The sequence below is a fragment of the Streptomyces triticisoli genome (assembly GCF_003270085.1).
GTDB lineage: Bacteria > Actinomycetota > Actinomycetes > Streptomycetales > Streptomycetaceae > Streptomyces > Streptomyces triticisoli.
Genome location: NZ_QFDQ01000216.1, coordinates 1 through 49,532 on the forward strand (window position 1 = coordinate 1; position 49,532 = coordinate 49,532).

General features: G+C 70.7%; 47 protein-coding genes, 4 pseudogenes and 1 riboswitch. Of the genes and pseudogenes, 25 read left to right on the forward strand and 26 right to left on the reverse strand.

The features are described 5' to 3' along the window. A partial coding sequence (locus DEP02_RS35015) for a hypothetical protein (RefSeq protein WP_232839285.1) occupies positions 1 to 268 on the reverse strand: 268 nt, incomplete at its 3' end. Between the two features lie 378 nt (positions 269 to 646). Here DEP02_RS35015 and DEP02_RS33685 point away from each other — a divergent pair. Next, a complete protein-coding gene (locus DEP02_RS33685) occupies positions 647 to 937 on the forward strand; it encodes a hypothetical protein (protein ID WP_157977546.1) in 291 nt (96 codons plus the stop codon). 36 nt (positions 938 to 973) lie between these two features. Here the strand turns inward: DEP02_RS33685 and DEP02_RS26360 are convergent, their stop codons facing one another. Further along, a complete protein-coding gene (locus DEP02_RS26360; protein WP_112470183.1) occupies positions 974 to 1,339 on the reverse strand; it encodes a DnaJ family domain-containing protein in 366 nt (121 codons plus the stop codon). Between the two features lie 81 nt (positions 1,340 to 1,420). Here DEP02_RS26360 and DEP02_RS26365 point away from each other — a divergent pair, with 81 nt between their 5' ends. Next, positions 1,421 to 2,980, forward strand: coding sequence for a recombinase family protein (locus DEP02_RS26365; RefSeq protein WP_112470184.1), 1,560 nt, complete (start codon positions 1,421 to 1,423; stop codon positions 2,978 to 2,980). Positions 2,981 to 3,238: 258 nt separating this feature from the next. Here DEP02_RS26365 and DEP02_RS26370 read toward each other — a convergent pair whose 3' ends face one another. Further along, positions 3,239 to 4,033: a hypothetical protein gene (locus DEP02_RS26370; protein ID WP_157977547.1), complete on the reverse strand. Its 795-nt coding sequence runs from the start codon at positions 4,031 to 4,033 to the stop codon at positions 3,239 to 3,241. 746 nt (positions 4,034 to 4,779) lie between these two features. Further along, the gene (locus DEP02_RS26375; protein ID WP_332872001.1) at positions 4,780 to 5,037 is read right to left on the reverse strand and encodes a GntR family transcriptional regulator; all 258 of its coding nucleotides are present in this window, start codon (positions 5,035 to 5,037) and stop codon (positions 4,780 to 4,782) included. 118 nt (positions 5,038 to 5,155) lie between these two features. Between DEP02_RS26375 and DEP02_RS26380 the strand changes: the two genes are divergently transcribed. Together DEP02_RS26380 and DEP02_RS26385 are read left to right on the forward strand one after the other, a co-directional pair. Beyond that, a complete protein-coding gene (locus DEP02_RS26380; RefSeq protein WP_112470187.1) occupies positions 5,156 to 5,359 on the forward strand; it encodes a hypothetical protein in 204 nt (67 codons plus the stop codon). Between the two features lie 315 nt (positions 5,360 to 5,674). Next, the gene (locus DEP02_RS26385; protein WP_112470188.1) at positions 5,675 to 6,067 is read left to right on the forward strand and encodes a hypothetical protein; all 393 of its coding nucleotides are present in this window, start codon (positions 5,675 to 5,677) and stop codon (positions 6,065 to 6,067) included. Between the two features lie 15 nt (positions 6,068 to 6,082). On the opposite strand, the gene DEP02_RS26390 is transcribed toward DEP02_RS26385, so the two are convergent. Continuing rightward, a complete protein-coding gene (locus DEP02_RS26390) occupies positions 6,083 to 6,754 on the reverse strand; it encodes an O-methyltransferase (protein ID WP_112470189.1) in 672 nt (223 codons plus the stop codon). Positions 6,755 to 6,995: 241 nt separating this feature from the next. Continuing rightward, positions 6,996 to 8,360: a glycine betaine/L-proline transporter ProP gene (gene proP / locus DEP02_RS26395; protein WP_112470190.1), complete on the reverse strand. Its 1,365-nt coding sequence runs from the start codon at positions 8,358 to 8,360 to the stop codon at positions 6,996 to 6,998. A 422-nt stretch (positions 8,361 to 8,782) separates the two neighbouring features. On the opposite strand from proP, the pseudogene DEP02_RS26400 reads away from it, so the two are divergent. From DEP02_RS26400 to DEP02_RS26420, 5 genes and pseudogenes are all read left to right on the forward strand, one after another. Continuing rightward, a pseudogene (locus DEP02_RS26400) lies at positions 8,783 to 9,639 on the forward strand (glycosyltransferase family 87 protein); the annotation flags it as partial. Between the two features lie 248 nt (positions 9,640 to 9,887). Beyond that, complete coding sequence (locus tag DEP02_RS26405; protein ID WP_112470191.1) at positions 9,888 to 11,810, forward strand: glycoside hydrolase family 5 protein; 1,923 nt, start codon at positions 9,888 to 9,890, stop codon at positions 11,808 to 11,810. 200 nt (positions 11,811 to 12,010) lie between these two features. Next, complete coding sequence (locus DEP02_RS26410) at positions 12,011 to 13,066, forward strand: iron ABC transporter substrate-binding protein (protein ID WP_112470192.1); 1,056 nt, start codon at positions 12,011 to 12,013, stop codon at positions 13,064 to 13,066. Between the two features lie 192 nt (positions 13,067 to 13,258). Beyond that, positions 13,259 to 14,755: an ABC transporter permease gene (locus DEP02_RS26415; protein WP_232839286.1), complete on the forward strand. Its 1,497-nt coding sequence runs from the start codon at positions 13,259 to 13,261 to the stop codon at positions 14,753 to 14,755. Positions 14,756 to 14,775: 20 nt separating this feature from the next. Next, positions 14,776 to 15,819, forward strand: a complete 1,044-nt coding sequence (locus tag DEP02_RS26420; RefSeq protein ID WP_112470220.1) for an ABC transporter ATP-binding protein — start codon at positions 14,776 to 14,778, stop codon at positions 15,817 to 15,819. A gap of 21 nt (positions 15,820 to 15,840) precedes the next feature. Here the strand turns inward: DEP02_RS26420 and DEP02_RS26425 are convergent, their stop codons facing one another. The 8 genes from DEP02_RS26425 to DEP02_RS26460 form a co-directional block, all read right to left on the reverse strand. Next, positions 15,841 to 16,377, reverse strand: a complete 537-nt coding sequence (locus tag DEP02_RS26425) for a PH domain-containing protein (RefSeq protein WP_112470221.1) — start codon at positions 16,375 to 16,377, stop codon at positions 15,841 to 15,843. 169 nt (positions 16,378 to 16,546) lie between these two features. Then, a complete protein-coding gene (locus tag DEP02_RS26430) occupies positions 16,547 to 16,963 on the reverse strand; it encodes an aggregation-promoting factor C-terminal-like domain-containing protein (RefSeq protein ID WP_112470193.1) in 417 nt (138 codons plus the stop codon). Between the two features lie 310 nt (positions 16,964 to 17,273). Continuing rightward, positions 17,274 to 18,107, reverse strand: coding sequence for an ECF transporter S component (locus tag DEP02_RS26435; protein WP_112470194.1), 834 nt, complete (start codon positions 18,105 to 18,107; stop codon positions 17,274 to 17,276). Beyond that, complete coding sequence (locus tag DEP02_RS26440) at positions 18,104 to 19,789, reverse strand: ABC transporter ATP-binding protein (protein WP_112470195.1); 1,686 nt, start codon at positions 19,787 to 19,789, stop codon at positions 18,104 to 18,106. Before DEP02_RS26440 ends, DEP02_RS26435 begins: the two co-directional genes overlap by 4 nt. Beyond that, positions 19,786 to 20,865, reverse strand: coding sequence for a CbiQ family ECF transporter T component (locus DEP02_RS26445; RefSeq protein WP_112470196.1), 1,080 nt, complete (start codon positions 20,863 to 20,865; stop codon positions 19,786 to 19,788). The genes DEP02_RS26440 and DEP02_RS26445 overlap by 4 nt, the downstream gene beginning before the upstream one ends. Then, positions 20,858 to 21,526 (reverse strand): SCO2322 family protein, encoded by a 669-nt coding sequence (locus DEP02_RS26450; protein WP_112470197.1) that lies wholly within the window; start codon positions 21,524 to 21,526, stop codon positions 20,858 to 20,860. Before DEP02_RS26450 ends, DEP02_RS26445 begins: the two co-directional genes overlap by 8 nt. Further along, on the reverse strand, positions 21,523 to 22,779 hold the full coding sequence (locus DEP02_RS26455; protein WP_112470198.1) for an SCO2321 family membrane protein: 1,257 nt from the start codon (positions 22,777 to 22,779) through the stop codon (positions 21,523 to 21,525). Before DEP02_RS26455 ends, DEP02_RS26450 begins: the two co-directional genes overlap by 4 nt. 142 nt (positions 22,780 to 22,921) lie before the next feature. After that, positions 22,922 to 22,980: riboswitch (cobalamin riboswitch) on the reverse strand. Between the two features lie 510 nt (positions 22,981 to 23,490). After that, entirely contained in the window at positions 23,491 to 24,114 is a 624-nt protein-coding gene (locus DEP02_RS26460; RefSeq protein WP_198668602.1) for a TetR family transcriptional regulator, read from the reverse strand. Positions 24,115 to 24,323: 209 nt separating this feature from the next. Between DEP02_RS26460 and DEP02_RS26465 the strand changes: the two genes are divergently transcribed. From DEP02_RS26465 to DEP02_RS26500, 7 genes are all read left to right on the forward strand, one after another. Beyond that, a complete protein-coding gene (locus DEP02_RS26465; RefSeq protein WP_112470200.1) occupies positions 24,324 to 25,733 on the forward strand; it encodes a glycosyltransferase family 4 protein in 1,410 nt (469 codons plus the stop codon). Beyond that, entirely contained in the window at positions 25,727 to 26,461 is a 735-nt protein-coding gene (locus DEP02_RS26470; RefSeq protein WP_112470201.1) for a class I SAM-dependent methyltransferase, read from the forward strand. Before DEP02_RS26465 ends, DEP02_RS26470 begins: the two co-directional genes overlap by 7 nt. Beyond that, positions 26,458 to 27,537 carry a prenyltransferase/squalene oxidase repeat-containing protein gene (locus tag DEP02_RS26475; protein WP_112470202.1) on the forward strand — a complete coding sequence of 360 codons (1,080 nt, stop codon included), beginning with the start codon at positions 26,458 to 26,460 and terminating at the stop codon, positions 27,535 to 27,537. The genes DEP02_RS26470 and DEP02_RS26475 overlap by 4 nt, the downstream gene beginning before the upstream one ends. Positions 27,538 to 27,942: 405 nt before the next feature. Then, positions 27,943 to 28,428: a cation:proton antiporter regulatory subunit gene (locus DEP02_RS26480; protein ID WP_112470222.1), complete on the forward strand. Its 486-nt coding sequence runs from the start codon at positions 27,943 to 27,945 to the stop codon at positions 28,426 to 28,428. Then, positions 28,425 to 29,621, forward strand: coding sequence for a cation:proton antiporter (locus DEP02_RS26485; protein ID WP_112470203.1), 1,197 nt, complete (start codon positions 28,425 to 28,427; stop codon positions 29,619 to 29,621). Before DEP02_RS26480 ends, DEP02_RS26485 begins: the two co-directional genes overlap by 4 nt. Positions 29,622 to 30,179: 558 nt before the next feature. Next, entirely contained in the window at positions 30,180 to 30,956 is a 777-nt protein-coding gene (locus DEP02_RS26495; protein ID WP_232839287.1) for a helix-turn-helix domain-containing protein, read from the forward strand. A 20-nt stretch (positions 30,957 to 30,976) separates the two neighbouring features. Continuing rightward, positions 30,977 to 31,516 carry a GNAT family N-acetyltransferase gene (locus DEP02_RS26500; RefSeq protein WP_112470204.1) on the forward strand — a complete coding sequence of 180 codons (540 nt, stop codon included), beginning with the start codon at positions 30,977 to 30,979 and terminating at the stop codon, positions 31,514 to 31,516. A gap of 20 nt (positions 31,517 to 31,536) precedes the next feature. Here DEP02_RS26500 and DEP02_RS26505 read toward each other — a convergent pair whose 3' ends face one another. The 6 genes and pseudogenes from DEP02_RS26505 to DEP02_RS35025 all read right to left on the reverse strand — a co-directional run. Next, on the reverse strand, positions 31,537 to 31,983 hold the full coding sequence (locus tag DEP02_RS26505) for a cation:proton antiporter domain-containing protein (protein ID WP_332872002.1): 447 nt from the start codon (positions 31,981 to 31,983) through the stop codon (positions 31,537 to 31,539). A gap of 206 nt (positions 31,984 to 32,189) precedes the next feature. Beyond that, on the reverse strand, positions 32,190 to 32,777 hold the full coding sequence (locus DEP02_RS26510) for an Rv1733c family protein (RefSeq protein ID WP_112470205.1): 588 nt from the start codon (positions 32,775 to 32,777) through the stop codon (positions 32,190 to 32,192). A 28-nt stretch (positions 32,778 to 32,805) separates the two neighbouring features. Next, positions 32,806 to 33,540 (reverse strand): site-2 protease family protein, encoded by a 735-nt coding sequence (locus DEP02_RS26515; protein WP_332872003.1) that lies wholly within the window; start codon positions 33,538 to 33,540, stop codon positions 32,806 to 32,808. Positions 33,541 to 33,628: 88 nt separating this feature from the next. Beyond that, positions 33,629 to 33,928: pseudogene (locus DEP02_RS35595) on the reverse strand (zinc metalloprotease); the annotation flags it as partial. 152 nt (positions 33,929 to 34,080) lie between these two features. Continuing rightward, entirely contained in the window at positions 34,081 to 34,599 is a 519-nt protein-coding gene (locus DEP02_RS34155; protein WP_112470223.1) for a DUF3040 domain-containing protein, read from the reverse strand. Positions 34,600 to 34,926: 327 nt separating this feature from the next. Beyond that, positions 34,927 to 35,148 (reverse strand): annotated as a pseudogene (locus tag DEP02_RS35025) (SPFH domain-containing protein); the annotation flags it as partial. On the opposite strand from DEP02_RS35025, the pseudogene DEP02_RS26530 reads away from it, so the two are divergent. From DEP02_RS26530 to nhaA, 5 genes and pseudogenes are all read left to right on the forward strand, one after another. After that, positions 35,089 to 35,460: pseudogene (locus DEP02_RS26530) on the forward strand (PucR family transcriptional regulator); the annotation flags it as partial. The pseudogenes DEP02_RS35025 and DEP02_RS26530 sit on opposite strands and share 60 nt — an antisense overlap. Positions 35,461 to 35,493: 33 nt before the next feature. Then, positions 35,494 to 37,326: a glycoside hydrolase family 15 protein gene (locus DEP02_RS26535; protein WP_112470206.1), complete on the forward strand. Its 1,833-nt coding sequence runs from the start codon at positions 35,494 to 35,496 to the stop codon at positions 37,324 to 37,326. 169 nt (positions 37,327 to 37,495) lie between these two features. Beyond that, the gene (locus tag DEP02_RS26540) at positions 37,496 to 38,566 is read left to right on the forward strand and encodes a TerC family protein (protein ID WP_112470207.1); all 1,071 of its coding nucleotides are present in this window, start codon (positions 37,496 to 37,498) and stop codon (positions 38,564 to 38,566) included. A gap of 343 nt (positions 38,567 to 38,909) precedes the next feature. Continuing rightward, a complete protein-coding gene (locus DEP02_RS26550; RefSeq protein ID WP_112470209.1) occupies positions 38,910 to 39,782 on the forward strand; it encodes a universal stress protein in 873 nt (290 codons plus the stop codon). A 254-nt stretch (positions 39,783 to 40,036) separates the two neighbouring features. After that, positions 40,037 to 41,365 (forward strand): Na+/H+ antiporter NhaA, encoded by a 1,329-nt coding sequence (gene nhaA / locus DEP02_RS26555; RefSeq protein ID WP_112470210.1) that lies wholly within the window; start codon positions 40,037 to 40,039, stop codon positions 41,363 to 41,365. A 46-nt stretch (positions 41,366 to 41,411) separates the two neighbouring features. On the opposite strand, the gene DEP02_RS26560 is transcribed toward nhaA, so the two are convergent. After that, a complete protein-coding gene (locus DEP02_RS26560) occupies positions 41,412 to 41,672 on the reverse strand; it encodes a hypothetical protein (protein WP_112470211.1) in 261 nt (86 codons plus the stop codon). A gap of 26 nt (positions 41,673 to 41,698) precedes the next feature. Between DEP02_RS26560 and DEP02_RS33690 the strand changes: the two genes are divergently transcribed. After that, a complete protein-coding gene (locus DEP02_RS33690; protein WP_157977548.1) occupies positions 41,699 to 41,953 on the forward strand; it encodes a hypothetical protein in 255 nt (84 codons plus the stop codon). On the opposite strand, the gene DEP02_RS26565 is transcribed toward DEP02_RS33690, so the two are convergent. Continuing rightward, positions 41,950 to 42,537, reverse strand: a complete 588-nt coding sequence (locus DEP02_RS26565) for a hypothetical protein (protein WP_112470212.1) — start codon at positions 42,535 to 42,537, stop codon at positions 41,950 to 41,952. The two genes, DEP02_RS33690 and DEP02_RS26565, sit on opposite strands and share 4 nt — an antisense overlap. Positions 42,538 to 42,977: 440 nt before the next feature. On the opposite strand from DEP02_RS26565, the gene DEP02_RS26580 reads away from it, so the two are divergent. Next, positions 42,978 to 43,550: a hypothetical protein gene (locus tag DEP02_RS26580; protein WP_112470213.1), complete on the forward strand. Its 573-nt coding sequence runs from the start codon at positions 42,978 to 42,980 to the stop codon at positions 43,548 to 43,550. Between the two features lie 83 nt (positions 43,551 to 43,633). On the opposite strand, the gene DEP02_RS26585 is transcribed toward DEP02_RS26580, so the two are convergent. From DEP02_RS26585 to DEP02_RS26595, 3 genes are all read right to left on the reverse strand, one after another. Then, on the reverse strand, positions 43,634 to 44,404 hold the full coding sequence (locus DEP02_RS26585; RefSeq protein WP_198668603.1) for a hypothetical protein: 771 nt from the start codon (positions 44,402 to 44,404) through the stop codon (positions 43,634 to 43,636). A gap of 154 nt (positions 44,405 to 44,558) precedes the next feature. Beyond that, positions 44,559 to 45,551, reverse strand: coding sequence for an N-acetylmuramoyl-L-alanine amidase (locus DEP02_RS26590; RefSeq protein WP_112470215.1), 993 nt, complete (start codon positions 45,549 to 45,551; stop codon positions 44,559 to 44,561). A 10-nt stretch (positions 45,552 to 45,561) separates the two neighbouring features. After that, positions 45,562 to 46,263: a class I SAM-dependent methyltransferase gene (locus DEP02_RS26595; RefSeq protein WP_438947801.1), complete on the reverse strand. Its 702-nt coding sequence runs from the start codon at positions 46,261 to 46,263 to the stop codon at positions 45,562 to 45,564. Positions 46,264 to 46,503: 240 nt separating this feature from the next. On the opposite strand from DEP02_RS26595, the gene DEP02_RS26600 reads away from it, so the two are divergent. Further along, positions 46,504 to 47,940, forward strand: a complete 1,437-nt coding sequence (locus DEP02_RS26600; protein ID WP_112470216.1) for an MFS transporter — start codon at positions 46,504 to 46,506, stop codon at positions 47,938 to 47,940. 218 nt (positions 47,941 to 48,158) lie between these two features. Next, positions 48,159 to 48,926 carry a class I SAM-dependent methyltransferase gene (locus DEP02_RS26605; RefSeq protein ID WP_112470217.1) on the forward strand — a complete coding sequence of 256 codons (768 nt, stop codon included), beginning with the start codon at positions 48,159 to 48,161 and terminating at the stop codon, positions 48,924 to 48,926. A gap of 98 nt (positions 48,927 to 49,024) precedes the next feature. On the opposite strand, the gene DEP02_RS34160 is transcribed toward DEP02_RS26605, so the two are convergent. Beyond that, positions 49,025 to 49,189 carry a hypothetical protein gene (locus DEP02_RS34160; RefSeq protein ID WP_198668605.1) on the reverse strand — a complete coding sequence of 55 codons (165 nt, stop codon included), beginning with the start codon at positions 49,187 to 49,189 and terminating at the stop codon, positions 49,025 to 49,027. Positions 49,190 to 49,532 lie beyond the last annotated feature (343 nt).

Consider the following 49,532-nt stretch of genomic DNA (forward strand, 5'->3'; position numbering starts at 1 on the left):
GGCCGCGGCGGACCGTGGGGCCGCCGCGGGCCGCGAGCCGGTGGCGGGCCCCGGGACGGCTCCGGACCGGGACACGGCTGCCGCTCGCGAGGCGGCGCCGGGCGGTGGTGCGGTCACGGGTCGCGAGGCGATGCGGGGCGGCGGGGCGGTCCGGGACCGCGAGGCGGGACAGGCCGGCGACGCTGCGACAAGCCGCGGGGCGGTGCCCGGCGGTACCTCCGCGACCGGCCGGGAGGCCGTGGCCGGCGATGACGCGGTGATCGACCATGAGGCGCGTGCGGGCTCGGATGCCGCCACCGGCACCGCTTCCGTCACGGGTGGTGAGGCGGTGGCGGACCGCGACGCCCTGAGTGGCCGTACGGCGCAGGGCGGCGTTCCCGGGCCCGGGGCCGGCGGTGCTTACGGCGGGGGTGCCGGGGCATCGGGGCGGGACGGCGTCCCGGGGCCTGAGGGCACGGATGGCCGTGGGACGGTGGCCGGTGCGCGCGAGGCTCACGGCGGGGTCACCCGGTCCGTGGGACGGGACGGCGTCCCCGTGTCCGGCGGCGAGGACGGTCGTGAGGCGGTACCCGGGGCCGCCGGGGCATCGGGGTGGGACGGAGACCCCGCGGCTCACGGTGCGCACGTCGGCTCAAGCGGACGCGCTGTGCCCGCCCCGTTGCTCCCTCCCGAGGAGTGCGACGAGTTCGGGGCCCGGTTGCGGGACGCTGTCACCGGGTTCGTCGACGGGCCGCGGGACGCCGTGGAGGAGGCGGACCGGGCGGTGGAGGAGCTTGCCGGGCGGTTCACCGAGGCGCTGACCCGGCGGCGCCGTACGCTGCGGTCGGCCTGGCAGGACGGTGAGGCGGGGAAGGCCGCGGCGGTCGCCGACACCGAGCGGCTGCGGCTGGCCTTGCGGGACTACCGCGAGCTGGCCGACCGGCTGATCCGCCTCTGACCCGTCTCCGGCCTGTCTCCGACCCGTCCCCGGACCCTACTCGGCCGCCGCCCGCCGCCGCTCGCGCCACTCGTGGACGACCTCCTCGGCGTCGTACCGCTTCAGACCCAGCGGAGGGCCGGGCGGTGGCATGAGCATCATGTCGAGGATCTTGCTGTTGATGTCCGTGACGATCTTGCGGACGATCCGCTCCGAGGGGGCCGCGAGGGCCGCCGCGAGCGCGTCCTCGGCCTCCTTGCGCAGCGCGAGCGTCGGGGGCAGGGCGGTCAGGCCCTCACGGGCCATCTTCCGTTTCACCCACCACAGCTCCTCGTACGACATGTCGTCCGGCAGCGGCTTGCCCGCCCCCGGCAACCGGTCGAACTCGCCGCGCCTCTGCGCGTCACGGATCTGCTTATGGATCCAGACTGATTAGCAAAAATCCTGTACCCTGGTGACTAGGGAGGCAGGGGGCCTACCCGGTACAGGAGAGGGGGCTGTCCAGTGCGACGGGTCCTGTTCGCAGAGCGCATCTCTGACGACAAGAACGAACGCTCAGACTCCATCGAGAGTCAGCACGACAAGCTGAGCCGGCGTGCCGAGACAGAAGGTGTCACTGTCGTTGGCACTGCCGTAGACCTGTCAGTGTCGGGTGACGTTGACCCGTTCCAGCGCAAGGAACTCGGCCCTTGGCTGTCAGAGGAGAACCTGTCCAAGTGGGATGAGCTGTGGGTCAGTACACAGGACAGGTTGTCCCGTGATGACATCCACTTCCTCAGGTTCGTGTTCTGGGCCATCGAACACAACAAGACTGTCATGGTCTTGGATGACCCCGGCTTCAACGAACAGATGCACTCCCGGACAGGCCGGCTCTTGCTCCATGCCAAGGGCCTTGGTCCTGCCATGGAGTTGGATAGGATTAAGTCGCGCACCAAGGACAGCCACGAACGGCGACGGTTCACCACTCGTTGGACAGGGGGCATTCCCCCGTTCGGATACCGTCCGGTAAAGAGGTACGTGGAAGGCAAGACAGCCACGTACTTGGAGCAAGACCCGGACATGGTCAAGGTCTTGCATGAGATGCGTCGTCAGATCCTTGACGGGCAGTCCTTCTTCGCTGTGGCCAAGTACCTTAACGAGAAGGGGGAGTACACAGCACGGGACAGGGCCAGGCTACGCCGCGGTAAGCCTGTCCACCGGAGGGGCGCAGCAGAGGGCGTACCCGAGCGTTGGGGAGAGACAACCGTTAAGGCACTGCTCACGGACCCTGCCCTACTCGGCTACAAGAAACATCAGGGCAAGGTTCTGTACGACAGTCAGGAACAGCCCATCAGGCTTGCAGACCCCATCTTCACTGATGGGGAGTGGAGCACTCTCCAGGCAGCCGTGGAAGCACGGACCAAGACAAAGGTCCGGCGAGTCAACCGCACGGCACCTCTGTACGGGGTTGTCTTCTGTGGGACCTGTGGCAGCAAAGCCACTCAGAGCGCCAGGAAGTACAAAGACACGGAGTACCGGTATTACGTCTGTGCGGCATGGCCTAAAGAAGACAGGTGCCGTGGTGTCAGGGTCCGTGCCGAGGAAGTAGAAGAGTGGCTGGAGCTTGAGTTCCTACAGAGGTACGCACACGAGAAGGTGACCGAGAAGGTATGGGTCCCTGGCACGGACAACACCAAGGAACTTGAGGTAGTCCGGAAGCGCATCTCTCGTCTGCGGAACCTGTACGTAGATGGGGAGTTTGACGACAACCCCAAGGAATACAAGGACCGGATGCATGCTCTCCGGACGCGTGAAGCGGAGTTGGCAGCAGAGCCGGTAGTAGAAGGTCACTGGGCCGAGAAGGACACCGGACAGACGTTCCTAGAGCTGTGGGGGACTCTGGACCTTGAAGGCCAGAGGAAGCAACTCATCAAGTCTGGTTACCGCGTAGAGATTGGTCGGAAGACCTTCAACATCTCTCCGGAGCCTTTGACTTGGCCCGAGAGGAAGGCTCAGTTCGAACGACTTGGTCTCGTCCCGACAAAGAACGGCCGTTGGGTACGCCCGGAAGAGATCAAGGAATAACCAGCACCACACCCGTTGTTGAACAGGTAGAGGGCGTGCCTCAGTCGCCAAACATCGACACGCCCTCTGTCTCCTGTGAAGGAGACGACAGTCTATGTCAGAGAACGTCTGTGACGCACGTCAGCCTGGTTGGGAGGCAGGGCCGGCCATCGGGAGACACCGGATCCCTTCGAAGGGTTCAGGCCTTACCAAGAACCCTGAGAGGGAGCACAAACAAAGAATGCCCCCCGGCTCAATACCGGGGGCTTTCTCATTGGCTCAGTAGACCTCTCCAACGTAACTCGCATACTCGTGTCCCACTGGCTTGCTGTAGTGCTGCTGCGGAGTGTGCTTCACCGTCCATGGCTCAACCGGGGCAGGAGGATTCGGGTCGGGCTCAATGAGCCCATCAACCTTCACCATGTAATCGCGGTAATCAAGTGCCTTGGCTGCTTCAAACGTAAGCCTGCCATCCTCGGTAAGCTCCCAGACTTCAAGATTCTCGCCCTGGCTATGACCCTGTGTCGGGTAGAAGTCCATACCGCCGGCAGAAAGGCACCAACTAAAGAGACTGGCGTGAAGGTCCAAAGTGGCCTTGGCAGCAACCATAGCCCGATAAGCCTGCTCCCACTCTTCACGAGCCTTGGCAGTCTTCTGAGCCTCCTTGAGACCCATATCCTTTAGCTCACTGAACACAGCATCGGAATACGCCTGCTTAGCCCTCTGAGCAACAGTCTTCAGAGCCGATACCGTCCGGGTGTACTCATCCATCTTGGCCTTGACCGGGGCAAGGAACTCATCCTTATCAGGCAGCGGCTTACCAGCCTCTACAGCGGCAATCTCGGCATCCTTAAGCCCCCTCTTGGCCTCTTCCAAGGCCACAGAGCTATACCGGGGCTTGGATTCCCATATCTCTGAAACATCCCTCATGCGATATCGAGCATTCTCCTGGGCGTAAGAGTCAATAGCCTTCTTAGCATCCTGATACGTCTTCCTGAGACTCTTCACCTTGGGTGAGAGGGGGAGATCCTTCGGAGGTTCCATAGCAAAATTAGAGTCATACGGCTTAGGCATGATGGTTACTCCTTGATAGGTGACAGTGGAGATGAGAAAAGGGCCCGGTCGTGAAACCGGGCCCTATCTCTTCTCTCATGGGAGGTCTAGACCCACCTACACACTAGAGAGAACTAAAAGGCATCCCTCTTGGGGGGATGCCTGTAGAGAGATTCTTCTCTAAGAGACAGTCTTAAGTAACTCACAAGAGGACAACGGCTAGAGAAGACACTGCCCCCCTTACCCCCCACTGTGAAGCTAGTTGAGCAAGGGGCAAGGAAGGAGTGTTTCTCTACGCTGTCCATCTCACAGGGAGGTATCCGTGTAGAGCCTCATAACGACTTAGGAACTGCCTGGCCTACTGGCCACACCAGAGGCACACCGCCGAGTGTGCATGGTCCCCGAGATTTAATCTCACCCTGTATGTAGGTGTCCCCAGAGTCGCAACCGGACACCAACCATGGAAAGTGTGGCGGAGACCACATGCAGAGATACTGCTAAGGCGAAGATTCACCAGCCAAGGCGAATCCTGCGGGGAGCCAGCACCCCCAGATGCCTCTAGAAAGCTCTGTACGCCGTTCTGAGGGCTTAACACCCCACCCCAGGCTCAAAGTCCATCTAGACCCCCAGAGGCTGCCTGAGGGCCGTACAGAGCCTTTAAACCCGTACACGGTCGAAGGACAGGGCCCCTGCGGTCCCAGGGAAGGTCTTTTACATGCATTACCCCAGGGGTGTTTCTGCCGGCAGATATCCCTACAGAGAAAGATTCACAGGACAAACGTCCCTATGCCTTTCTCGGAACGGGTAAGACCTTGGGCCTTGACAGCATCCATAGCCCTCTGGGCTGTTGAGTTGGCGACACCAAACTCTGTAGCGACCTGGATCACAGAGGGCACCTTGGAGCCAGGGGGATAGGTCCCGTCCTTGATCCGTTGCAAGATCACATCCCGGATCTGCGGCCATGCCGCCCGTGTCCTGTCAAGGTCCATGATCAGAGCATCGGTGCACTGACGTATACCTCGCATCCGGAGTACCCTTCGGTGTACCGAGGGATACCGAGGCAGTAGAGGTGAGACTGTGCAGCTACAGCGGATGCCGGCAGACGAGACAGGGCGTACCGCCTACTACCAACCAGGTGGCCTCATGGCTGTCATCGCTGAGGACGCAGAGGAGGCAGTCCTGCGGACCGCAGCCAGGGACGTTGGGCGCGTAGAGAAGCTGCTGAAGAGGCACACAGAGGTGACCAGGGCAGAGTTGACACATGCTCTGTGCTTCCTTGTCCAGTCAGCCAAGGCAGCCGTGGAAGTGGCCGAGTGTCGCGGGGAGCGTCTGGAGAGCACCGACTGACAGCCGGCTCCCACTGGAGGCAGGGCCCCTTGGTGCCGCAGACCAGGGGGCCTTCCTCATGCCTAGATGCACAGACAGTCATCCATGCTGGTCAGAGACGTTCTTTGTGCAATCCTCTGGATCTGCTTGTCGACCCAGGACCCGAACGGAACGCCGGGTGGCTTTCGCTCGGTCATGGGTTCATTGTGGCGGACATGCCCCCGCCGGGCGATTTATCATGCCGCCGCGGTGCACCGACCCGGAGCTCCGCGCACGGCATGGGCGTACCCGAGCGCAAGGCAGCGGCTCGCGCGCCCCGAACCACGAGGAGCGCACGTGCTCGAACTCACCATGGCCACCGTCTCCGGGACGGACGAGGGCGCCACGGCCGGGATGCTCATGGCCGACGCCCCCAGCGCCCCGGGCGCCGTGCTGCGGGTGGGCCGGGACCGGGCCGTGTGCCGCCTGGCGACGCCCGACGACTGGCTGTTCGTCTCCCGGGTCCACCTGGAGTTCGCGTGCGGACCCGACGGCACCTGGCAGGTCACCTGGCTGCGCGGCTCCCAGCCGGACCCGTCCTCCGAGGTCCGCCTCACGGTCGGCGAGTACACCCAGCCCCTCGCCTACGGCGGGACCGTCCCGCTGCCCCGGGGCGGCTCGGGCGAGGTCGTCGTCCAGGACCGTACGAGCCCGCGCAGCATCAACGTGGGCTTCTACCACGAGGTGTGACGGACACCCGTGGTCCTACGCCACCACCCGCACCAGCGCGAAGCCGTCGTGGCCCTTGCTGCCCACCGTCTGGATCGCCGTGCCCTCCAGCCTCGGGTGCTCGGCGACGAGTTCGAGCGCGGCCCGGGTGCCGCGCACGCTCGGGTCGGCGTCGGAGGTGTCGGTGACGCGGCCGCCGCGTACGACGTTGTCCAGGACGATCAGGCTGCCGGTGCGGGTCAGGCGCAGGGCCCACTCCACGTAGTGCGGGTTGTTGACCTTGTCGGCGTCGATGAAGACCAGGTCGAAGGGGGGCGGGTTCTCGTCGGCGAGCTTGGGCAGCGACTCCAGCGCCGGGCCCACCCGCACCTCGGCGACCCGGTCGAGCCCGGCCCGCGCGATGTTGCGGCGGGCCACGTCGGCGTGGTGGGCGTCGTACTCCAGCGAGATCAGCCTGCCGTCGGAGGGCAGCGCGCGGGCCAGCCAGATGGTGCTGTAGCCGCCGAGCGTGCCGATCTCCAGGATGGCGCGGGCGCCCTGGAGCTGGGCGAGCAGCTGCAGCAGCTTGCCCTGGTTCGGCGCGACGTTGATGTGTGGCAGGCCCTCCGCCGCGCTGTCGCGCAGCGCCGCCTGCAGGGGTTCGTCCTCCGGGGAGAGCAGTGCGGTGAAGTAGGCGTCGACGTCGTCCCAGAGCTGCGAGTCGCTCATGCACCAAGCCTTTCGTATTGCCGGTTAGGCCTGCTAATTAGCCGTACTAATGAATGTAGCCGGGCGCAAGGGTGCTGTCAGGGTATTTCAGTCGCATGCGGGTGGCCATCCGCCGCCATGCCGACGCCCCCGTCCCCTGTCGCCGGTGCCGTATCGGCGGTGACGACAGGGGACGGGGGCAGGGGACGGGGGCGTGACTCCCGAGACGAGGCGGGGCGGGGCAGGCCGGCCCCGGCCGGGCCTACGCCTCCAGCGACGGCGCCGACCCCGGCAGCGGCCGTCCCGCGGACTCCGCCATGTACCAGACCGCCACGCCGCCGATCAGCGCCGCCGCCATCATGTAGTACGCGGGCATCATCAGGTTGCCGGTCGCGCCGATCAGGGCCGTGACCACCAGCGGGGTCGTACCGCCGAACAGCGACACGGAGACGTTGAAGCCGATCGACAGCGAGCCGTAGCGGACCCGGGTCGGGAACAGCGCCGGGAGCGCGGAGGGCATCGAGGCGGTGAAGCAGACCAGCAGCAGACCCAGCGCGCCCATGCCCATGCCCACCGCGGCCAGGCTGCCCTGGCGGATCAGCAGCAGGGCCGGGACCGACAGGAGCAGGAAGCCCGCGCAGCCGGCCGCGATCACCGGACGGCGCCCGACACGGTCGGTCAGCGCGCCGGCGAACGGCTGGACGATCATCATCAGCGCCATCACGCAGACCACCACGAGCAGGCCGTGCGTCGCGTCGTACTTGAGCACACTGGTCAGATAGCTCGGCATGTACGACAGCAGCATGTAGTCGGTGACGTTGAAGACCAGCACCAGGCCCACGCACAGCAGCAGCGCCTTCCACTGGCCCGCGACCATCTCGCGCAGCGGCACCTTGGGGCGGTTCGACTCGGCCTTCTCCACCTCCGCCGCGAACGCCGGGGTCTCCTCCAGTCGCATCCGCAGGTAGAGGCCGATGAGACCCATCGGGCCCGCGATCAGGAACGGGATCCGCCAGCCCCAGGAGGTCAGCTGGTCGGAGGAGAGCAGGGCCGTCATCAGGGTGACCAGGCCCGCGCCGCCGACGTAGCCGGCCAGCGTGCCGAACTCCAGCCAGCTGCCGAGGAAGCCGCGCCGCCGGTCCGGGGCGTACTCGGCGATGAAGGTGGACGCGCCCGCGTACTCGCCGCCGGTGGAGAAGCCCTGCACCAGCCGGGCCACCAGCAGCAGCAGCGGCGCGCCGACGCCGATCGTGGCGTACGACGGGATCAGACCGATCGCGAAGGTGCCCACGGCCATCATGATCATGGTGAAGGCCAGTACCTTCTGGCGGCCGACGCGGTCGCCGAGCGGGCCGAAGACCATGCCGCCGAGCGGGCGGACCAGGAAGGCCGCGGCGAAGGCGCCGAACGTGGAGAGCAGCTGCGCCGTCGGGTTGCCGGAGGGGAAGAAGACCTTGCCGAGGGTCACCGCGATGTAGCTGTAGACACCGAAGTCGAACCACTCCATCGCGTTGCCCAGCGCGGCCGCCTTCACGGCGCGCCTGACGAGCGCAGGGTCGGTGACGGTGGCGTCGGGGGTCTTGGTGAGGGATACGTACCGGGGAGCGGTGACTGTGGGGGCCGACAAGGGTTCGCTCGCCTACCTTTCGACGGGGACAGGGGTGTGACCCACGCGTCGGCGCTGGCGAGCGGGCCGGGAACGGCCCACGCACGGCAGGCCGAAAATCGACGATAAGACCGCTTGGTCCCTTCACGTGCCGTACGCAACTCGATGCATACGGCATCTGAATGCCCGCTGTACAGGCACGCAGCCCCTCCGCCGACCGCGTTCCGCGGCCCCGCGCTGTGACTCTTCTCGCGCCCGCGGGCGCGACCGGACCGCCCGCGCACTGTCGTCAACCGGACAGAAGGCGAGCGGACGGCAGGTGGAGCGCGGGGGTTGCCCGCGTCCCCTCCCGGGGGCGGGAGCCTCGTAGGGTTCGCGGAGGGACACCCGCGCACGGCGCGCGCGGGGCGCAGCGGGGCACAGGGGCGGGAGACCGACGAGGCGTGGGGAACGCGGAGCGCAGCGGGGGACCGGTCGCGGGGCCGGCGGGGGCATTCGGGGCGTCGGCGGCCACGGACACGGCCACGGCGCGTCCGAACGCGACCCGTCTCGGCCTGTGGCTGATGGCCGGGGTCCTCGCGATACGCCAGGTGGCCGTCGTCCTCGGCGCCCCGCGCGGCAGCCGGCTCACCGACCTGGAGACCTGGGACGGCCCGGACGGCGTCCTGCACGTCAACGGATCGCTGTACGACTCGACGCGGTTCACGCGGGTCACGCGGTTCACCGGCACCCCTTCGGCGGCCTCGTCCTCAAACCGCTGACCAGAGCCGCCGAACAGGCCCTCGGCTGGGGGTGGACCTTCGGCACGCTGCTGCTGGTGGTCGCCCTCGGCCTGATCGCCGCCCGCGCCCTGCCCCAGCCGGCCGGCCGCCGCACCTCCCTGCCGACCGCCCCGGTCGCGATCAGCCTGCTCATGCTGTCGCTGCCGGTGCGCAACGCGCTCTGGCTCGGCCAGACCGGCATCATCCCGGTCCTGCTCGTCCTGCTCGGCTGCTTCGTGGTGCGCGGGCAGCGGGCCGGCGGCGCGCTGATCGGCCTCGCGGCAGCCCTGCAGCCCCCGGTGCTCCTCTTCGCGGCCCTGCTGTGGTTCACCGAGCGCCGCAGGGCCGCCGTCTCCACCGGCGTCACGTTCGCCGCGTGCACCGTGCTCGCCCGGGCCGCGATGCCGCACGACTCCTGCACCTACTGGGTCCACCACATGGCGGGCGTCGGCCTCGGCGGCCGGGCCGACGCCCTCGCCAACCAGTCCCCGCACGGCGCCCTGCTGCGGCTCGGCCTGACCGGCCCGCTGGTGGTGGGAGCGGGCTTCGCGCCGACGTACGCGCTGTCGGGGCCACGGGCCCCGGCACAGACCGAGAAGGCGGTCGCGGGCACGCCCCGCGGGGCGCCGGTGAAGGCCGCGCGCGGGTGAGCGCTTCGGCTCGGACGCCGGTGCGGGTGTCCTTACCGGTCAAAGGAACGCAAATCGCCTTGTTCGCCCGTCCGCGGCGCTGTGGCGCGTAGTCTTGATGACGAAGCCATGACAATCACGCTCCCGGGACGGTCACCGTGCGCGGATCCTTCGTCAGGGCCACCCTGGCCGCCGTATTCCTGCTGGCACCCCTGACGCCCGTACCCGCGGCCGCCGCGGCGCGGGAGCCCGGTGCCGAGGCCGCCGCGCCGTCCGGAGCCGCCGCGGACTGGACGCCGCCGCTCAGCACACGGGGCCGCTGGATCGTCGACGCGAACGGGAACCGCTTCAAGCTGCGCTCGGGCAACTGGCACGGAGCCAGCGGCACATGGAACGGGACGGGCAGTGCCGAGGAGGACGCCAATCACCACGCGGGGGAGAACTCCGGACGCGTCCCGCTGGGCCTGGACCGGGCGCCCATGGCCGAGATCATCGCCGGGTTCGAGGAGATCGGGATCAACAGCGTCCGGCTGCCCTTCTCCAACGAGATGATCCACGACAGCCGCCCCGTCACCGACCGCGCCGTCGCCGCCAACCCCTCCCTGCGCGGAAGGACACCGCTGCAGGTGTACGACGCGGTGGTAAGCGAGCTCACCGCCGCCGGCCTCGCGGTGATCCTCAACAACCACACCAACACCACCCGCTGGTGCTGCGGGGTCGACGGCAACGAACGCTGGAACGCGAGCCGGTCCACCGAGGCCTGGGAGAACGACTGGCTCTTCATGGCCCGCCGCTACCGGGACAACCCGCGTGTCGTCGGCGCCGACCTCTACAACGAGGTGCGCCGCAGCGTCTGGGACGACCCCAACTGGGGCCTGGGCGACCGGCACGACTGGTTCGCCGCCTCGCAGCACCTCGGCGACCGCATCCTGACGGAGGCCGACCCCGACCTCCTGATCATCGTCGAGGGCATCAACTGGACGGGCATCCCGGTCGACGGCTTCGCGCACGGGCGCCCCACCCTGGAACCCGTACGCCACCTCTCGCACACGCTCGTCGACTCCGGCAAGCTCGTGTACTCGGCCCACTTCTACGACTACACCGGCCCGAACCACAGCGGCGCCACCGGACTGGGCGAGACCAGCGACCCGCGCTACCGCGACCTGACCCCCACCGAACTGGTCGACGTCCTGAACCGCCAGGCGTTCTTCGTGACCGCCGAGCAGGACCGGCACTTCACCGCCCCCGTCTGGATCAGCGAGTTCGGCGTCGGGGGCCGTGAGGAGACCGGTGCCGCACCGCGCGCCTGGTTCGAGAACTTCGTCGACCACCTGATCCGCACCGACGCCGACTTCGCGTACTGGCCGCTCGTCGGGTGGCACGAGGACCACAAGGGCAACGGCTGGGCCCTGCTGCACTGGGACGCGGGCGGCCACCGCATGGGCCTCCACGACGGGGACGACTGGCGGGCCGCCGCCTGGACCCGGCTGGTCCGGGCAACGGGCCGCACCGGCCACGTCGACCCCGTGGCGCACTGGTCGATGCTCGGCCCCGACCACGGCGACTTCGTCGCCTCCCGGCGGATGCGGGCCCTGCCCGACTGGAACCCAGGTGCCCGCAAGGCCGTCTGCCCCGACGGACAGCGTCTCCTCGGCCTCGCCCACACCGGCAACCGCGGCCTGTGCACGGACGTGTCCACCGGCCCCCTGGCGGACCCGGCCGGCACCCACGAGGTGGTCGTCGACGAGCGCCATGTCGCACCGGGCCGGGACTGGGCCCACGGATACACCAAACTCCAGTGCGCCGACGGCCAGTTCCTCACCGGCTACAGCGTCCGCGGCTCCGCCGTCTCCGCCGCCCTGTGCACCGCCGCCCCGGCCGGGGCGCTCGGCGCGAGCGGCCGGACCGTCTGGTTCGACCGGGGCGACAACAGGGGCCCGGACCCCCAGGGCGGCGACTTCGCCCACGGCCACTACAAGGGCCAGTGCGCGAACGACGAGTACGCCGCCGGAATCGCCTGGACCGGCCGGCTGGGCTCCGCACGGACCCCGGACGCCCTGTACTGCCGGAAACTGGGCTGAGCCTCCGGGCCGTCCTGTCCCGTACCTCCGGGCCGTCCCGTCCCGTACCTTCGGTGCCACCCCGAGTCGGCTTGACGATTAGGTAAGGTTTACCTTATTCATAACAAGGTCAGAGACAAGCCACAGCATTGCTTCGCCGCCCGCTTTCCGTCGACGTGACCAGCGGCACCCGAGCAAGCCACGCAGGAAGGCACCACACGATGCGACGCACCTCGGCGCGCCGGCTCACCGCGCTGGCCGCGGCCGGTCTGCTGCTCCCCACCCTCGCCGCCTGCGGCTCCGACGACAGCGGCGCCGGAGCCAAGAACGCCGGCAACGGGGACTCCACCCTCGTCATCTACTCCGGCCGCAACGAGAAGCTGGTCCAGCCGCTCCTGGACGAGCTGGAGAAGGCGGTCGGCAGCAAGGTCGAGGTCAGATACGGCGACAGCGCGGAACTCGCCGCCCAGATCCTGGAGGAGGGCGGCCGCACCAAGGCGGGGCTGTTCTTCTCCCAGGACGCCGGTGCGCTCGGCGCCCTGTCCAAGGAGGGCATGCTGCAGAAGCTGCCGGCGGCCACCCTCGACAAGGTCGACAAGGCGTACCGCGGCTCCGACGGCGACTGGGTCGGCCTCTCCGGACGCGTCCGCGTCCTCGCGTACAACCCGGACAAGGTCCGCGAGGGCGAGCTCCCCGACAGCGTCCTCGACGTCGTGAAGCCGGAGTGGAAGGACAAGGTCGGGTACGCGCCCACCAACGCCTCCTTCCAGGCCTTCGTCACCGGGATGCGGGTCCTGGAGGGCGACGACACCACCCGCACCTGGCTCAAGGGCCTGAAGACGAACGGCGCCAAGGCCTACGCCAACAACCTCGCCACCCTGGACGCCGTCGAGTCCGGCGAGGTCTCCCTCGGTCTGATCAACCACTACTACTGGTACGAGCGGGTCGCCGAGAAGGGCCAGGACAAGGTCGCCGCCAAGCTGCACTTCCTGCCCGGCAAGGACCCCGGCGCGCTGATCAACGTCGCGGGCGCGGGCGTCCTCAAGGACACCGGGCAGAGCGAGGCCGCCCAGAAGGCCCTGGACTTCCTGCTGTCGAAGAGGGCGCAGACCTACTTCGCGGACGAGACGAAGGAGTACCCGCTGGCCGCGGGCGTCACCAGCTCGGTGAAGGACCTGCCGCCGTTCGAGTCGCTCGAGTCCCCCGACATCGACCTCGGCAAGCTGGAGTCCCTGCAGCAGACGCTGACCATGCTCCAGGAACAAGGTCTGGTCTGACCCGCTGTGCACACCTCGCCGTCCGCCACCGAACGCCCGGCCGGAGCTCCCGCCCCGGCCGGGCGTGAGCGCGCAGACGGGCCGGACCAGGGCAGTCCGGCCCGTTCCGCCCGCTCCTTCCGCCTGCCCCTGCTCTCCGGAAGGGCGCGTACGCCGGGAAGCGGGGACACGGCCGGCCGGAGGCCGTCCCTGGTGCTGCTCGTACCCGCCTGCGTCGCCGCCCTCTTCGCCCTGCTGCCCCTCGGCTACCTCGCCGTCCGCGCCCTGGAACGGGGCCCCGCCTACGCCTGGGACATCGTCTCCGACGAACGCACCCGGGACCTCCTCGCCCGCAGCCTCGGCCTGACCGCCGTGGTCGTCACGGCCTCTCTGCTGCTGGGGGTCTCCCTGGCCTGGCTGACCGTACGCACCGCACTGCCCGGAGCCCGCGCCTGGGCGATCCTGGCCACCCTGCCGCTCGCCGTGCCCAGCTATGTCACGGCGTTCGCCTGGCTGTCGGCCGCGCCGGGACTCGCCGGATTCGGCGGAGCCGCGCTCGCGATGACACTGGTCAGCTTCCCGTACGTCCTGCTGCCGGTCACCGCCGCGCTGCGGGGCCTCGACCCGGCGCAGGAGGAGGCCGCGCGCTCCCTGGGACACGGCTCGCTGCGGACCTTCGTCCGCGTCACCCTGCCCCAGCTGCGGCCGGCGGCCGGCGGCGGCGCCCTGCTCGTCGCGCTGTACACGCTCTCCGACTTCGGCGCGGTCTCGCTCATGCGGTACGACACGTTCACCCGGGCCATCCACACCTCGTACCGCGCCTCCTTCGACCGCACCCCGGCGGCCGCGCTCAGCGTGGTGCTGGTGGTGATGACGATCGCGCTGGTCGCCGCCGAGGCCCGGACGCGCGGCCGGGCCGGACACGCCAGGACCGGAAAGGGCACCGCCCGCCCGGCGGTCCCGGTCGCCCTCGGCCGGTGGCGGACGCCCGCCCTGCTGTGGTGCGCGGCGGTGGCGGCCGTCGCCGTGGTCTTCCCCCTGGCCGTCCTCGGGTACTGGCTGGCCGTCGGCAACTCGGCCACCTGGGACCTGGGCGGGCTCGCCCGGACGGCCTGGGCCACCCTCGGCGTCGCCGCCGCGGGCGCGGGCCTCACCACGCTCCTCGCCCTGCCGGTCGGAGTGATCGCCGCCCGCCACCGGGGCCGCGGCGCCCGCCTGCTGGAGCAGGCCGCGTACGCGGGGCACGCGCTGCCCGGCATCACGGTCGCCCTCGCGCTGGTCTTCTTCGCGGTCCGCTACGCCTACCCCCTCTACCAGCAGATCCCGCTGCTCATCTGCGCGTACGCCGTGCTGTTCCTGCCCGTCGCGGTGGCCGCCACCCGCGCCGCCGTCCTGCAGGCGCCGCCCGTCCTGGACGACGTGGCCCGCTCCCTCGGGCGGCGGCCCTGGCAGGTGCTGCGCGAGATCACCGTGCCACTCGCCGCGCCCGGAGTGGCCGCCGGGGCCGCGCTCACCTTCGTGGTCTGCATGAAGGAGCTCCCCGCGACGCTCCTGCTGCGCCCCACCGGCATGGACACCCTGGCCACCCGGCTGTGGACCGAGACCGGCGCGGGCTCCTTCGCGGCCGCCGCCCCCTACGCCGCCGCGCTGATCCTGCTGGCCGCCGTACCCTCCTACCTCCTGGGCAAGCACCGGAGTCGAACGACATGAGCGACGACATGAGCGACGACATGAACGAACTGCACGTCGAAGGGCTCACCAAGTCCTACGGGGCCGGGGAACCGGTCCTGCGCGGCCTCGGACTCACCGTCCCGGCCGGGGCGCTGGCCGCCGTCCTGGGCCCCTCCGGCTGCGGCAAGACGACCATGCTGCGGATCGTCGCCGGCTTCCTGCGCGCCGACACCGGCACCGTCCGGCTCGGCGGCCGGCTCGTCAGCGGACCCGGCGTCCACCTCCCGCCGGAGCGGCGCCGGATCGGCATCGTGCCGCAGGAGGGCGCCCTCTTCCCCCACCTGAGCGTGGCCCGCAACGTCGCCTTCGGACTGACCGGCGTCGACCGCGGCGAACGGCGACGCCGCACCGGGGAACTGCTGGAACTGGTCGGCCTCGCCGGGTACGGCGACCGCATGCCGCACGAGCTGTCCGGCGGGCAGCAACAGCGCGTCGCGCTGGCCCGCGCGCTCGCCCCCAGACCCCAACTCGTGCTGCTGGACGAGCCGTTCAACGCCCTGGACAGCGCGCTGCGAGCGGGCGTGCGGTCGGACGTGCGGGCAGCGCTGCGGGCCACGGGCGCGACGGCGCTGCTCGTCACCCACGACCAGCAGGAGGCACTGTCCACCGCCGACCTCGTCGCCGTGGTGCGCGACGGCGAGGTCGCCCAGTGCGACACCCCGCAGAACCTCTACCGGCGCCCCGCCGACCCCTGGGTCGCCGGCTTCGTCGGCGAGGCCGTACTGCTCCCCGGCACCGTCGACGGCAACGGCACGGCCCTGACCGCGCTGGGCCCGGTCTCCCTCACCGCCCCCTCGAACGGGCTCCGGACCGGCACGATCCTGCTCCGCCCCGAACAACTCCGGCTGACCGCCACGGACACCGACGGCGCGGTCCGGGGCACCGTCACCGACGTCCGCTACTACGGCCACGACGCCATGGTCACCGTGACCGTCGAGGGCCACGACACCCCGGTCGACATCCGCATCGCGGGCCCCGTACCGGTAGGCCCGGGGGAGAGGACGGGCGTTCGCGTCATGGGCGAGGCGGCCCTCCACCCCTGACAGAGAGGGGTTCGGGACAAGTCACCCAGCACCTGGCTGCAGCGCGCCGTCGCTCCGTTGATGGCTGCGCTGCTCGTCCTCCACCGCCGCGTAGATCAGGCTCTGCAGACCCTCCGGGGCCGGCACGTGCTTCAGTTCGAGCGTGCCCTGTTCCGACCCCGACTGGATGGTCAGGGTCCCCTCGCGCAGGATGCGCTCCCACAAAGTGGCGCGGAACTCCACGTCGTTGACGCGGGCCAGCGGGATGCTGTGCCCCGTCTTCGTCAGGAAGCCCTTGCGCACGGAGACCCGCTTCGTCGTGACGATGTACACGGTGCTGCGCCATATCAGCAGCGGCAGCAGCCAGAACCACACGGAGATGATCACCGCCAGGCCCAGTACCACGTATCGGGCCACGGTGCCCCAGTCCTGGTCGGACGGAATCACCCACAACAGCGCACCCGCCACGGCCCAGACGAGCAGCAGGACGACGAACTCGCCCACCATCTGGGTCCAGTGCTGGCGGGTCGCGTGCACCAGCTCCTCGTCATCGGCCAGATGACGGTCCACGTTCACCATGGGCGGCATCCTGGCACATCGACTCCCGCACGGGTACGGTTCCTCCCCGCGCATCGATCATGGAGGCCGCACGGCACGGCGAAGGCGGCGGCCCGGGGGATCGGGGGCCGCCGCCTTCACGGGCGCCGTGGAGTGGCTCGCGCCGGGGTCACCGGCGAGTCGGGTCGGCTCAGTACCAGCCGTTGGCCTGCCAGAACTTCCAGGCGCCGACGGGGCTGCCGTAGCGGGACTCCATGTAGTCCAGGCCCCACTTGATCTGGGTCTTGGGGTTGTTCTTCCAGTCGGCGCCGGCCGAGGCCATCTTGGATGCGGGCAGCGCCTGGACCAGGCCGTAGGCGCCGGAGGAGGCGTTGGTGGCCGAGACGTTCCAGTTGCTCTCACGCTGGATGATGTTGCTGAACGCGTTGAACTGGGCGTCGTCCTGGATCATCTGGCGCGCGATCGCCTTCGCGCCGGCGGCCGAGGTACCGGTGGCCGCGTGGGCGGGGGCCGAGCCGAGGGCCACGCCGGCGGTGGCGGCGACCAGGGCGGCGGTGGTGAGGGCCTTCTTCGGGGCGGCGATGCGGCGGATGAAGGAGACGGTCACGGAGATCCTCTTGCGTCGGGGGCGGTGAGTCGCGAGCAGTCCGGGACTCCCGTGGGGCCCGTCGGCGCCTGGCGACGTCGTCCAGAGAAGCAGGCGGAAAAACCTCCCGCAAACACCCCTTTTACTAGTTGTCGTCGCATTCGTGATGAGAGCCGTTCGTGTGAGCCGGGTCTCAATGCCCAGGTCGGCGCGGGTAAAGGCGTGCGCATGCCAGGCGGTTGTGGCTACGACCCGGCTTCGTAGGTGATCCAGGTCATGTGGGCTCCTTCACCGGGGCTGTCACGCTCGGTGCGGGCCGGGACGCCGACCGTCACCGCGCCGACGCGTCGAAAGTGACCGGCGTCTCGAAGGCGGCCCGGCGGGTGGCGCGGCGCAGTGCCCTGAGGACGGCGGGGCCGAGGACCAGGGTCAGTACGAGGGTGACGGCGGCCCGGCCCAGGTCCCAGCCCAGCGAGGTGGCCAGGCAGTACGCCACGAAGCGGGCCAGGTTGGCGGGAACGCCCGCGTGCGGGTCGAAGGCGATGGAGGAGGCGAGGGTGCCCATGAAGGGCCAGCCCGCGAGGTTCATGACGGTGCCGTAGGCGAAGGCGGCCAGGAAGCCGTAGAGCGCCAGGAGCAGGAGTTCCATGCGGCCGCGCAGGCGGTCCGGGCCCGGCAGCAGGCCCGCGCCCATGGTGAACCAGCCCATGGCCAGCATCTGGAACGGCATCCACGGCCCCACCCCGCCCGTGAGCAGCGCGGAGGCGAACATCGTCACCGAGCCCAGCACGAACCCGAAGCCCGGCCCGAGCACCCGGCCGCTCAGCACCATCAGGAAGAACATGGGCTCGATCCCGGCCGTCCCCGCCCCGATCGGGCGCAGCGCGGCCCCCGTCGCGGCCAGCACCCCCAGCATGGCGACGGCCTTCGGGCCGAGCCCGGACTCGGAGATCGTCGCGGCGACCACGGCGACGAGGAGGACGAGCAGCCCCGCGAAGAGCCAGGGCGCGTCCTGCGCGTGCGCGCTGAGCTGCGAGGTGGGCGGCGTGAGGAACGGCCAGGTGAAGGCGGCCACCCCGACGGCGCTGACCAGGGCGAGCGCGGCGAGGGAGCGGGGGCCCAGGCGGACGGGCCGGGCCTGGGGGGTGAGTTGCACGGGTTTCATGCCAGCGCCTCGCGGACCTGGGTTGCCGTCAGCCACCGTTGCGGGGCCAGGATCTTGGTGACCTGCGGCGCGAAGGACGGGGAGGACACCACGACCTCGGCCGTCGGGCCGTCGGCGATCACCTCGCCCTCGGCGAGCAGGACCACCCGGTGGGCCAGCTCGGCGGCCAGCTCCACGTCGTGCGTGGCGAGCACGATGGCGTGCCCCTCGGCGGCGAGTTCGCGCAGCAGGGCGACCAGGCGGGCCTTCGCGCCGTAGTCCAGTCCGCGCGTCGGCTCGTCGAGCAGCAGCAGGGGCGGGCGCGCGGCGAGCACGACGGCGAGCGCGAGCGCCAGCCGCTGGCCCTCGGACAGGTCACGGGGGTGGGTGTCGTCGGTGACGCCGGGCAGCAGCTCGGAGACCAGCGCCCGGCAGGTTCCGGGCGCGGCCTGCGCGTCCTGGTCGGCCGCCGCGCACTCGGCGGCGACCGTGTCGGCGTACAGCAGGTCGCGCGGCTCCTGCGGGACGAGGCCGACCCGCCGTACGAGTTCGCGCGGCGGGGTTCGGTGCGGGACCGCGCCGCTCACCCGCACCGACCCGCCGGACGGTTCGACCAGTCCGACGAGCGAGCCGAGCAGCGTGGACTTCCCGGCGCCGTTGCGGCCCATGAGCGCGATGGTCTCGCCGGGGGCGAGAGACAGGTCGACGTGGAGCAGCGCCTGGATGCCGTCGCGGCGCACGGAGAGGGAGCGGACCTCGGCCACGGGCGCGGGCTCCGCCCCGGGCTCGGGAACGGCCTGCCGCCGCAGCCGCCACCGCGACGCCTGCCGGGGTACGGGAAGCGGGGGCGGAGTGGCCGGCACCGCCTCGGTGGGCACGGGCTCCCGCCCGTCCAGCCGTTCCCGCAGGTCCGCGGCGCGGCGGCGGGCGTCCCGCACGGTCAGGGGCAGCGGGGACCAGCCCGCCAGCCGGCCCAGGTCCACCACCGGCGGACACACGGGGGAGACGGCCATGACGTCGGCCGGGGTGCCCAGCAGCGGGGCGGCGCCCGGAGCGGGCAGGAGGACGACCCGGTCGGCGTACTGGACGACACGTTCCAGGCGGTGTTCGGCCATCAGGACGGTCGTGCCGAGGTCGTGCACCAGCCGCTGCAGGACGGCGAGGACCTCCTCGGCGGCGGCCGGGTCGAGCGCCGAGGTCGGCTCGTCCAGGACCAGGACCTTCGGGTGCGGGGTGAGGACCGAGCCGATCGCGACCCGCTGCTGCTGGCCGCCGGAGAGCGTGGCGATGGAACGGCCGCGCAGGCCGGCCAGGCCCAGCAGGTCCAGCGTCTCCTCCACGCGCCGCCGCATGACGTCCGGGGCGAGCCCCAACGACTCCATGCCATAGGCGAGTTCGTCCTCCACGGTGTCGGTGACGAAGTGCGACAGCGGGTCCTGGCCGACGGTGCCGACCACGTCGGCGAGCTCGCGCGGCTTGTGGGTGCGGGTGTCGCGGCCGGCCACGGTGACCCGCCCGCGCAGGGTGCCGCCGGTGAAGTGCGGCACGAGCCCGCCGACCGCGCCGAGCACGGTGGACTTGCCGACGCCGGACTCCCCGACGAGCAGCACGAGTTCACCCTCGGGGACCTCGAAGTCGACGCCCCGGACGGTGGGCCGGTCCGCCCCGTCGTAGGTCACGGAGACATCCTCGAAGCGGATCACGAAGGCTCCTTGCGGGCGGGACGTGTGGGTGCGGTGAGGGCGGGGAGCAGGCCGAGGAGTACGGCGGCGGCGGGCCACAACGGAAGGGCGGGCGCGACGAGCGGCACCACCCCCGGGTGCAGGGCCTCGGGATCCCGGGCGGCGGCGAGCACCAGCAGCGCCGCGACCACCGCGCCCGACCCCGCCACGGCACAGGACCGCGGGTTCCAGGCGTCGGGACGGTAGCGGGTACGAGGGGAGCGGCGCCCACCCAGCCACAGGCCGGCCAGGGCGGCGGCGAGCCCGGCGAGCAGCACCGGAAGGCCGTAGGTGCCGCCCTCGGCGGTGAGCAGTCCGTACGTCCCCGCGCAGACGCCCAGCAGACCCCCGAGGGTGAGCGCGGCGGTCGTACGGCGCACGGCGGGTGCGACCTCGGCGGTACGGCCGTAGCCGCGGGCGTCCATCGCGGCGGCGAGGGCCACCGAGCGTTCCAACGCGCCCTCCAGGACCGGCAGTCCGACCTGCAGCAGCCCGCGCACCCCCCGGTCGGGCCGGCCCCGCAGCCGGCGGGCGGCCCGCAGGCGCCGGGCGTCGGCGATCAGGTGCGGGGCGAAGGTGAGCGCGACGACGACGGCGACGCCGGTCTCGTACAGGGCGCCGGGGAGGGACTTGAGCAGCCGGGTGGGCGCGGCGAGGGCGTTCGCGGCGCCCACGCAGATCAGCAGGGTGGCCAGCTTCAGCCCGTCGTACAGCGCGAAGACGACCGCCTCGGCCGTCACCCTGCCGCCGAGCCGGATGCCCTGCGCCCAGTCGGGCAGGGGGACTTCGGGAAGGGAGACGAGCACGTGCGTGCCGGGGATGGGCGAGCCGAGCACGACGGCGAAGACGAGACGGATGACGAGAACGGCGAGGGCGAGCTTGAGGAAGGCGGTGTAGGAGCGGGCGGTGGGCGTGGCGGAACGGCAGGTCACCACGACATAGCCGGAGACCGCCAGGAGCAGGCCGAGCAGCAGCGGGTTGGTGGTGCGGGTGGCCGCGGTCCCCAGAGCCAGGGCCCACAGCCACCACGCACCCGCGTGCACGGTGGTCTCACGCATCCCTGCGCCGCCGCGCCTGCCACACCGCCGCCGCGCCCAGCACGAGCACCGCGGCACCACCGGCGAGGAGACCCACCGACGGGCCCGCCCCGGGCTCGCTCTTCTCCTCGGCGGGGCTCTTCCCCTTCTCGTCCTCCTCCGCGGGGCTCTTCCCCGAGGCCACCTGCTCGCCGCACCCCTTCTGGGGATACCCGGAGATGGCGCACAGCAGGGCGTTGGTGTTGTACCGCAGCGGCTTGGCGACGGACGCCAGGGCCTCCGCGGTGGTCGCGTCGGAGGGCACCCGGGCACAGGCGGTCCGCGGCGCCGGCGGGGTCTCCCCGGCCGGGGCGTCCGCGCGCGTACCGAAGTCGAGGACGAGCGCGACCCGCTTGCCGCCCTCCCGGGCCGGTGTCTCGCCGCAGACGGCCTCGAAGTCGGCCGTCCCGCGCGGCTTGCTGGCGTCCTGGGAGTCCTCGCTCACCGAGAACCGGAACCCCTGCACGTCACCGTCGGAGGGGCGCGCCGTGGACGGCCCCTCGGTGGCGTACGTCCAGTTCGCGCCGTCGCGGTCCCAGAAGGACCAGTACCGGTACCCCACGGCCTGCGCCTGCCCGACCCCGGCCGCCAGCAGGAAGGCGGCCAGGGCGAGGGCGGACAGCACCCGGATCCGGCGTATCACGGCTGCTGCCCCGGCTGCTTGTTCCTGCGGCTGATCAGCAGGAAGCCGATGCCGATGCCGGCGACGAGGAAGACCCCGACGGCCCACCAGATGCCGGAGGAGGAGTCGTTCTTCGTGGACTCCTTGGTGTCCTTGGCATCCTCGGCGGCCTTGCCCACGGGGGTGGCCTGGGGAGCCGGCCCGGTCGCGTTGAGCCGGTCGACCAGGTCGATGCCGCCGAAGTCACGCGGGTCGGCCCCGGCCGCGTGGGCGGCGAAGACGAGCTGGGCGTAGGCGGCGGGCCCGCCCTGGTCGGCCCACGCCTCGGCGTGCTGCTCCAGCCACTTCAGCGGCTTCTGCGCCTGTGCGGCCCCGCCCTGCGCGGCGAGGGCGACGACGGTGTCGGCGGTGTTGCCGTAGTCGGGCTGGTCGGTGGCGCCGGGGAGCACGGAGGTGAGGTGACCGTCCTTGGCGACGGCCTGCGCCAGGTACGCCGCGCCGTTGGCCGCCGCCTGAGCCGGATCGGGCTTGCCGGCGTCGGCGCAACCACCGCCGCCGGAGCCCTTGCCGCTCCTGCCCTCGGCGGCCAGGCCCTGCCCGAGCGCGGCGACGACGGCCGCGGCCGTGGCGTCCGGGTTGGCCTCGAGCCCGCCCTTCTTGTCCGGCTGGTAGGCGAAGGCACCGCCCCCGTCGGCGGAGCACGGCAGGGCGAACCCCACCAGGGCGTCGTAGGGCGACTTGCCGCCCTTCACCACGCTCTCGGGCTTCTCGCCCACGGCGGCGAGCGCGCCGATGACGACCGAGGTGGAGTTGGCGTCGCTGGGCCCGCCCGGCGTGTACGGCCACCCGCCGTCCTTGTTCTGCACGGACTTCAGCCAGGACACCGCCTTGCCGGTCACGGCGTCGTGCCCGCCGAGCGCGGCGAGGGCCTGTACGGCGGCGGCGGTGCCGTTGGTGTCCACCATCGCCTTGGCGTCGCAGGCCTTGACCGGCTCGGCACGGAAGGGGGCGAACGAACCGTCCGCGCACTGCTGCCCGGCCAGCCAGTCCACGGCCTTCGCGGCGGGCCGCACACCCACGGTGTGCTGGGCGAGCAGGGCGAGGGACTGGCGCCAGACGCCGTCGTACTGGGGGTCGCCGGTGCCGTAGAGCCCGGCGGGCAGCGACGGCGACGCGGACGGGGCGGGGGACGGATCTGCGACGGCTGCGGGAGCCGCGAAGCCGATCACGGTGACGGCGGCGGCTATGGCCGCGGCACTGCGGCGGACGTTCATGATCGGAGGGTGCCTCTCCCTGCGGGGAGCCGTGCAGCACGGGACACCCCGGCGGCTCGGCTCCGTATACCTCGACGGCGCCGTGCGCCGGCGGATCCGCCGACGCACATGAACCGGTCACGTCCGTCCGGGGCAGTCCGGCTCGCCGCCCTCGCGGGACGGCTCACGGTTGCGGGTCAGCGCCGGATTCGCACCGGCTTCCCCCCGTACGGGTGTGATGACGACCCCGTCACTGTACCGGTCCGCCGGAAGGGCCCCGAGCCGGTGTTCCCGCTGGTGCGTCGAGAGAAAAAAAATCCTGGTTCGGGGGGTTCCCATCCGGCCGTGCGGGATTATCCTGAAAGTGGCCTACGAGGCGAGTGAGGGAGTTCGACCGGAGTAGCCGACTTGGGCGAGACGCCGAGAGGCATCCGCCGAGGCCGACGTCGACGGTCGGGCTGAGAGGCTGAAAGGTCTTCGGACCGGACGGCGACCCCCATTACCTGATCCGGGCAATACCGGCGAAGGGAACCCGTCTCGTAGGTCCTTCTCATGTTCTTGCCGGTGCTCTCGCAGGGTTTGGAGCCCCGAACGAAACGGGTGCCCGGCTCGCGGCGCTCCCCCGGCCCGGCGGCTGGGAGGTGCCCCCGGGCACGCTCCCCCAAGCTCTTCGAGCAGGGGGCGCCCCCATGGCGCCGCGAGCTGATCGGACTCCCGTTTCGTTCGGGGCTCCTACTGCCGCCCTTCCGGGGGTGACGGCAGGTCGATCAGGCGGCACGCCGTCTCGATGTCTGTCCTCACCTGGGCGATCGACGCGCGGCCCGAGAGCCAGGTGATCAGGGCCGAGAGCCAGGTGTGCTCGATCACGCGGACCGCGGACAGCTGCTCGGGGGTGGGGCTCTCCTGGCCCATCGCGTCCAGGATGATCGCGGTGGTCTGCCGGGACACCTGGTCGACCTCGGGGCTCGCGCTGCGGTCCGCGAAGGTCAGGGCGCGGACCATCGCGTCGGCGAGCTGCGGCTCGCGCTGCAGGGCGCGGAAGGCGCGCATCAGCGTCTCGGCCACCCGCTCGGCCGCGCTCCCGCCGGCCGGCGGCTTCTTGTGCAGCGCGCCGTGCAACTGCTCCAGCTGGTCCTGCATCGTCGCGACCAGCAGGTGCACCTTGGACGGGAAGTACCGGTACAGCGTGCCGAGCGCCACCTGCGAGACCTCCGCGACCTCCCGCATCTGCACGGCGTCGAAGCCGCCCCGGCAGGCCAGTTGCGCGCTCGCGCGCAGGATGCGGCGGCGACGGGCCTCCTGCCGCTCGGTGAGGGGCGGTGCGGCGATCCGGGAGACACTGGCTGGCGCAGGCATGGGTCCCGTTCCGTGACAGTCGGTGAGGCCCGGTGATCGGACCGCAGGCAGTGGCGTCCGGCCGTGGCGCGAATCACCCGATCCACTGCTCACAGCGCGGCTACCTGCCGGTAGATTCGGAGCCTCCTGAACGATCAAGTCTGAAACTTGTTCTAGATTAGCGTCCCGGCGTAACCTCGCGGGACAGTGCAGTCAGAAGGGGGCCCAGAGTGACCGCTGAGGCCAGTCGGGCGGGGTCCCCGACGGACCTCGCCGCAGACGGCGAGCGACCGCTCAGGATCGCACTCCTCACCTACAAGGGAAACCCGTTCTGCGGCGGTCAGGGCGTCTACGTACGCCACCTCTCGCGCGAACTGGCCCGCCTCGGCCACCGGGTCGAGGTGATCGGCGCACAGCCGTACCCGGTCCTCGACACCCTGGACGGAAATGAGGGCCACGACGGCCGGCTGGGCCTCACCGAGCTGCCCAGCCTCGACCTCTACCGCCAGCCCGACCCCTTCCGCACCCCCGGGCGCGACGAGTACCGCGACTGGACCGACGTGCTGGAGGTCGCCACCATGTGGACCGGCGGCTTCCCCGAGCCGCTGACGTTCAGCCTGCGCGCCCGCCGCCATCTGCGCGCCCGCCGCGGCGAGTTCGACGTCGTCCACGACAACCAGACGCTCGGATACGGGCTGTTGGGGGACCTCGGCGCCCCTCTGGTCACCACCGTCCACCACCCCATCACCGTGGACCGGCAGTTGGAGCTGGACGCCGCCGAGGGATGGCAGCGACGGATGTCCGTACGGCGCTGGTACGCCTTCACCCGCATGCAGAAGCGGGTCGCGCGCCGGCTGCCGTCCGTGCTCACCGTCTCCGGCACCTCGCGCCAGGAGATCGTCGACCACCTGGGCGTGCGCGAGGACCGCGTCCACGTGGTCCACATCGGCGCCGACACCGACCTGTTCTCGCCCGACCCGGCCGTGCAGCGGGTCCCCGGGCGGATCGTGACCACCTCCAGCGCGGACGTGCCGCTCAAGGGCCTGGTCTTCCTCGTCGAGGCACTGGCGAAGGTGCGGACGGAACACCCCTCGGCGCACCTCGTCGTCGTCGGCAGGCGGGCCGAGGACGGGCCGGTCGCGCAGGCGATCGAGCGGTACGGCCTGGAGGGCGCCGTCGAGTTCGTCAAGGGCATCCCGGACGCCGAACTGGTCGACCTGGTCCGCTCGGCCGAGGCCGCGTGCGTGCCGTCGCTGTACGAGGGCTTCTCGCTGCCGGCGGCCGAGGCGATGGCCACCGGTACGCCGCTGGTCGCCACGACCGGGGGTGCGATCCCGGAGGTCGCCGGCCGCGACGGCGAGACGTGCCTCGCGGTGCCGCCCGGTGACGCGGGGGCGTTGGCCGCCGGGCTGAACCGGCTGCTGGGCGACCCGGAGTTGCGGGCGCGGCTGGGCGCGGCCGGGCGCGAGCGGGTGCTGCGGCACTTCACGTGGGCCCGTGCGGCGGAGGGGACGGTACTGCACTACCGCGCGGCTCTCGCCGGCTCCGCCGGCCCGGACCCGCGCCGCCCCGCGCCCCGGAATCCCGGCCGCTCCGCGGCCTCAGAGGCTGTCTATCCCGAAAGCAGGGCCACGTGCTGACCGTCGACTTCTCCCGGTTCCCGCTCGCCCCGGGCGACCGCGTCCTGGACCTCGGCTGCGGTGCCGGCCGGCACGCGTTCGAGTGCTACCGGCGCGGCGCGCGGGTCGTGGCGCTGGACCGCAACGGCGAGGAGATCCGCGAGGTCGCCAGGTGGTTCGCGGCGATGGATGAGGCGGGGGAGGCGCCCGCCGGGGCCACCGCCACCGCCATGGAGGGCGACGCCCTCGCCCTGCCCTTCCCCGACGCGTCCTTCGACGTCGTCATCATCTCCGAGGTGATGGAGCACATCCCGGACGACAAGGGTGTACTCGCCGAAATGGTACGGGTGTTGAGACCGGGCGGCCGGATCGCGGTCACCGTGCCGCGCTACGGACCCGAGAAGGTCTGCTGGGCCCTGTCCGACGCCTACCACGAGGTCGAGGGCGGCCACATCCGCATCTACAAGGCCGACGAACTGCTGCGGAAGATGCGCGAGGCGGGCCTGCGCCCGTACGGAACCCACCACGCCCACGCGCTGCACTCGCCGTACTGGTGGCTGAAGTGCGCCTTCGGCGTCGACAACGACAAGGCGCTGCCGGTGCGCGCGTACCACAAGCTGCTGGTCTGGGACATCATGAAGAAGCCGCTGGCCACGCGGGTGGCCGAGCAGGCGCTGAACCCGCTGATCGGCAAGAGCTTCGTGGCGTACGCGACCAAGCCGCACCTGCCCCGGGCGGACGCCAAGTGACCACTCCCCGGACGGAACACCTGGTCCTGCCCGGGGTCCTCACCGCCGGGCAGGCCGCCGCGACCGTGCGCGGCATCCTCGCCGTGCAGCGGGAGGACGGGGCGATCCCGTGGTTCCGCGGCCATCACCTCGACCCGTGGGACCACGTCGAGGCCGCGATGGCGCTGGACGCGGCCGGCGAGCGCGAGGCGGCCGAGCGGGCGTACTTCTGGCTGGCCCGGCACCAGTTGAGCGACGGCTCCTGGTACGCGGCCTACGCCGACGGGGCGTACGACGACGTCACCGACCACAAGCGGGAGACGAACTTCGTCGCCTACATCGCCGTGGGGGTGTGGCACCACTACCTGTCCACGGGCGACGACACGTTCCTGGACCGCATGTGGCCGGTCGTTTACGCGGCCGTCGAGTTCGTGCTGCGACTGCAGCAGCCGGGCGGGCAGATCGGCTGGAAGCGCGAGGACGACGGCACGGACACGGCGGACGCGCTGCTGACCGGGTGCTCGTCGATCCACCACGCGCTGTGCTGCGCGCTGGCGATCGCGGAGGAGCGTGGAGAGCCGCAGCCGGACTGGGAGTTGGCGGTCGGCGCGCTCCGGCACGCGATCCGCGACCACCCGGAGCGGTTCCTGGACAAGGACCGCTACTCGATGGACTGGTACTACCCGGTGCTGGGCGGCGCGCTGACCGGAGCGGAGGCGAAGGCGCGGATCGAGGCGGACTGGGACCGCTTCGTGGTGCCCGGCCTCGGCGTGCGCTGCGTCGTCCCCAACCCGTGGGTGACGGGCGGCGAGTCGGCCGAACTCGCCCTGGCCCTGTGGGCCGTGGGCGAGTCCGACCACGCGCTGGAGATCCTGCAGTCCATCCAGCACCTGCGCGACGCGGAGACCGGCCTGTACTGGACGGGCTACGTCTTCGAGGACGAGGCCATATGGCCGCGGGAACTGACCACCTGGACCGCCGGAGCGCTCCTGCTCGCCGTCGCCGCGCTCGGCGGCCACGAGGCCACCTGCACGGTCTTCGCGGGCGACCGCCTGCCCAGGGGCCTGGACCCGGACTGCTCCACCTGCCCCGCCTGACGGCGGCGGGCCGCCACCGTCACCGGCTCCGGAACCCTGACCGAAACCTGCCATGCGTGCGGAGAGTGACGGGGGATCGCCGAGGTAAGCCCAAAAGGGGCCACGGGATGATCTTGAAGCCCTGAGCGCCTGCCCGTCACCCGTTCGGCTCAAGGTCGTCGGTGGTGATGTTGGGCTGTCGTCTGGGGCCGGGGCGGGATTGTGACCTCGATCGAGCGGACCGCGTATCCGCGGTTCAAGCGGCTGATCACCGCGCATGAGCTGCGTGCACGTGCGGGGGTCCTGACCAGCGATGTGCGCCGCACACCCATGCGAGTTCGGACAGTCCGTCGCTGGCGATGAAACCCCCATATGTCCTCTTCATGTAGAGGCGTGAGGTTTGCGTGCGGCGTGATGATTGGCGGCATGGACGTCAACGAAGTACTGCTGCCTGGGGTGGGGATGCGCTATGAGTTCGCCACCCGCGAGGGGGACCGGATGAGTGTCGTCGCCCTCCGGTCGGGCGATTTCGAGCTGATGACCTATGAGGGCGTGGATCCGGACGAGGCGCGGGTCGTGTTCCGGCTGACCCGTGAGGAGGCCGACACTCTCGCCGGGATTCTGGGGGCCCCGCGTATCGCCGAGCGGTTCGCGGATCTGACCAAGGAGGTGCCGGGGCTGAGTGCCGGGCAGGTCGAGGTACGTGCGGGCGGGCCCTTTGTGGACCGTCTGCTGGGGGAGACCAGGGCCCGGACGCGTACCGGCGCGTCGATCGTGGCGATCGTGCGCGGCGAGGAGGTGATCCCCTCCCCGGGGCCGGAGCAGGTGCTGCACGCGGGGGATGTGATGGTGGTGATCGGAACCCATGACGGGATTGCCCAGGTGGAACAGATCATCCAGGCTGACCAGTGAAGGTCTCGGTCGCCCTGCTGCTGGAGCTGGGGATCATCCTGGCAGCGCTGAGTCTGCTCGGGACGCTGGCCCGGCGTTTCACACTCTCGCCCATCCCGCTCTATCTCCTGGCAGGTCTGGCTCTGGGCGAGGGAGGCATCGCCCCGGTTCCGGCCGCCGGCCCGTTCGTGGAGACCGGAGCAGGCATCGGGGTAGTCCTCCTGCTGCTGGTGCTCGGTCTCGAGTTCACCGTGCCGGAGTTCACCGCCAGCCTCCGCCGCCATCTGCCGTCCGGGGCAGTCGATCTTGTGCTGAACGCGACGCCCGGAGCCGTGGCGGGATGGCTGCTGGGCCTGGACGCCACCGGGATCCTGACCTTGGCGGGCGTGACCTACATCTCCTCCTCGGGCATCATCGCTCGGCTTCTGAGCGACCTGAGGCGCCTGGGCAACCGGGAGACCCCGGCCGTGCTGTCCGTGCTGGTGCTGGAAGACTTCGCGATGGCCGCGTTCCTCCCGCTGCTCGCGGTCGTCGCCGCCGGCGGCACCTGGCGGCAGGCACTACTGGGAGTCCTGATGGCCCTCGGCGCGGTCCTGGCCGCGCTCGCCGTGTCGTACTGGTGGGGACACCATCTCGGACGGGCGCTGTTGCATCTGCGTCCGGACGCCGAACAGCTGCTGCTGCGGGTGCTCGGCGTGACACTGATCGTCGCCGCGCTCGCCGAGGCCGCGCACATCTCCGCCGCGGTAGGAGCATTCATCGTGGGACTGTCACTCACCGGTGAGGCGGCCGACCGGGCACGGCAGGTACTGAGCCCGCTGCGGGACCTGTTCGCCGCCGTCTTCTTCCTCTCCGTCGGTCTGTCGGTCAGGCCGGAGACGCTGCTGCCGGTGCTTCCCGCCGCCCTGCTGCTGGGGGTGGTCACGGCGCTGACGAAGCTGGCGGCCGGCTGGTACGCCGCACGACGGGAGGGCGCGGGGCACCGGGGCCGGCTGCGGGCCGGTACCGCACTCATCGCACGCGGCGAGTTCTCCCTCGTCATGATCGGTCTGGTCGGGGTGCGGCAGGACCGGCTCGGCGCTTTGGCGGCCGGATACGTCCTGCTGCTCGCCGTGACCGGTCCGGTGCTCACCCGTTTCGCCGGGACTCGTCCGGCGCCCAGCGCGGGTAAGGGCAGGCAGGTGCACACCGGCGGCGACACGGCGGGGCGATGACGGGCCAGCCAGACCAGCAGGCGGCGCAGGCGTTTGCCGGCGGAGGCGAGCTGCGGTGAGTACTGTGATGCCGAGGTGCGCGCTTACGCGTGTCTGGTGCGGTGTAAAGGGGGCGGGAGTGCGCTTCCCTCCTGAGCTTCACCGGGGGATGCGTGTCGGTGGTCGCCGACACCCTTGATCGTGTCCGGAAGAACAGCCAGCCGAGCAACCGGCCCACCAGCAACCCGCCCAGCACACCGACAGTGCATTTGTACGCGACGTCCTGCGCAACCCACGGACCGATCCACTCAGCCGACCAACCGCTGCCTGCGGCGGCGGCCAGCCCCACGGCCGCGTACATCAGCGGAAACGCGAGTCCGTCCTTCAGGCCCGCCTCACTGGTGAGAGCGAACCGCACCTCGTCCTCATCGTGTTCGTCATCCGTGGGCTCGTCCCCCCGCACTTCCGCAGCGAGTGGCTCGGCCGCATCCTTGGCCGGGTAATCGACGTGCTGCCCGGCGGCCAGCAGGCTGTCTCCAGGGCCTGATCTTGGAGGTGGTCGTGGGGCGTCGACCGAGTGTGTTCATCCGGCCGGTCAGCATGGACGAGGGTCGCAGGCTGCAGCGGATCAGCCGGACCGCGAAGGACCCGATCCGGCTGCGCCGGACGATTGTGGTGCTGATGTCCGCCCAGGGCCAGACGGTCAAGGACATCACCTCGCTGATGCAGGTCGGCGAGGACTACGTCCGCGTTGTCATCCACGCCTTCAACGAGCGGGGATTTGAGGCACTGGACCCAAAATGGAGCGGGGGACGCCCGAAGACGATCGGTGAGCGGGTGCGTGAGCATATCCGCCTGAGCGCGCGGACGTCCCCCGCCGACTGGGACGTCGCCGCGTTCTCCACCCGGAGCCTGTCCAAGCTCGCCGACCACCTGGTCAAACGGCACGTGGTACCGGCGATCAGCCGGGAGACCCTGCGGCGCATCCTGCGCGAGGGCAAGGTCTCCTGGCAGGCCACCACGACCTTGGAAGGCGTCCACCGACCCGGACTTCACAGCCAAGATGCACCGGGTCCTGGCCCTGTACGACACCCCGCCGACGGACGGACGGGTGGTCTGCGTCGACGAGTTCGGACTACTGAACCTGATGCCCCGCAAGGGCAAGGCCTGGCGTCCGGCGGGCAGGCCCCGCCGACTGCGGGCCACCTACAACCGCTACGGCGGGGTGCGGCACATGCTCGCCGCCCTCGACCTGGCCACCGGGAGGATCCACTACCGGATCCGCAAGCGGAAGCGGTGTTCGCGCCCGACTCACCCGTCCGACAGTGGACCGAATACCCCTCCAGGGCTGCCTGATACAGCTCTACGATCTTCGCATGAGCGACCGGAGCCCGGCAGACGAAGAGCTGCAGACCGCCCGACTGTCACTGCGGCGTCCGACCGAAGCCGACATCGATGCGATCTTCGCGATCCACAGTGACCCCGGAACCTGCCTGCACAATCCTTCCGACGCTCTCGCCCGGCCCGAAGAGGCCGAAGAGCTCTATCAGCGCTGGAGCAACCAGTGGCACAGCTGCGGATACGGGTACTGGGTCGTCCGACGCCGCAACTCTGCCCTGCAACTGGGGTTCTGCGGGATCAAGCCCATGGAACTGAACGGCATGAAGGTCCTCAACCTCTTCTACCGTTTCGCCACCTCCGCATGGGGCCAGGGCTTCGCCAGCGAGGCCGCGACCGCAGTCACCAGCTGGGCATCCCGGCACATTCCCGACCTCCCGCTGATCTCCCGGGTCCGGCCGGCCAACGCCGCCTCCCAGCGCGTGGCGGTCAGGGCCGGCCTGACCCGGGCGGAACACCTCGACGGCACCGGATACGACGGCTTCGATTGGATCTACGCAGCGAAGCTGCCGAACTGAGCCCACTCCGACGCGAACCCTCACCGAAGGCCGTCCAACATTCCGAGCCGAGCCACGAGCACCGGATCGGTGGGCGCCAGGACAGCACCCAACAGCAGCGCGGCGGCTGGCGGCCAGTCCAGCAACCACCAGGCCATCAGCGCGGTGATCAGGAACGCCAACGGCATGGTGATACCCAGCAATCGCCAGGTCGCGCCCCACCGATGCCGCCCGACGGGCCGGTTGAGCGCCAGCCCCGCACCCATCAACGAGATGAGCACCACGACCTCGATGACATGCTCGGCCACCACCCGGTCATCCACCGGATCGATCACGGGCGGCGGCAGAGGCAGCAGATACACGCCGATGCCGCACAGCAGGAAGACCAGCGGTAGCGACAGCGGTCGTCCGGCCAGGACCCGAGATAGAACGGCCGCGAGCAACGCTCCGACCCCTAGCCACGCGAAAACCGCGTCCGCGCTCGTCACCGGTACGGCCCGCCCTTCTCACCGCCATGGATCATCGGGTACGCCCTGCTGGGCATCCCGGCCGAATACCCCACATCACACAGGTCATGGACGACAACGAGCGGCTAGCCCCAAGCCGTCGGCTTACTCCTCGCCGCGAGCGACGGGTTCGGCCCTCCGGCCTGTGCGAGCGCAGTGCCTCCCCAGGGGTCAGCCGGTTCCGTCAATCAAGGTGAGCCTGTCTTGCCTCCTTTCTGGGTGTTCATGCGCTCCCACTCCGCGGCCCACCGCGCCATGCGGTGACGCTCCAGTCCCTGGCGAGCCACCCAGGCAACAGCCAGCACGGCCCCGCTCGCCCCTGACACGGTCAGCACGCCTCCTGAGATCGCGTGCCACCGGGTCTCCTCATCGGTCAGGGGCTCAGCCGCGATCTTGCCGTTCCGGTCCGCCCACACGGTGACCGTGTGCCCGGCCGGGGTCCCGGATGGCACTCTTGCCTCGTCCGTGTGCGTGGAACCTTCCGGCGCCGTCCAGCGCACTGTCGCCCAGACCCGATAGCCGCTCGGTGCCCGTTCGGGCAACCGGTCCTCCGCGTCCTCGACGAGTACGGCCGAGACCTCACGGCGCTCTGCTCGCTGCCGCTCGGCGGACTCTTTTATGGCGTCCGCCGCTGCCAGGCCCGCGAGCAGGCCGCCGACCAGTGCGACCACCCACGAGGCGAGCAACACCCACGCTTCGACGATGTCACTGCGCCGCCGCAGCGGATTCCGCCGCCACCGCCACCACCGCACCCTTCCATGCTGTGACGCTGCCATCGGCCGACACCCCAACCCGTGGTAACCATTACCGACTTTCCGTGCCGCGGAGTGCCTGGCGCCGGACGATCCGGGAGATGTCGTCCGCGGTGATGACGCCCGCCAGGTTCTGCCCCTCGGTGACGAGGATGGGCAGGGCGCGGCCCGGGGAGAGCTTTTCGAACACGTCCTGCAACAGGTCGTCCGGAGCGCAGGTCGTGCAGCGCGCCCAGGGGGTCGCCACGTCGCGCACACGAAGCGTCTCCCGTTGTGCGGCGGGAATCCTCGCGAGCCGCGGGAGGTGGACCAGACCGCTGGGGCGCCCTTCGAAGTCGATCAGGGCCAGTGCGGAGTGGCGGGTCCGCGCGGCCACGTCATCGATGCAGCGTTGCACGGTCAGCCAGTCCTGGCACGTCTCGACGGGGCTCGTCATGGCGTCTGCCGCTCGCATGCCGCGCAGGGCAGGAGCAAGCCTCGCACGCTGGTGTTCCGCCCCGGCGACGATCACGACGAAGAAGCCGATGACCGCCAGCCACAGCCCGCTCAGGGCGCCGCGCAGGACGACGATCCACCCGAGGCCGATCAGCACGACTCCGAGGACCTGACCGGCTCGTGCGGCCGCTCGCTCGGCGCGGTCCTGATCTCCCGTACGCCACCACGTCAGCGCCTGCACCACCCGTCCTCCGTCGAGTGGGGCGGCGGGCAGCAGGTTGAACACGGTGAGGACGAGGTTCACCCAGCCGAGCCAGAGCAGGACGGCTGCGGGTATGGCCGTCCCGGACAACGTGTCCAGCCCGATGCCCGCCCCGAGCGCCGGCGAGCAGGCTGGTGAGCGGCCCGCTGACAGCTATCCAGAAAGTCGAGCCTGCCGTGCGGGGCTTGCCCATCTGGGTCATGTCGCCCAGGGCCCACAGCGTGATGCTCTGGACGGGGATGCCTTTCTTACGGGCCGTGATCGCGTGGGCGGCCTCATGGGCCAGCAGGATCACCAGGAGCAGCAGGGCCCCGGCCAGGCCGGCGATGGTGTAGGTGGCGTTCGACTGATCCGGAGTCATGGCCGGGAGAGTCTGGCTGCCCAGGCTGTATCCGAAGAGCATCACGAGCAGGGGCACGGTCCAGTGGATGCGCAGCGGCACCCCGAGAACGCGGCCCATCCGTACCGAGTTGTTCATGACCTTCTCCTGCGGACCGGTATAGACGGCCCTACGCCGGAACCGATGTGCCGCGGTGTCCACGGGTCGGCACCTGCACGGTTTGCGCCTGCTGCCAGTCTCACTCGATGGGGTGGATGACGGTGGGAGTCGCTTTCCTGGTCATGGGCGGATCACTTTCGCTGGGTAGGTGCCAGGGAGGCAGCGAGACGGTGAGCCGATGTTGGTTGCCACGTCCGCCCATACGACAGCGGTTCTGACGGCGTCGCAGCAGGGCATCGGCGGGCACGGCGGCGACGCCGAAGTCGGCCACCAGCAGCCCCGCGGTCGGCGGTGCCCGGGCTTTCGCCGGGGCCCGGGAGCGCTCTGCCGTGCGTATGAACGGATACGGCCGGAGCACGGCCGTTCGTTGGTCCCTGATTGTCGTCGGTCGAGGCTGACCTGTTGAAGACCGCCGTGAGGATCAGACCCGCCACCAGCACGACGGCGAACACCACGATGGCCTTCCAGCGCCAGTCGAGGCGTAGGGCGTCGTCATGGGCGTCTGCGTCGTCATGGACATCCCTGTCGGCCTGGCCGTCGGGAAACTGATGGTTCAGCGCGTCCATCAGCCCGACCAGCTCGGGGTCGTCCTGGGAGAGGCGGCGCTCCATCTCTGCCAGGATGCGCCGGTCGTCCATCGAGGGGTTCATACCGATCACCTGTGTTCGGGGGACGCGGACTCGGTCGCGGGGTGCATGGCTGCTCTGGCCTATGTGGTACGGGCACCGCTTGGCGCGGCGTCGGAGCCCCGGAGCATGTCGACCACGCGCAGGATTTCCATGGGCAGGGGGGAAGATGAGGGTGGAGTTTCGCTCGCTGGAGATCTCGGCCATGGTCGACAGGATCCGCAGGTGCATGGCGGCGGGGTGGCCCTCGATCCGTTCCGCGGCGTCCGCCAAGGTCTGGGCAGCCGCGAACTCGCCCTTGGCGTGGATGACCTTGGCGCGCCGGTCACGCTCCGCCTCAGCCTGACGCGCCATGGCGCGACGCATGGCCTCGGGCAGCTCGACGTCCTTGACCTCGACGAGGGTGACCTTGACACCCCACGGATTGGTGACGTCGTCGATGATGCGTTGAAGCCGCTGGTTGATCTCGTCCCGGTTGATCAGCAGTTCGTCCAGGTCGACCTGGACGAGGATGCTGCCCAGCTCGGTCTGACCGCCCCGCGCGTGTACGCTTCCGACCTGCTGGTCTTCCAGGTCCTCGGCAGGGACCGAGCCGCCATCACCGACCTGGTGGCCACCGTCCTCGGCGGCCTGGAGGAGGCACGAGGCGGGCCCCGGGCACTCCTGGAAACCCTGGACGCGTACTTCGCCAGTGGCTGCCTGAACACGACCACGGCACGCCGGCTGGGCGTGAGCGTGCGTACCGTCACCTACCGGCTCACCCGTATCCGGCAACTCACCGGCCATGACCCCACCGACCCCGACCAGCGATACATCCTGCAGACCGCAGCCCTCGGCGCCCGCCTCCTGGACTGGCCCTCCCGCCCGCTGCAACCCTCGGAGTGATCCGGCCCGCCTTCGATGGGTACTGGGTCACGCATGAACGAGTGGTCGCCGGTACCGCTGGCGGACTACCTGCCGATCAAGGACCACGGCCTGATCGGCGACGGCCGCGCGTGCACCTTGGTGGGCCGCGACGGCACCGTCAGCTTCATGTGCGTGCCCCGCTTCGACGCTCCGCCCCTGTTCTGCTCGCTGCTCGACCGCCACCGTGGCGGGTCCTTCCTGCTGGCGCCGGACGGGTTACGGCTGAGCCGCCAGCACTACGTGGAGGACACCGGCGTCCTCGTGACAGAGCTGAGGGCGGACACCGGCATCGTCCAGGTCACTGACGCCTTCCTCCTCCAGCCAGGTGCGCGGCTCGAGGTCGACGCCCCCGTCGGCACAGGGGCGCTGCTCCAGCACGCGCGCGTCACCCGGGGCTCTGTCGATCTGAGGGTGGCGGTGAGACCACGCGGCGAAACCCAGGCCGAGCGTCAGACCGCCGGTTGGCAACTGCCCTGCCCCCAGCAGTCCGTGAAGCTCCGCCTGACCACGTCCCGGCCCCTGCCCGGTCCCGAATGCACACTGCGCCTGAACCAGGGCGAAGACCTCTGGGTCCGTCTGCGCTGGAGCGAACCACAGGCTGCCGGCTCCGGACGATCAGTCTCCCAGTGCCTCGACGACACCGTACGAGCGTGGCGCCGTTGGTCGGCCTTCGTGGTGGCCGACACTCCCCGTACGGACCTGGTGCGCCGCTCGGCCATCACCCTCAAGCTGCTGGACTACGCCGAGAACGGCGCCATCGTCGCCGCCGCGGCCTCCTCACTGCCCGAGTGCATCGGAGGCGACCGCAACTGGGACTACCGCTACGCGTGGATCCGCGACGCGGCCTACACCGTGTTCGCCCTGTGCCGGATCGTCCTTCCCGACGAAGCTGGAGGCTTTCTCCATTGGGCGTTGACCGCCGCCTGGCGGGACGGGCGACTGCGCGTGCTGTACGACGTGGACGGCCTGCCTCCGCCGCCGGAGGTGATCGACGCGGAGCTGGAGGGCTACGACTGCTCCGCACCCGTACGGTGGGGAAACGCCGCCGCCGAGCAGGTCCAGCACAACGTCTACGGAGAGCTCCTCGACTGCGCCTTCCAGTGGGCGGCCACCGGCCGGCCTTTGAGCGCCGGCTTGTGGTACCGCCTGGCCGAGCAGGCCCGCACCGCATGGCGGACACCGGATCACGGCATCTGGGAAGTACGTACCCAAGCGCGTCCGTTCACGTATTCCGCAGCGATGTGCCAGGTCGCCCTGGACCGGGCGGCACGACTCGCCACCCGTCTGAACCTGTCGGGCAACGCCGCCACATGGGCTGCGGAGGCCCGGCGCCTCGCCGGGCGGATCATCCACGACGCCTGGGACGAGCGCGCGCACTCCTTCACCGAGCACCTCGGGGCGACAGGTGGACTGGACGCCTCGCTCCTCGCCCTCCCGCTCCGACGCGTCCTTCCCGCCGATCACCCCCGCATGATCGCCACAACGCAGGCGATCGCCGAACGCCTCGGCGCGGGCAACGGCCTGCTCTACCGCTACCTGCCGCAGGAGTCCCCCGACGGACTGGACCAGCCGGAGGGAGCCTTCCTGCTGTGCAGCTTCTGGCTCGTGGGCAATCTCGCGGGCCAAGGCCGCATAGACGAAGCCGCGGAACTGTTCGAGAAGCTGTGCTCCTACGCCAGCCCGCTCGGCCTGCTCGCCGAGCAGATCGACCCCCGCGACCACTCCTTCCTCGGTGACTTTCTGCAAGCACTCAGCCACATCGGGCTGTGGTCCGGCGCCGTCGTCCTCGCCCGCGCAGAGCGCGGCATACGCCCGGAACTCTCCACGCACCCATGGCTTCGGTGAACTCGGCACCGAACGGCCGCCCCTGGTGGACTCCTCAGCAGGCCGGTGCTGGTGAGCGCAGAGCCGTTCCACTCAGCGTCCGTGCACCGGCACCAGGGAGACAGTCCCCGTTGCATGGCCCAGACTCGTAAGAAGACTGCCGGGTGACGCCGCTGGAGAGGTCGGAACCGTGCATGACGTGCCGCTGTGGATGTGGGTGGCGTTCGCCGTCACCGTGCTGGTGTCATTGGCGGTCGATCTTCTCGCGCACCGACGGGAACACGTCATCGGTTTCCGCGAGGCCGCCGCTTGGAGCGGTGTCTGGGTAGGCTTGGCGATCGTCTTCGGGGGCGTGGTGTTCGCGGTCGTCGGCACCAGCGCCGGAGTCGAGTACACGACCGCATGGCTTCTGGAGAAGAGCCTGTCGGTCGACAACCTCTTCGTCTTCGCCTTGATCTTTGGCTACTTCAAGGTGCCGCGCGCCTACCAGCACCGCGTACTGTTTCTCGGTGTCCTCGGCGCCCTGGTCTTCCGCGGTATCTTCCTCGCTGCCGGTGTAGCTGTGGTCAGCCGCTTCACCGCCGTTTTGTTCGTCTTCGCCGCGATCCTCTTCTACAGCACATACAAGATCCTCAAAGAGGAGGACGACAGCTTCGACCCCGGCAAGAGCATCGCCGTGAAGCTGCTTCGTAAAGTCGTCCCGGTACGGCACGAGTACGCGGGGACCCACTTCTTCGTCAAGGAGGCCGGGAAACGGGTCGCCACGCCGCTGCTCGCCGTCGTTGCCGCGATCGAAGCCGCCGACCTCGTCTTCGCCGTCGACAGCGTGCCCGCCGTCCTGGCCGTCAGCAGCGACGCCTTCATCGTCTACACCAGCAACGCCTTCGCGATCCTGGGACTGCGCGCCCTGTACTTCATGCTCGCCGGGCTGCTCGACCGCTTCCACTACCTCAGCAGAGGTCTGGCGCTCATCCTCGCCTTCATCGGGGTCAAGCTCATTCTCCAGGCTTCCCACGAAACGATCAGTACCGCCGTGCCGGAAGTTCCCTCACCCGTCAGCCTCGCCGTCATCGTCGCCGTTCTCGCCGTTTCCATCGGGCTGAGCATGGCTCGGCCCTTGCCGTCGAGCCCCACTGATGACCGATCGCGGACCGACGTCGACGCCATGCCCGCCTCTGCTCCCGCCGAGGATGCCTCTCATGCAGCTGACCGGGATCCACCGGGCAATCACCACGGCGCTGCCGAGCCACCCGACACCTGAGAGCCCAAGCAGCCACCAAGAAACGGTAAATATGTTGTAAAGTGGGGCTATAGGTGTAAGCGGGCAGAGAAAGGCAACCGCGTCGTCCGGGTACGTCTGCCGCTCGTGCAAAGAGCCCGTAGACGCCGCTGTGAAACGACACAAGACCATGGGCGTCTTCGTTCCCGTCTGGACCGCAGGCCCGTGCCACAACCCACTGTGTCTGGAGTATGTGCCCGAGCAGGAGCCGATCAACTCAGCACGCAGGGGCACTAGGTTTCAGCCGACGGGCTGGGAAGGCGACTGATCTCGGGACGGGCGCCGTGCTGTAGAGGCCGTCGCGCGCACCAAGGCGGTGAGACCGATGCTGCTGCCCATCGTGGTGGGAGTCGACGGATCAGAAAGCAGCTTGGGCGCAATCGACTGGGCCGCGGACGAAGCGGCCTTGCACGGCTTGCCACTGCGCCTCGTGCACGCCTGCCTGTGGGAGCGCTATGAAGGGCCCGCCTTCACGGAGGCCGCAGGGGTTGCTTCCGAACGCTTGCTCGCGCGGGCCATCATCGACCGCGCCACCGAGCGGGCCCGGCAAGGTCACCCGGAAGTGCAGATCGACGCCGACATCGTTCCTGAGGACGCCGAAGCCGCCTTGTTGCGGGAGGCCCGACGCGCCACCGCCGTCGTAACAGGCTGCCGGGGAAGAGGACCGATCACGGGTGCGTTGCTGGGCTCGGTCAGCCGTTCCCTGGCGACGCGCGCCCCCTGCACGGTTGTCGTCGTACGCGGTCGCCAAAAGAACCGACAAGCAGCCAATGGCCCCATCGTGGTCGGCGTGGACGACCCCACAAGCAGCACTGCGGCGATCCGCTTCGCCTTCCACGAGGCCCAGGCGCGACGCTCCGTCCTGGACGCCGTACGCGCCTGGCGTCGCCCCGCCCACAGGGCCCAGGCGCATCCACTACTCGTCGGGAACCCCGCGCACGAACACGAGGATCAGGCAGGGGCCTTGCTCGACCGCGCTCTGCGCGATGCGGAACGCGAGCATCCCGACGTGCCGGTGCGCCGTGTCATCACCGAGGGCCCCGCCCACCACGTGCTGCTCACCCACTCGGCCACGGCCGACCTACTCGTCCTTGGCGCCCCTCGACGGCACGGGCCCCTCGGGCTGCCCCTCGGGAGCGTGGCACACGCAGCGCTCCATCACGCCGACTGCCCGGTCGCGGTAGTACCACAACGCTGAGCCACGGCCTCAAGAAGGCCAGGAACACGACAGACCGCGTACAGGTGTGCAGACGGCGGACCGCGAGAAGCGGCGCTCGGCGTTACGTCCACGCGATGCGCCATGGCACGGCCTGCCTGCGGTGGGCCCGCGGTGGATCAGCCGTTAGGGTGGAGGGAACGCGTCAGACATGACGCGGGGTGTGCCGGGAAGTCTGGTCGGCGTCTGTCAGGGGCTGTATGGCCCGTTGCCGGCCACCGGAGGCTCACACCCACATGGCTGCCACTCCGCGTTCGCGTGCGCCCTTTCTCGGTTTTCTTCCCTGGCCCGAGCGGCAGGCTGTGGCCGGCGCGTTGCGGACGGAGACGGTCGGCGGTCTTGCCCTGCTGGCCGCGGCCGTGGTGGCCCTGATCTGGGCGAACACCCCCTGGAGCGACGCCTATGAGACGGTGCGGGAGTTCCACTTCGGGATCGCGGCCCTGGGGCTCGACCTGAGCGTCGGGCACTGGACCGCCGACGGTCTGTTGACCATTTTCTTCCTGGTCGCCGGCATCGAGCTGAAACGCGAGCTGGTGGTGGGCGAGTTGCGCACCCCCGCCACCGCAGCGCTGCCGGTGGTGGCGGCCGTCTGCGGCATGGCCGTCCCCGCCGCGCTGTACGCCCTGACCGTCGGCACCGGGGGCGGCAGCATGGAAGGCTGGGCGGTTCCGATGGCGACGGACATCGCCTTCGCCCTCGCGGTCCTGGCCGTGATCTCCACCCACCTGCCGTCGGCCCTGCGGGCCTTCCTGCTGACCTTGGCCGTGGTCGACGACCTCGGCGCCATTCTCGTCATCGCCGTCTTCTTCACCTCCCACATCAACCTCTGGGCCCTGCTGGGGGCTGCGGCCGGACTGGTCGTGTTCTACCTGCTGCAGAGGTTCCGGGTGACCGGCTGGTGGTGGTACGTGCCGCTGGGTGTCGCCATCTGGGCGCTGACGTACAACGGCGGGGTCCACGCCACGGTCGCCGGCGTGGCCATGGCGCTGCTGCTGCGCACCACCCCCGAGGAGGGGGAAGAGCAGTCGCCCGCCCTACGGACCGAGCACCTGCTGCGCCCGCTGTCCGCCGGGGTCGCGGTACCGCTGTTCGCCCTCTTCGCCGCCGGCGTCAGCGTCTCCGGCAACGCGCTGAGCCAGGTTTTCACCTCACCGGAGCCGCTCGGCGTGGTCATCGGCCTGGTCGCCGGCAAGGCCCTCGGCATCTTCCTCGGCACCTACCTGGCGGCCCGTTTCACCCGGGCCCAGCTCAACCCGGAGCTCGCCTGGGCCGACGTCTTCGGGCTGTCGGCTCTCGCAGGCATCGGCTTCACGGTCGCCCTGCTCATCGGGGAACTCGCCTTTCCCAGCAGCACCACCGGCGAGCACGTCAAAGCCGCCGTCCTGGTCGGCTCCCTCCTCTCGGCGGCACTCGCCGCTGTGCTGCTGCGCCGCCGCAACGTGATCTACCGGCGCCTGTCCGAGGAGGAGAACCTCGACACGGACGCCGACGGCATCCCCGACATCTACCAACGCAGCACCCGCACCACCACCGCGGCAGACCGGCAGAACGGACAGACGGACTGATGACCGCCGACACGGCCCTGCTCGCACCAGCCGGTCGGGCACGGCGCTACGGACACCGTCGGCGCCGACCGGCGAGGTCCAGGACGCCCGTGCGTGCGGCCAGCTGCTCTTCGAGGGCCGCGTTGGTCTCTTTGAACCGGTGGTACTCGATCTCCAGGACCTGGACGATCCGGGCCAGGAGCTGGGCCTGGGAGCGCAGGTCGTTGCGTTCGGCGCGGACGCGCGCCAGGTCCTCTTGCTGCTTGCGGCTGCGGGCCCGCGCGGCTTCGGAGACCGGTTCGGTGCTGTGGCCGCGGGCCTTGACCAAGGCGTAGAACAGGTTCTTGAGGCCGTGTGCTTGTGGATGAGCTTGTTGCGCCGCAGCCCCGCCTCGACGGCAAGGGAGAGGATGGTCAGCTTGCCGTCGGAGTGCAGCGGGGCACCGATCAGCAGGCGCACCATGGCGTCGGTGACGGCCCGGACCTCCGCAGCGTCCTCGGACCCGCTGTCGGCGGATGCGTGCGCAAGGGCCTCGCCGACGATCCGGGCAAGGTCCGCCGCGCGCTGCGTGCTGGCGTCGCTGGCTGGGGCGGTCATCGCGGTTCCTAGGGGTCGGGGGCGGCCGGGGGCTGTGCTTCGTGGCGGCGGATGATCTCGGTGAGGTGCGTCTTGCGCTGCTGTTCGCGGGCCGCGATGGGGTAGGGGTCGAGGCCGGCTTCGGTGTCGGCGTCGATCCGGACGACCTCGCAGCGCAGGGAGGCGATCTGGCTGTCGGTGCGGCTGATGTTCGCGCACGCCGGATGGCACCAGGAGTGGTCGGGGGCCGCGCGGGTGGCGTCCCGCCCGCGGCCGCGGTCTGGATTGCATAGGGCGGTGAACACGTCGTGGTTGCAAGTCAGGAAGGCTTTCGGATCTTCGTAGACCTGGAGGCGGGGGTTGGCGACCAGTGCCCGCAGTTCCCGCTTGCCAAGGTAGGTCCCGGCGTAGCGGTTGGAGAACTCGGTGGCCGCGGCGCGGCAGCGGTCGGCGACCGGGCCGCTGACCTTCTCGCCGGAGGCGATGCGCTCGCCGGCCTCGGTGAGCGCATCGGCCAGAGCCAGGCCCTTCTCCTGGTCCAGGACCTCGAGCATGTCCGCCTTGGAGCGGCCGGCGTACGACTCGCTCATGGCGGTGGCCGCGTGGCCGTACTGCACCGCGAGGGCGATCCGGCCGCCGGGCGGAAGAGACCTTCGAGGAGAGCACCCGGCTGCTGGCCAACCCCCTTGCCAACCCCGACGACTTCGACGAGTTGGAGGGGTGGACACTCCACCGGCTCCGCCACAGTGCGTTGACGCACGATGCGGAGGACGGCACCTCAACGCCGATGTTGTTGGCCCGCTCCCGCCATGCCTCCGTGCGATCCCTGGAGAGGTACGCCCGGCCCGGCGTCGACGCAGTCGCCGAGCGCGACCCTGCGGCCCGCCAGAGGTTAATCCGGGCCTCAGGGCTTCAAGATCATCCTGTAGCCTCTTTTGGGCTTACCTCGGCGATCCCCCGTGACGGGCTGAAGGCCCTCGGTGCTCTGTTTTGACAGGCGTACCCAGGGTCACACGGACCCCCAGAGCACTCACAGCAACATGTTCCGGGAGGAACCGTGCCCGTACCGATACGGCGCCTCGCCGTGGCGCCCACTCTCTGCTGCGCCCTGGTCGCAGGCGCCACCCCCGCGTGGGCCGCGGGCCAGAGCACCGCGCAACAGGAGCCGACCGTCGCCGTGGCGGCCGCCACGCCCAGCCCCACCACGTCGGCGGAGAAACAGAAGTTCGCCAAGACCCGCTTCGTGGCGAACGCCGCTCTCGCCGCCGGGGCCACCTACCAGTGGATCTGGAAACCGTACAAGGAGGGCAAGTTCAAGAAGGGCGCGGAGCACCGCAGGACGACCCTCCTCAAGGCCGGCCTCGCGGGCGCGTTCGCGTACAACCGGCTCAAGGCGGCCGTGCACAACGCCCAGGGCGACCCCACGCTGTCCAAGGCCCTCGCCCCGATCACCGCGGGCATCAACGACCTGAAGGACCTGCCGGCCAAGCTCCGCAAGGGCGACAAATCGGCGATCAAGGACTTCCAGGACACCATCAACAAGGTCAAGGACGCCGGGAAGAGCGCGGGCGCTCCGGTCAAGGACAAGGTGCCGACCAACTCCCAGCTGCGCAGCGGCGCCACCTCTTAGCATCCGTCCGGCTCCGCCCGTGAACGGCAACGGCCCCCCGCCCGGAAGAGCGAGGGGCCGCAGGGCTGCCGGGGCGAACCGGGTCAGCCGCGCTGGATGTTGGAAGCGTCCTGCAGGACACCTCGGCGGCCGTCCTGCATCTCGGTCAGCAGGCCCTGGCCGCGCTGCTCCACCGCCAGGTACCACACGCCCGGCGCCAGTTCGGCGATCGGCGCGGGGGAGCCGTCCTCCGCGAACAGCGGACGCGGCGCCGGCACGGCGAACCAGAACGGCGAGAAGGCCGCCGCCGGCTGGCCCTGCGGGGCCGGCTGCGGCTGCGCGCCGCCGCCGAACGGCTGGGCCTGCTGCGACTGCCCGCCGTACGGCTGCTGCCCGGCGCCCGGGTAGCCGTAACCGCCCTGGGGCTGCACGCCGTAGGGCTGCGGCGCGCCCGGCTTGGGAGCGGGGATCAGGGCCGCCTGGAGGGCGGGGACCAGCGGGGTGGCGACGCCGGCGCCGGCCAGGACCAGGGCCGCGATGAAGCCGAGGATCAGACCGGAGCCCGCGCCGACCGAGCCGGGGATGTCCACCAGGGTCCAGAACAGGCTCCACGCCACCAGGACCGTGAACGCCACTCCCACGACGCCCAGGTCCAGGCCCGCCACCTTGCGGGGCTGCGGCAGACACCGGTTGACGACGATCAGAGCGGCGCCGATGACTCCGCCCATGTAGAGGCCGAGGCCCGTACCGAGCCCGTCCCAGGCGTTGGTCTTCACGAAGTCCGTGTCGTACAGACGGAGGAACGACGCGATGAAGAGCAACACCGCTGCTCCGGTCACCACGCCGTCGCCCCGAGTGAGGGAGCGGATATTCACTTCAGGTCCTTCACAGCTCGTCTTGTCGTCGGTAGAGGCGTCGCCGTCACCGTCTCGCCGGCAGGCCGCGGTGCGAAGCGCGGGGGGTGCCCTCGTCGTATGGACGACAGTATCGTCCGTACGCCCTGGCTGTCCGCAGGGTCGAGTGTCCCGGTCAGGACCCGCGCAGGAAACTCACGATTCCCCCAGAGATCCCCTCCGCCGCTTTCTGCCGCCAGTTTCCGCTGGTCAGCAGGGCCGCGTCCGTGCTGTCGCGCATGTTGCCGCACTCGACGAACACCTTCGGAACCGTTGACAGATTGAGACCGCCCAGGTCCTTGCGCGTGACGAGACCGGTGCCGTCGCCGAGGTAGTTCGACGGCGCCTCGCCCGTGACGCGCACGAAGTTGCCCGCGATGCGCTCGCCGAGGTCGCGGGAGGCGGCGACGATCGGGCGGGTGTCGGCGGCGCCTGCGCGCACGGCCGCCGGGAGGATCACGTGGAAGCCGCGGTTGCCCGGCGCCGACCCGTCGGCGTGGAGGGAGACGGCGGCGTCCGCGTGCGCGGCGTTGCCGATCCGGGCGCGCTCGTCCACGCACGGCCCCCAGGCCGGTGAACCGTCGTCGTGGGTCAGCTTCACCGTGGCGCCCTGCGCTTCGAGCAGGGCGCGCAGCCGGTGGGCCAGGTCCAGCGTGAACCGGGCCTCGGTGTAACCGGCGTTGGTGGACGTGCCCGTGGTGTCGCACTCCTTGGAGTTGGTGCCGATGTTCACCTTGCGGTTGATCTCGGCCGTGTGCCGGAAGTTGCCGGGGTTGTGCCCCGGGTCGATGACGACGACCTTCCCCTTGAGCGGGCCGGAGACTGCGGGCGCGGAGGCCGTGGGCGCGGAGGCGGCGGGCGCCGGACTCGTCGAGGCGCCCGGCTTCTTGTCGTCCCGGCCGGATGAGGAGGGCGGCAGCGGCTCCGACGGCTCCGAGGGGCTGCCCGTGGCCGACGGCCGTACGGCAGCCCGCCCCGAACCACCTGGGGACCCCACCACCTCGTACACCACCCACCCCAGCAGCGCCCCGGGCACCAGCGCGGCGAGCGCGACGGTCAACGGCCCACGCCGGATACGGCGGGGACGCTCGGGCTGCGGAGGACCGGAGTCGGGGCCTGTGTACGACACGACTGCGACTTTAACGGCGGGCGGAGGCGGACGCGTCCGTTCGCCGCAGGACGCGCAGCGAGTCGGTCACCGAGACCTCGGTGAACTCCCCTGACCCCAGGGCCCGGAGGTAGACGCGGTACGGGGCCTGCCCGGTGAACTCGTCCACCGGGTCCGGGAACACGTCGTGGATGACCAGCAGGCCACCCACGGCGACGTGCGGGGCCCAGCCCGCGTAGTCGGCGCCGGCGTGCTCGTCGGTGTGGCCGCCGTCGATGAAGACCAGGCCGAGCGGGGTGTTCCACAGGGCGGCGATCTGCGGCGAGCGGCCGACGAGCGCCACCACGTGCTCCTCCAGACCGGCCCGGTGCAGCGTGCGCCGGAAGGCGGGCAGCGTGTCCATCAGGCCGATCTCGGGGTCGACCGTCTCCGGGTCGTGGTACTCCCAGCCGGGCTGCTGCTCCTCGCTGCCGCGGTGGTGGTCCACGGTGAGCGCGGTGACCCCGGCCTGCCGGGCGGCGTCGGCGAGCAGGAGGGTGGAGCGCCCGCAGTACGTACCGACCTCGAGCAACGGCAGCCCGAGCCGCCCGGCCTCCACGGCCGCCGCGTACAGCGCGAGTCCCTCGTCGACGGGCATGAACCCCTTGGCGGCCTCGAACGCGGCGAGGATGTCGGATGGGGGTCCCCCCTGCTCGAGCGCAGCCGAGAGCTCGGGGGAGGGTGCCGCGGGCATGGGGTGGGGTTCCTTCCGGTCGGTTGTACGTCCGTTCCGGCCGCCATGCTGCCGCACGCCCGGCCGGCCGGGCGACAGGGGGCGTGGTGGCGTACGTCTCAGCCGGATCAGCCGGATCAGCCGGATCAGCCGGATCAACCGGATCAGCCGGACGCGTACGGGCGCCGGGCGGGCGTAGGACTTTGGACCGGCCGATCTCGTGCGCATACCCGATGCAAGAGGCGCGGGCGGCTTGAGACCATGGAACCCATGCTCGAAGCCGCTGAAACCACCCCGACCGTCCGCCGCCGTACCGCGCCGCCGCCCACCTGGCTCGTGGTGGCCCTCGCCTGCGCCGGACAGTTCCTGGTCGTGCTGGACATATCCGTCGTCAACGTGGCCCTGCCGTCGATGCGGGCCGACCTCGCGCTGAGCGGCTCGGGGCTGCAGTGGGTGGTGAACGCCTACACCATCGCGTTCGCCGGTTTCATGCTGCTCGGCGGCCGGGCCGGCGACCTGTACGGGCGCAAGCGCATGTTCCTGCTCGGGCTCGGCCTGTTCACGCTGGCCTCGCTGGGCGGCGGCCTGGCCCAGGAGGGCTGGCAGCTGCTGCTCGCGCGGGCCGTGCAGGGGCTGGGCGCGGCCGTGCTGGCGCCCTCCACGCTGACGCTGCTGACCGCCGCCGTGCCCGAGGGGGCGGCCAGGGCCCGGGCCATAGCCACCTGGACGGCGGTCGGCGCGGGCGGCGGAGCGGCGGGCGGTCTGGTCGGCGGGGTTCTGGTGCAGGGGCTGTCGTGGCGGTGGGTGCTGCTGATCAACGTGCCCTTCGGCGCGGTGGTGCTCGCCGGGGCCGTGCGGTGGCTGGTGGAGGGCCGGGCCGGGGACGGGCGCCGGCTGGACCTGCCGGGCGCGCTGCTGGTGACGGCGGGGCTGGCGACGCTGGCGTACGGGATCTCGCAGACCGAGGCGGAGGGCTGGACGGCCGCGGCCACACTGGTGCCGCTGCTCGCCGGGCTCGTGCTCATCGGGCTCTTCCTCGCCGTCGAGGCACGTACGGCCGCCCCGCTGATGCCGCTCGCGCTGCTGCGGGTGCGCTCGGTGGCGTCCGCGAACGCGGCGCTGTTCGTCTCCGGTGCGGCGATGTTCTGCATGTGGTTCTTCATGACCCTGTACGCGCAGAACGTGCTCGGCTACTCGCCGCTGGACGCCGGACTCGCCCTGATGCCCAGCTCGCTGGCGGTGGTCCTCGGCTCCAAGCTGGCGCCGCGCCTCATGCGGGCGGCGGGAGCGCGCAACGTCGCCGTGCTGGGCACGCTGGTGGCGGCCGCCGGATTCGCCTGGCAGTCGACGATGCGGGCGGACGGCGCGTACCTCACGGCCATCATGGTCCCCGGGATCCTGATGATGCTGGGCGCGGGACTGGCGGGCACCCCGCTCGCCTCGCTGGCCACCTCCGGGGCGGCGCCCGAGGACGCCGGGCTGGTCTCCGGGCTCATCAACACCTCCCGCACGATGGGCGGCTCACTGGGCCTCGCGATCATGGCGACCATCGCGGCGGCCCGCACGGCGGGCCGGACCACGCCGGTGGGCCTGACGGAGGGGTACGCGCTGGTCTTCCGCACCAGTACGGCGATGCTGCTCGGCGGGGCGCTGCTGATGCTGGTGTGGCTGCCGCGTTCCACGAGGAAAACACGCTAGACACGGCGCTGTTCGCCGCCGAGGAGGCCTTCGGCGCGGGGGCAGGGGGAATTTCCGCCCGGCCCCGGAGTGATCCCCTTCCGGCGCCCGCACCGGCCCCGCACACGCCCGGACAGCACGCCCGCAGAGCCACGCTCACCCCGGCTGACCTGGGCTTTCGAACCGTTCGACGCTACGGTCGCGGTACCAGGAACGGGCCCGGGGAGAGGGGGATCCGCATGGACCGGAACATCCGTACCGTGGACGACGTACTCCGGCTGCTGGACGGGCTGTTCGCGCCGGACGCCGACCGGTGGACCGGTGGGGCGGCCGGGTGGTGGGACGGGTTCTACGCCGACCGGTCACGGCCGGTCCCGTTCTTCGTGGACAAGCCGGACGAGAACCTTGCCGAGTGGCTGGAACGGGGACTCGTCGGCGGACGCCGGGCGCTGGACCTGGGGTGCGGGCCGGGACGCAACGCCCTGTACCTCGCCGCGCGGGGCTTCGAGGTGGACGCGGTCGACCTGTCGGCGGAGGCCGTCGCCTGGGGGCAGGAGCGGGCCCGGGAGGCGGGGGTCGCCGTGCGGTTCGTGTGCGGGGACGCCTTCGGGGACGCCGGGGCACGGCTCGACGGGCCGTACGACCTCGTCCACGACTCCGGCTGCTTCCACCATCTGCCGCCGCACCGCCGCATCAGCTATCTGGCTCTGCTGGAGCGGGCGTTGGCGCCCGGCGGTCACCTGGTCCTGACCTGTTTCGCGGCCGGCGGCATGGGCAGCGAACTCTCCGACGCCGAGCTGTACCGCGACGGCCGTCTGCACGGCGGGCTCGCCTACACGCCCGAGTCGCTGCGGCGGATCCTCGCGGATCTGACGGAGGTGGAACTGCGGCGGATGCGGGACGAGCCGGAGGACTCGCCGCACTTCGGGGAGGCGTTCCTGTGGGCGGGGCTGTTCCGGCGGGAGGACGCGCCCGTGCCGGCCGACACGATCGCCGGGCACTCTTGAGCCGATGCCCCTGAGCCGATGCCCCTGAGCCGAGCAGGACGCGAAACGGCCCCGTCCTTGCCGGAAGGACGGGGCCGTTCGCCGCTTCGGTACTACCGTCAGGCGGCCGCTTCGGTCTCCTCGGCCGGCTTGCGGTGACGGCCGCTCGGGGCGGCCTCGCCGTCGTGGGAGGAGACCGGACCGCGGTGCCTGCCGCGGCCCGGGACCCACAGGGCCCCCTGGTCCGCGGCCTCGAGCGGCTGGGTCGTGCTGGCGTCGCTCATCGGAAGAAACTCACCCCGTAAACAATGATCTTTCGTACAGCCGGGCGAGTGTAACCGGCACACCTCGGGTCGAATCCAGACGGCCACGCCAACCGGCACTACTTCGTTACAAGCCCCCCAGAGGCGCCTGTTGCAAGGGGACGGGACGGGGCGCGTGGGAGGTCGGAGGACCTGGTTCCGGGGTGGCCCGCGATCCGGGTTCGTGCTCGTGCGCGGCCCGCGGTTCGGGAGGTGATGAGGGGTGCGGTCCGAGCACCGGGGCCCGCCCCCGCAGGTCGGGCGCCGCGGGGTGCGGGGCACGCCCCGGCGCCGGAGCCGCCCACCGCGCCACCCCGCACGGCAC

What these genes read in the sequence shown, in the direction of transcription:
- DEP02_RS26500 (WP_112470204.1), top strand. Translation starts at nt 30,977, where the DNA reads ATGAGCGACCGGAGCCCGGCAGACGAAGAGCTGCAGACCGCCCGACTG.
- DEP02_RS26600 (WP_112470216.1), top strand. Translation starts at nt 46,504, where the DNA reads ATGGAACCCATGCTCGAAGCCGCTGAAACCACCCCGACCGTCCGCCGC.
- DEP02_RS26425 (WP_112470221.1), bottom strand. Translation starts at nt 16,377, where the DNA reads ATGGTGAACGTGGACCGTCATCTGGCCGATGACGAGGAGCTGGTGCAC.
- DEP02_RS34155 (WP_112470223.1), bottom strand. Translation starts at nt 34,599, where the DNA reads ATGAACCCCTCGATGGACGACCGGCGCATCCTGGCAGAGATGGAGCGC.
- DEP02_RS26605 (WP_112470217.1), top strand. Translation starts at nt 48,159, where the DNA reads ATGGACCGGAACATCCGTACCGTGGACGACGTACTCCGGCTGCTGGAC.
- nhaA (WP_112470210.1), top strand. Translation starts at nt 40,037, where the DNA reads ATGGCTGCCACTCCGCGTTCGCGTGCGCCCTTTCTCGGTTTTCTTCCC.
- DEP02_RS26410 (WP_112470192.1), top strand. Translation starts at nt 12,011, where the DNA reads ATGCGACGCACCTCGGCGCGCCGGCTCACCGCGCTGGCCGCGGCCGGT.
- DEP02_RS26390 (WP_112470189.1), bottom strand. Translation starts at nt 6,754, where the DNA reads ATGAGCGACTCGCAGCTCTGGGACGACGTCGACGCCTACTTCACCGCA.
- DEP02_RS26375 (WP_332872001.1), bottom strand. Translation starts at nt 5,037, where the DNA reads ATGCGAGGTATACGTCAGTGCACCGATGCTCTGATCATGGACCTTGAC.
- DEP02_RS34160 (WP_198668605.1), bottom strand. Translation starts at nt 49,189, where the DNA reads ATGAGCGACGCCAGCACGACCCAGCCGCTCGAGGCCGCGGACCAGGGG.
- DEP02_RS26435 (WP_112470194.1), bottom strand. Translation starts at nt 18,107, where the DNA reads ATGAAACCCGTGCAACTCACCCCCCAGGCCCGGCCCGTCCGCCTGGGC.
- DEP02_RS26480 (WP_112470222.1), top strand. Translation starts at nt 27,943, where the DNA reads ATGGACGTCAACGAAGTACTGCTGCCTGGGGTGGGGATGCGCTATGAG.
- DEP02_RS26445 (WP_112470196.1), bottom strand. Translation starts at nt 20,865, where the DNA reads ATGCGTGAGACCACCGTGCACGCGGGTGCGTGGTGGCTGTGGGCCCTG.
- DEP02_RS26460 (WP_198668602.1), bottom strand. Translation starts at nt 24,114, where the DNA reads ATGCCTGCGCCAGCCAGTGTCTCCCGGATCGCCGCACCGCCCCTCACC.
- DEP02_RS26550 (WP_112470209.1), top strand. Translation starts at nt 38,910, where the DNA reads ATGCTGCTGCCCATCGTGGTGGGAGTCGACGGATCAGAAAGCAGCTTG.
- DEP02_RS26420 (WP_112470220.1), top strand. Translation starts at nt 14,776, where the DNA reads ATGAACGAACTGCACGTCGAAGGGCTCACCAAGTCCTACGGGGCCGGG.
- DEP02_RS26510 (WP_112470205.1), bottom strand. Translation starts at nt 32,777, where the DNA reads ATGGCAGCGTCACAGCATGGAAGGGTGCGGTGGTGGCGGTGGCGGCGG.
- DEP02_RS26595 (WP_438947801.1), bottom strand. Translation starts at nt 46,263, where the DNA reads ATGCCCGCGGCACCCTCCCCCGAGCTCTCGGCTGCGCTCGAGCAGGGG.
- DEP02_RS26455 (WP_112470198.1), bottom strand. Translation starts at nt 22,779, where the DNA reads ATGAACGTCCGCCGCAGTGCCGCGGCCATAGCCGCCGCCGTCACCGTG.
- DEP02_RS26370 (WP_157977547.1), bottom strand. Translation starts at nt 4,033, where the DNA reads ATGCCTAAGCCGTATGACTCTAATTTTGCTATGGAACCTCCGAAGGAT.
- DEP02_RS26380 (WP_112470187.1), top strand. Translation starts at nt 5,156, where the DNA reads ATGGCTGTCATCGCTGAGGACGCAGAGGAGGCAGTCCTGCGGACCGCA.
- DEP02_RS26535 (WP_112470206.1), top strand. Translation starts at nt 35,494, where the DNA reads ATGAACGAGTGGTCGCCGGTACCGCTGGCGGACTACCTGCCGATCAAG.